Below are 56,916 nucleotides of genomic sequence, written 5' to 3'. Positions count from 1 at the left end.
CGCCGACTTCGGCATGACGACGGTCGCCTTCACGCCCAGCGCCTCGGCCATGACCGCGACGGAGATGGCGTGGTTCCCGCCGCTCACCGCCACCACCCCGGCCGCGCGGTCGGCCTCGCTCAGCGACAGGAGCTTCGCCGTCGCCCCGCGCGCCTTGAAGGAGCCGGTGCGCTGCAACAGTTCCAGCTTGGCGGTGACGGGAACCCCGAGCAGCGCCGACAGTCCGGGGCTCTCGACCGTCGGCGTACGCACGACATGTCCGGCGATCAGTCGCGCCGCCGCTTCGATGTCCGAGATGCCGATCAAGACACGTACCTCCTGTTGGCAGCCGGTTGCCGCCGCCTCTGGAGAGACCGTACAGAAGGCCGTCCGCCCGCCCGGACAGGCCCTGGCTAGTACTGCAACGCCGTTGCGACGTCCCTGCCGATCCGTTCGACCGCGCCGAGGTCGAGCCCGTAGTGCACGTAGCGGCCGTTGCGTTCCGTACGTACGAGCCCCAGGTCGCGCAGCGCGCGCAGGTGGCGGGAGACCTGCGGGCGGGTCATCGACAGGCGGTCCGCCAGGTCCGTGGTGGTCATCGACTGGCGGGCGATGAGGCGGCAGAGGCGTACGCGGCTGGGATCGGTCAGCGCGAGCATGCGGCTGCGGGCCAGGGTGACGCCCACCACCGGGGCGTCGACGGGGAAGTGCACGACCGGGGAGAGGCCCGGCTCGTTCTTCACGACCAGGTGCGGGGCGCCGTATCGGGTGGGGATGAGGAGCACCGGTGTACGGGCCGGGGAGATCACCGCGTGGTGCACCTTGTCGAAGACGACGCGCGGCGGGTCGGCGAGCCGGACGCTGGACGGGCTGAGCGCGGCCAGCGCCGCGGCGGGGCCGTCGTCCGCGAGCCGCTGCCGTACGCGGTGGGCGGCGCGGGCCAGCAGGGGTTCGGTCTCGGCCCACAGTGCGGCGAAGAAGACGGGGCGGCACAGGCCGAGGAAGGCGAGCACGTCGGCGCGCAGGGCCTCCGGGTCGCGCAGCAGGGTCTCGGCGAGTTCGAGGTGCGGTTCGGGGAGCCCGGAGGCGGCGTGCCGCAGGGCGGCGGCCTGGGTGGGGTCGTGGAGGACGCGGTCGAAGGCGTAGCCGAGGTAGCCGCTGGCGCAGGAGTACGCGGTGAGTTCGGCGAAATGGTCGACGGGGAGGTGGGACAGCGGCGATATCGGTAATAAGGGTGATAGCGGGGGTACGGGTGACGGAGTGGAGCGCTTGGTCGATGGGTTGGCCAACGGGGCGGAGTTCCCCGGCCCCTCCAGTCCCATGTAGAACCCCCGCCACCGCAGCGCCGTCCACAGCGGTGAGAACCGCCGTAGCCCGGCCCGGAAGGCGGCCGGCGCCGTGCGCGTCACCTCCCGGGCCCAGGGCGCGTGTTCCGCGTGGTGCCCGTGTCCGTGCACGGTCAACACATGCAGGCTGGCGGCCAGTTCGGCGAGGGGCGACACCGCGACCGTGAAACGGCCCGGCCCCGCCCCCTCCAGCACGACTACGACCGACATGGCCGGAGTGTACGAGCGCCGTCCCGGCGACTGCCGTCCCGGCGACCGACGCTCCGGCGACCGCCTGGAGTCCCGGTGTCTCCTGTCTCCTCCACCTTCTCCGTCTCCTCTGTCTCCTCCGTCTCCTCGAACTCCTCCCACGCCGCCGCCAGGAACTCCGGATCCGAGACCAGATCCGTGACGACCCGGGCCAGCCCCGTCGCGGCGAGCTGGGTGCGGTGGTGCGCGAAGGGTGTCGCCGCCGCGTCCCGCATGGCGTCGGAGTGGCTGGGCGTCCCGAACTCGGCGGTCTGTACGTACGGGTGGATGACCGGCAGCAGTTGGGAGAGGTTGCCGATGTCCGACGAGCCGGCCGGTTCGCCCGGCGCGCCGGGGCCGATGTCCACGCCCAACGCCCGCAGTGTGGCGCCGAATCGGGCGGCGAGCACCTTGTTGTCACGGCGCTCCGCGTACAGCGCGCCGGTCTCCGTGACCGCCGCGTCCGTGCCGGTGGCGAGCGCCGCGCCGCGTGCCGCCGCGCGGACCCGCTCGACCAGTGCCTTGGTCGCGGCCGATGTGGTGTCCCGTACGTAGAAGTCCACCGCCGCCCGCGCGGGCACCACGTTCGGGGCCTGCCCGCCGTCGGAGACGATTCCGTGCAGCCGGGCGGTCGGCGGCATGAACTGCCGCATCGAATCGAGCGCGTTGAGGAAGAGCTGGGCGGCGGCCAGTGCGCTGCGCCCCTCCCACGGGGTCTTCGCGGCATGCGCGCTCACGCCGGTGAAGTCGGCCCGCAGATGCGCGGCGGCCAGCGCGTGCTGCGTGGTCGCGGAACGGTCGGCCGGGTGGAACATCACCGCCGCGTCGACCCCGTCGAAGACCCCGGCCTCGGCCAGCCGGACCTTGCCGCCGCCGCCCATCTCCTCGCCGGGTGTGCCGATGACGGCGATCGTGCCCGCGTGGTCGGGCAGTGCGCGGACGGCGGCGATCGCTGCAGCCACGCCGCCGGCCGCGATGAGGTTGTGGCCGCAGCCGTGCCCGACGCCGGGCAGCGCGTCGTACTCGGCGAGCACGGCGACGTACGGACCGGGCCTGCTCCCCTCGTGCACCGCCACGAACGCGGTGTCCACCCCGCCCGCCCCCGTCTCGACCGTGAAGCGCGCCTCCGCGAGCCAGCCGGTCAGCACCTGAAGGGCGTGGAACTCGGCGAACTTCAGCTCCGGCCGGGCGTGGATGGCGCGGCTGATCTTCTCCATGCGGGGCCGCAGCGCGGTGAGTTCGTCCGTAAGACTCTTCAAGGACGACGCGGGTGCGGGCGTGCTGCCGGTGGTTGTTCCGGACCCGGTGGTCGTTCCGGACATGGGGACTCCCGTCGTACGAAGTGACGCGTGATGACCGCGTGCGCACCGCGCGACTGCGCGGCCGGCCACGACGAGCTTGCGTCCGCCACCGCCCGACCGGCCTCCGATTACCGCACCCCAGGTAACCGGCCCCCCTGAACCGAACCGCCCACCCCCCCTACGCGTAGACCCCCGCCCTCGCCGCCGCGGCGGCCGCCTCCGCCGCGCGTACCCCCGCCGCCTCGTCGAGAGGCGCGCCGCTGGTCAGTAGGCGGTAGTAGAGCGGGGCCGAGACGGCGCGGATCACCTCGTACGGGTCCGTCCCGGCCGCCAACTCACCTCGCCGCACGGCCTGTTCGACACAGGGCGCCCACTCGGTGACCCGGATCTCGTAGAAGCGGTGCAGCGCCTCGGCCGTTCGCGCGTCCGTCGTGGCCGCCGCGATCACCGCCTTGAACAGCGCGCCTTGGCGCGGGTCGGCCAGCGTGCGGCGTACGAGTTCGGCGTTGGCCCGCAGGTCGCCGAGGAGCGAACCGGTCTCGGAGCGCGGCAGCGACTGCTCGGCCATGTCCGTCAGCAGGTCGGCGACGAGTCCGGCCACCGTCCCCCAGCGTCGGTACACGGTCGACTTGCCGACGTCCGCGCGGCGTGCGACATCGGCGAGGTCGAGGCGGGCGAAGCCGTGTTCGGCGAGCGCGTCGCCGGCCGCGTGCAGCACGGCTGTCCGCACTCTTGCTGTACGGCCTCCGGGGCGGACGGTCCCGGGATCGCCACAGGTGGCGTCGTTCTCCTCGGCGCTCATGGGCGCGCCTCACTCACCATAACGGGACTCCAGTTTCATTAGTTGCACTTCTCATGTTACGTTGAGGCCATCCTAAAGGGACCGGTGTCCCGTTAAGGCTCTCAGGTTATGCGGTCCATGCGGGCCATGCGGGTTGTGCGGGCTGTGCAGTGTGTGCGAAGGGGTTCGATCATGGAGTACAGGCAACTGGGCGCGTCCGGCCTCAAGGTCCCGGCACTCAGCTTCGGAGCGGGCACGTTCGGCGGCACGGGGCCGCTCTTCGGCGCCTGGGGCAACACCGGCGAACGGGAAGCGCGCCGGCTCGTGGACATCTGCCTGGAAGCGGGCATCACGATGTTCGACACGGCGGACGTGTACTCGGCGGGCGCCTCCGAGACCGTCCTCGGCCAGGCGGTCAAGGGCCGCCGCGACGAGGTGCTGCTGTCGACCAAGACGAGTCTGCCGATGGGTGACGGGCCGACGGACGCGGGATCCTCGCGTACGCGGCTGATCCGGGCGACGGAGGACGCGCTGCGCCGGCTCGGCACCGACCACATCGATCTCTTCCAACTGCACGCGTTCGACGCGGGGACCCCCGTCGAGGAGGTGCTGTCCACGCTCGACCAGCTCGTACGGTCCGGGAAGATCCGCTACGCCGGTGTCTCCAACTTCTCCGGCTGGCAGCTGATGAAGTCGCTGGCCGCCGCCGAGCGGCACGGCTACCCGCGCTATGTGACGCACCAGGTCTACTACTCGCTCGTCGGCCGCGACTACGAGTGGGAACTGATGCCCCTCGGCCTCGACCAGGGCGTCGGCGCGATGGTCTGGAGCCCGCTGGGGTGGGGGCGGCTCACCGGCAAGGTGCGCCGTGGCCGGCCGCTGCCGGCGGGCAGCCGGCTGCACGAGACCGCCGGCTTCGGGCCGCCCGTGGACGACGACCACCTCTTCCGCGTGGTCGACGCCCTCGACGCGATCGCGGAGGAGACCGGCAGGACCGTGCCTCAGGTGGCCATCAACTGGCTGCTGCGGCGCCCGACCGTGTCCTCGGTCATCATCGGCGCCCGTAACGAGGAGCAGTTGCGCCAGAACATCGGCGCGGTCGGGTGGGAGCTGACGCCCGAGCAGGTGGCCCGGCTCGACGCGGCGAGCGCGAAGGTGGCGCCGTATCCCTACTTCCCGTACGAACGCCAGGAGGGCTTCGCCCGCCTCAACCCCTCCCCGCTCGCCCGCCCCCGCCCCCGCCCCTGACCTCGCTCGCCCCGCCCCTGATCGCGTACGCGACAGGCCGGTCAGCTTCTTCCGCCGGCCCGCCCCGGCTGTGCGACGGTGACCGGAGACGACGGGACCGAGGACCGAGCGCGGACAGTGACGACGTGACGGAGAAGCCCATGCGGCAGACCAAGGTGAAGCGCGACAGCGGCACGGTGCCGACCGACGACGAACTCGCCGCACTCGACGCCCACTGGCGCGCGGCGAACTATCTCGCAGTCGGCCAGATCTATCTGATGGGCAACGCGCTCCTCACCGAGCCCCTGCGGCCCGAGCACATCAAGCCACGGCTTCTGGGCCACTGGGGGACATCCCCGGGGCTCAACCTCGTCCACACCCACCTCAACCGCCTCATCAAGAACCGCGACCGGTCCGCGCTCTGTGTCTGGGGTCCCGGACACGGCGGACCGGCCGTGCTGGCCAACTCCTGGCTGGAGGGCACGTACGCCGAGACGTACCCCGACGTGAGCCGGGACGCGGCCGGTATGGACCGGCTCTTCCGCCAGTTCTCCTTCCCGGGCGGTGTCCCGAGCCATGTCGCCCCGGAGACCCCCGGCTCCATCCACGAGGGCGGCGAACTCGGCTACTCCCTCGCCCACGCCTATGGAGCCGCGCTCGACAACCCCGATCTGCTCGTCGCGTGCGTGATCGGCGACGGCGAGGCCGAGACCGGGCCACTGGCCGGGTCCTGGCACGCCAACAAGTTCCTCGATCCGGTCCACGACGGCGCCGTCCTGCCGATCCTGCATCTCAACGGCTACAAGATCGCCAACCCCACCGTCCTCGCCCGTATCCCCGACGCCGAACTGGACGCCCTGCTGCGCGGATACGGCCACGAACCGCTGTACGTGACCGGCAGCGACCCGCTCCAGGTCCACCGCGACATGGCGGCCGCCCTCGACCTCGCGGCTGACCGCATCGACGGGATCCAGCGCGCCGCGCGGGAGGGGGCGAGGTCCGGGCGGGAGGGGGCGAGTGCCGGGCGCCCCGCCTGGCCCGTGATCGTGCTGCGCACGCCCAAGGGCTGGACCGGTCCCGGCGAGGTCGACGGGCTGCCCGTCGAAGGGACGTGGCGCTCCCACCAGGTCCCCCTCTCCGGAGTACGCGACAACCCGGCCCACCTCGCTCAACTGGAGGCATGGCTGCGTTCGTACCGCCCCGGCGAACTCTTCGGCCGGGACGGCCGGCCCACCGCGCGGGTGCTGTCCTGCGTCCCGGCCGGTACGCGCCGGCTCGGCGCCACCCCGCACGCCAACGGCGGCCTCCTGGTCCGCGACCTGCCGGTCCCGCCGCTGGACGACTTCGCCGTCCAGGTCGACCGGCCCGGCGTGGCGCTGCACGAACCCACCCGTGTCCTGGGCGGGTTGCTGGCCCGGATCATGGCCGACACCGCCGACCGCAGGGACTTCCGGGTCGTCGGCCCGGACGAGACCGCCTCCAACCGGCTGGAGGCGCTCTTCGACGCCACCGGGAAGGCCTGGCAGGCGCGGATCCTGCCCACGGACGAACACCTGGCCCGCGACGGGCGGGTGATGGAAGTCCTCTCCGAGCATCTGTGCCAAGGGTGGCTGGAGGGCTATCTCCTGACGGGCCGTCATGGACTGTTCTCCTGTTACGAGGCGTTCGTGCACATCGTGGACTCGATGGTCAACCAGCACATCAAGTGGCTGAAGACATCGAGGGCGTTGGCCTGGCGCCGCCCGGTGGCGTCTCTCAACTACCTGCTGACCTCCCATGTCTGGCGTCAGGACCACAACGGCTTCTCCCACCAGGACCCCGGCTTTGTCGACCACGTACTGAACAAGAGCCCCGAAGTCGTACGGGTCTATCTGCCGCCGGACGCCAACACCCTGCTCTCCGTGGCCGATCACGTGCTGCGCAGTCGCGACTACGTGAACGTCGTCGTCGCCGGCAAGCAGCCCACCTTCGACTGGCTCACCATGGACGAGGCACGCGCGCACTGCGCCCGTGGCGCGGGCCTGTGGAAGTGGGCCGGTACGGAGGATGGGTGCGGTGAGCCGGACGTGGTCCTGGCCTGCGCGGGGGATGTGCCCACACAGGAAGTCGTCGCGGCGGCGGGCCTGTTGCGCCAGTATCTGCCGGAGCTGGTGGTCCGGGTGGTCAATGTCGTCGACATGACCCGGCTGATGCCCCGGGAGGAGCATCCGCACGGGATGACGGAGTCCGAGTACGACGACCTGTTCACCACGGACAAGCCGGTGATCTTCGCGTACCACGGCTACCCCTGGCTCATCCACCGCCTCGCCTACCGTCGCGCCGGCCACGAGAACCTGCATGTGCGCGGCTACAAGGAGATGGGGACCACGACCACGCCGTTCGACATGGTCGTCCGCAACGACCTGGACCGGTACCGGCTGGTGATGGACGTCATCGACCGCGTCCCGGGCCTCGGTGTCCTGGCGGCCGGCGTACGCCAGACGATGGTGGACACCCGGACCCGTCACCACAGCTGGATCCGCGAACACGGGGTGGACCTGCCGGAGGTCGCGGACTGGAGCTGGGCGGGCTGACGGCGGCGGGCGGTGTCGCCGCTCCCCGCCCAGTAAAGCTGACCGATCGGACAGTTATGGTGGGCGCATGGCACGCCCCGCCTCCGCCCTGCGCGGACACATCCTGGAATCGGCGTTGCGGCTGTTCGCGACCCGCGGCTACGAAGGCACGTCGCTGCACGACATCGCGACCGCCGTCGGCTGCTCGAAGGCGTCCCTGCTGTACCACTTCACCAGCAAGGACGCGATCCTCACCGAACTGCTGACCCCCGCCGGCGAAGGGCTCGCCGCGCTCGACGCCCGGCTCCTCGACCTCGACGGACGGGAGGCGGCGGAAGCCGCCGTCACCGGATACGTCGATCTCGCCATGCGCTTCCGGCGCGAGATCAAGATCCTCTTCGAGGACATCCCCCGCATGACCACCCACCCGGCGCTCGGCAGCATCCCCGGCACCGTGGACCGCCTGCTGGACGCGCTCGCGGGGCGGTCGGCGCGAGCGCGGGACGTGGTCGCGGCGCACATGGTCCTCGGGGCGGTCTTCGTCACGGGCGCCAGCGATGTCGACGTACCGGACCAGGCACTGCGCGACGAGCTGATCCGCGGCGCGCTGCGCACCCTGCGCCCCGACCCCGACCCCCGCTGAAGTTGTTCGGCCCCACCGAACACCGACCACCAGACCACCGACCACCAGACCACCGACCACCAGACCACCGACCACCAGACCACCGACCACCAGACCACCGACCACCAGACCACCGACCACCAGACCACCGACCACCGAGAAGAGAAACCTTCGCCATGGCTTCCCTGCTGTACCGGCTCGGCCGGTTCTCCTTCCGCCGGCGCAAGCGCGTCGTCGCCGTATGGCTGCTCCTGCTCGTCGTACTGGGCGGCGCCGCCGCCACCCTCATGGGCCCCACCAGCGACAAATTCACCATGCCCGGCACCGAGTCGCAGCGCGCGCTGGACTCGCTCCGGGAGCATTTCCCGCAGGCCAGCGGTACGACCGGCACCATAGTCATCGCCGCGCCCGAGGGCGGGAAGCTCGACCCGACCGCGGTCGCGCCGGTGGTACGGGAGGCCGCCGCCGTCCCCGGTGTGGTCGGCGCCGTGGACCCGTTCCAGGCCGGCGCCGTCTCCGAGGACGGCCGATACGCCCTGGTCCAGGTGCAGTTCGAGACCGGCGCCGACGAGGTGACCGACGCGCAGCGCGCGGCGTACGAGAAGGCCGGCGCCGCCGAGGAGGGGCTGCGGGTCGAGCACGGGGGTGAAGTCCTCAGCGCCGAGGTGGAGGTGGGCTCCACCGAGGCGATCGGTGTGCTGATCGCCGCGGGCGTCCTCGTCGTCACCTTCGGCTCCCTGGTGGCCGCCGGTATGACGCTGCTGAACGCGCTCGTCGGCGTCGCGGTCGGAATGGCCGGGCTGTTCGCCCTGAGCGGCGTGGTCGATCTCACCAGCACCGCCCCCATCCTGGCGCTCATGCTGGGGCTGGCCGTAGGTATCGACTACTCGCTGTTCATCACCTCCCGGCACCGCCAGTATCTGACCGAGGGCATGGACGCCGAGGAGGCGGCAGGCCGCGCGGTCGGGACCGCCGGTTCGGCCGTGGTCTTCGCGGGCGCCACCGTCGTCATCGCACTCGCCGGGCTGACCGTCGTCAACATCCCGTTCCTGAGCGTCATGGGCCTGGCCGCGGCGGGTACGGTCGCCGTCGCCGTCCTGGTCGCGCTCACCCTGCTGCCGGCGCTCCTCGGGTTCGCCGGCCACCGCGTACTGCCCCGCAAGCGGCGCGACGGTCAGGCCACGGGAGACGCCGCGCCCCGCGAGGGATTCGGCTTCCGCTGGGGCCGTACCGTCACCCGCCTGCGCGTCCCCGTCCTCCTCGTCGGCATCCTCGGTCTCGGCGTACTGGCCCTCCCCGCCGCCGACATGCGCCTGGCGCTGCCCGACGCGGGCACCGCCGCCGCCGGCTCCGCGACCCGCGAGGCGTACGACCTGACCAGCGAGGGATTCGGCCCCGGCTTCAACGGCCGGCTGATCGCCGTCGTCTCCGGCGACGACGCCGCGACCACCGCCGTCGCCGCCAAGGAGGCGGCCGCGCGCATCCAGGGCACCAAGGACGTACTGGCCGTCACACCACCGCAGTTGAACAAGCAGGGCACCACGGCGCTCCTCACCGTCATCCCGAAGGCGGGCCCCACCGACGTGGCCACCGAGGCGGTCGTGCACGCCGTGCGCGACCGCGTGGCCGACATCGGGGACGTCCCGGGCGCGGAGGGTACGGATGTCGCCCTGTCCGGCACCACGGCCGTGGGCATCGACGTCTCCGAGAAGGTCGCGGACGCCATGCTGGTCTATCTGCTGCTCGTCGTCGGGCTGTCGATCCTGCTGCTGATGCTGGTCTTCCGCTCGTTCCTGGTGCCGCTGAAGGCCGCGCTCGGCTTCCTCCTGACCATCGGCGCCACCTTCGGCATCACTGTGGCGATCTTCCAACAGGGCCATTTCGCCGACCTGTTGGGTGTCGACACCCCCGGACCCCTGGTGAGCTTCCTGCCGATTCTCCTCATCGGCATCCTGTTCGGGCTGGCCATGGACTACGAGGTCTTCCTCGTCTCCCGGATGCGCGAGGACTTCGTCCACGGCGCCGGCGCGCAGCAGGCGACCGTCAGCGGAATGGGGCACAACGCCCGCGTCGTCACCGCCGCCGCGCTGATCATGACGGCCGTGTTCGGCGGGTTCATCCTCATGCCGGACCCCATCATCAAGTCGATGGGCTTCGCGCTGGCCGTCGGGGTGCTCGTGGACGCGTTCATCGTGCGTATGGCGCTGGTCCCGGCGGTGATGTCGCTGCTCGGGCGGGCCGCCTGGTGGTTGCCGCGTCCGGTGGACCGGCTCCTGCCCAACCTCGACATCGAGGGGGAGAGCCTTCAGCACACGCTCGTACCGGAGCAGCGCGCGGCGGAGAGCGAGGACGCCGTCAGGGTGTGAGCGAGCAGGGTTCGACAGAGCCGTCCCGGCCCGCGTCGTGAGGCGGGTCGGCACGTGAGGCGGGTCGGGACAGGGTCAGGTCTCGTCCGGGGTCGACCTGTGGCTGCCGGTGAGGGTCGCGTACACGACCACGTTGTCGGCGTAACGGCGGTCGGCCTCGGAGTAGTCGCCGCCGCAGGTGATGAGGCGCAGTCCGGCGTGGTCGAGGTTGCGGTAGACCTCGACCGTCGGGAACTTGTCCTTCGCGTACGTCGCCACGCGGTCGACCGTGAACTCGGCCGTCCTGCCGTCCTCCCGCGCCACCTCGACCGTGTCGCCCGGATCGATCCTGGCCAGGTCGAAGAAGACGGTGGGCGCGCCGTCCCAGGTCACATGACCGGCGATGATCGAGGGGCCGTTGGCGCCGGGGGCGGGACCCGGGTGGTACCAGCCCGCCTTGTCGGGGTCCTTCGGCGTCTCCATCGCGCGGTTCTCGTCGAGCCCGAGCCGCTCCAGGGTGGAGGACACCTTGAGCGAGGGGATCGTGACCCGGACGGGGTCGGACGCGGGGAGGTCGGCGGCGGCGTGTGGGCCGGCCGGCCCCGGCGACCCGTCCCCCTTGGGTGACCGGGGCGCCGAATCCGCCACCGGCGGACCGCCCTTGTCGACGGCCCTTGGCGGTACGGGCCGCTCGCCGCCCGTTCCCAGGGCCAGCGGCAGCCCGCCGACGACGAGCAGGACCGGAATCGCGACGATCAGCGCCGTGCGCCGGCGCGGGCGGCGTCCGCCGCCGCCCGCACCCCCGCCCGCACCCCCGCCCTCGTCCGCGCCCTCGTCCGTGCCGTTCGGCTCACTCATCGCTTCAGGCGCGCCGGTCGGTGCCCGAAGTCACGCTGCGGGTACGGCGGTTGACCGCGAAGAGCCCGCCCGCGAGGAGTACGGCCGCCGTGCCGCCGGCCAGCATGCCGGGCGACTCGATTCCCGAGGCGCCGCCCGTACCGCCCGTACCGGTCTCGACGCCGCCCACCGGCATGGAGCCGACGGCCGCGCCCTTGACCATGCCGCAGTTGGCGGGTGCCGTGGCCTCCTGCGGGAGCTTCGGGTCCAGCTCGCTCTTGCCGGCGCCGAAGTCGTACTCGCCGTCGTCGTTGCGGTCGATGCCGTGCTGCACGACGTGCAGGTCCTTGATGTGATCGACGACGTCCTGCGACACCTCGATCGTGCGGGAGTAGTTGAGCTTGCCGTCCTTGTCGGCGACCGGCATCCGGTCGACGGCGAGCCCGCTGTCCTTGGACGTGTCGCCCTTCGTCGTCAGGGAGATGTTGATGTCCCCGTACTGCGGCAGGCCCTCGGCGGTGCTGACGATGCCGTCGCCGTCGTTGTCCGCGCTCGCGTCGGGGCAGCGGAAGTCGTGCCCGTCGGTGGAACCGTGGATGTGCTGGGCGTGCGGCTGGCCGGGCACCAGGCCGGTGGCCTCGATCTTCACCGTCAGCTTCCGGTCCTGGAAGCTGACCAGGGCGGCGCCGGTGGCGCCGGAGTCGTTCAGCGACCCCAGATCGATCTGGTAGGCCTCACCCTCCTTGGCCGTCGCCGTGGTGTGTCCGCCGTGTTCACCGTTCGCGCCGTTCGCGCCGCTCGCGAGGGCGGGCGTGGCCGCGACGAGTGTGAGAGCGGCGGGCAGGACGAGGAGGGCCGTGTAGCGGGCTGTGCGCTGACGTATCACTGCGATGCATCCCCTTTGCGGCTGAGCGACTGGTGGTCTTGCCGTTGTTGGTGGGCATTCGGTGACCTTGGGGAGGTGGATTGGTCCCGGTCGCGGGGAGCTGTTTCTCGCCGCGACTCCCCGCTCCCCGTGGACTGCCTATGCTTGACGCGTACTTCTACAGATCTGTAGAGGTGAACGCGCATCAGGAATCCGGGAACAAGGAGGGAACACCTCGATGGTGTTGAAGCGACTGCTCGGTTCACTCGGCGTCGGCGGGCCGACGGTGGAGACGGAGCTTCACAGTGGTGCGGTACTGCCGGGAGGCACTTTGCGGGGCGAGGTCCGGCTGGTCGGCGGGAGCGCGTCGTACGACGTCGACCGCGTCGGCCTGGAACTCGTCGCCCGCGTCGAGGCGGAGCACGAGGAGGGGGAGAGCGAGGGCTTCGTCAGCTTCGGGCGGTACGAGATCGCCGGGGGCTTCCGGCTGGGTGAGGGCGAGCCGCACACCGTGCCGTTCGAGGTGACGGTGCCGTGGGAGACACCGGTCTCCGAGCTGCACGGCGAACCGCTCGGCATCACCCTGGGCGTACGGACGGACGTGGAGGTCGGGGGCGCCAGGGACAAGGGCGACTTCGACGCCTTCGCCGTACGGCCGCTGGCGGTCCAGGAGGCCGTACTGGAGGCGTTCGGGCAGCTCGGCTTCGGCTTCAGGTCGGCGGACCTGGAGTTGGGGCACATCAACGGGAGCGGCCAACGGCTGCCGTTCTACCAGGAGATCGAACTCATCCCGGCGCCGGCTTACGCGAACCGGCTGGAAGAGGTCGAGTTGACGTTCCTGGCGCACGCGGCCGGGACGGAGATCGTCCTGGAGGCGGACGGGCGCGGGGACGCGGGTGTGGACGACGCGTTGAAGCGGCACGCCGCAGGGCACGGCGAGGTGGCGCACACCGACTGGAACACGGTGGTGGCGGGCTGGATGGACCAACTCGCCGGCCACTACGCGGATCGCGGGCACGGGCAGGCGCACGGGCACGGCTCCGGCGCCGGCATGGGTACGGGTACGGGCGCGGCGGTGGCTGTCGGCGCGGCCGCTCTGGCCGTGGGGGTCGCGGGCGGCATGGTGGCGGCCGAAGTCGTCGACGAGGTGGGCGACTTCTTCGAAGGCGAGGAGGAGGGCGGGGGAGAGGGCGAGGGGAGCGAAGAAGGCTAGGCGGAGGCTCCCGACGCCCCCTCCCGCCAATCTCTACAGTCCTGTAGATTTACCGCAGATCGCGGGCCCGTACCAGTGCGGGCCCGTTCGCGGCCTGGAGGTATCCGTTGCTTGGGCTTGGTGAGCTGGCGATCATTCTGATCGTCGTGATTCTGGTGCTCGGTGCCAAGAGGCTGCCGGATCTGGCCCGTTCGGCGGGCAAGTCGGCCCGCATCCTCAAGAGCGAGGCCCGCGCGATGAAGGCCGAGAACCGGCCGCCGAACGGACAAGAGGACGGACAGCACGACACACAGCACGACACACAGCGCCACGGACAGCACGAAGGGCAGCGGCTCCCAGGCCCGGCCTACCCCGTCCGCCCCGGTGAGCCGTCCCGCCACGAGCCCGAAGACACCCCGCCCGGCTCCCGCCCCTCAACTCCCGCTCAGTGAGCGTCTTTCCGCACCGCCGACTCGACGGAGAAGTTGGGTACGATCCGGGCCAGCCAACGGGGCAGGGCCCAGTTCGCGGGACCGATCAGATGCATCAGGGCCGGCACGATCAGTCCCCTGATGATCAGGGCGTCGACCAGAACGGCGAAGGCCAGGCCGAATCCGAACTCCTTCAGGACATGGTCGTCGCCGATCAGGAACGAGCCGAAGACCAGGATCATGATCCCGGCAGCCGCCGAGATGACGCGTCCCGTCTTTGCCTGGCCGTGCGTCACGGCCCAGTGGTTGCGCCGGACGTCGTCCGCGTGTGACGGAGCCGTAGTCCCGCGCCGCTGGTGCCACTCCTCCTGCATCCGGCTGACGAGGTACACCTCGTAGTCCATCGAGAGGCCGAAGAGCACCGAGAACAGCAGGACCGGGATGAAGGCGTCGACGGGCCCGGTGCCCGTGATGTTGAAGAGCGAACCGCCCCAGCCCCAGGTGAAGACGGCGTTCATCGCGCCGAGCGCCGCGCCCACGGACAGCAGGTTCATCACCGCCGCCACCAGCGGGATGAGCAGGCTGCGGAACACCGCCACCAGAAGCAGGAACGCCAGGATGACGACGACGGCGATGAACAGCGGCAGCTTCTCGCTCAGCACCCGGGAGAAGTCGATGTTGGCGGGTGTGACTCCACCGATGTGGACGGCGGGGTGGCCGGCGCCCTCCGCCTTCGGCGCCAGGTCGCGGATGTCGCTCACCAGACTGACGGTCGCCTTCGCCCCCGGCCCGCTGGCGGGGTAGAGGATCGCGAGCGCGACCTTGCCGTTCGGGGAGATCTTCGCCGGTGTCACCGACACCACGCCCGGCTGCTTGGCGGCGGAGGCCAGGAAGGTGTCGAACGCCTGCGCGTCAGCGGGCGAGTTCACCTCGCTCACCAGCTGGAACGGCCCGTTGAAGCCGGGGCCGAACCCCCTGGCCAGTGCGGTGTACGCCTGGTGGGTGGTGGAGTCGGGCGGGTCGTTCGCGGCGCCCGACGACCCGAGGCGCAGCGTGAACAGGGGCAGTCCGATCACGACGACCAGGGCCAGGGCGCCCGCCGCCACCAGCGCGCGGCGCCTCTCCACGAACGTCGCCCAGCGCAGCCAGAATCCGGCCGCGTCCCCGGAGACCGGCCCCTTCTCCGCGTGTGCGCGCCGTTCGCGCCGGGAGAGGGCCTTCGGGCCGAGGAAGCCGAGCATGGCGGGCAGAAACGTCAGCGAACTGGCCATGGTCAGCGCGACGGTGAGGGCGGAGGCCGCCGACAGGCCGTACAGGAAGTCGACCCCGAGGGCGAACTGCCCGAGCAGTGCGATGCAGACGGTGATCCCGGCGAACAGTACGGTCCGCCCGGACGTGGTGACCGCCCGTACGGTCGCTTCCTCGTACGCGAGACCGGCCTTCACCCCGCCCCGGTGGCGGCTGATGATGAACAGGCCGTAGTCGATGCCGACGCCGAGCCCGATCAGTACGGCGAGGTCGCTGGACACGTTCGGGGTGTCCATGACGTGTGACAGCAGGCTGATGAGGGAGGTGCCGATGAACAGCGCGACGGCCGCGGTCACCAGGGGCATCAGCGAGGCGAACAGGGCTCCGCCGAAGACGATCAGCAGAATGACCAGCGCGGCGATCGCGCCCACCGCGACCGACAGACCGGGGCCGGCGCTCTCCTCGGCCTCGATGGACTGACCACCCAGGGAGATACGGACGTTCGGGCCGGCCGCGGCCTTGGCGGTGTCGATCAGCTTCCTGGCGTCCGACTTCGTGACGTCGGCGGCCTTCATCTTCCAGCTCACACCGGCGAACGCGACGCCGCCGTCCTCGCTGATCTGTGCGGCGCCCTGCGGGCTGTACGGGCTGACGACCGACGCGACGCCGGGGATGGCGGCGACCTTGGTGAGGGCGGCGGTGACCGGCTGCTGGACCGAGTCCGAGCGGACGGTGGCCCCGCCCGTGGCCTCGATGACGATCTGGTCGCTCTCGCCCGACGCCGCCGGGAAGTTGTCCGTGAGGAGGTTCACCGCGGCCTGCGAGTCGGTGCCCGGCAGGCTCACGCTCTCGTTGTACTTGCTGCCGATCGACTGACTGAGCGCGACGGTCACGACCAGGACCAGCAGCCAGCCGGCCACCACCGCGCGGCGGTGCAGGAAACACCAGTGAGCCAGACGAGACACGATGCTTCCCCGCGTAGATGTCGAGTGGCCGGACGTGGCGGATGAAGATCTACTCGACGGAGAAGGCGCCGCGGAGAAACGTCACTCCAACGAGGGCGGGTCATTCGCCCGGGCGACTCCGCCGAAGCCGCCCGCCGAAGCCGCCCGCCGAGCCGCCGGTCCAGCGGGCGGCGTGATCGCCCGCGCCGCTGCGTCGAAATCCGGCCGACGCCCGAATCCGCGTCGGGGACGCCGACCGCCGTCGAAGACGCGGGGGAATCCAGTTCCCATACCGAACGCGGGTCCGGTTCTCCGCTCTCCGCGCGTGACGCGGCGAGAGTCGATACATGTCCCGTTCCCATTCATGTCACTCGGGCCGTTTTTCCCAAGTAACTATCTGGCGTGATCTTTTCGCCGCACCTCGGGTAATGAGTTGGTAGAGCGTACGGTCTTCGCGGGAGCCACCCGGTCCGCCGCGTTGCGGTCCGACGCGCTCCCACCCGGCCATGACTCTGTGCGGAGACATCACGGACCAGCGGGTATCTCTCCTTGACCCGACCACACCGCGCCCCGTCCCCCCATCGCGGGCGCAGGAGGCAGGCCGCCATGAAATCCCTTGTCGAGAAAGCCCGTTCCTTTCCGGACCGTGTCGCCGAGCGACGCCAGGAGTTCCGGGTACTCGCCGCCGGCCGGCAGCCGGATGCGCTCTTCATCACCGGCGCACGGCCGGGTGAACTCTTCGAACCGCGCGGGCATGACCTGCCGGACGGTGTTCAGCGGCACGCGGGGCACGGACCGTACGGACGGGGAGTCGGTGTCGGAGCGGCACGAACGCCCCTCCCGCGGGCGCGACATTCCCCGCCGTGCGCGGATCTGGAGCGCGACGGCGAGGGCCATGGCCTGAACCGCTGTCGCCGAGCAGGGACAAGCGCCTGGCGTCGTTCCCGTCCGTCGACGGGAGTCAGGACGTACGGGTCGGCGATCCGCCACCGCCCGCCGGCAGTGATTGATGAGGTCGGCGCCGGCGTCGGTAGTAGGCCACCGTCACTACCGCGAGCAGCGGACCCCAGGCCAGCAGTGGCAGATAGCAGGCGGTCATCAGCCAGTAGTGGCCGCCTTCAGGGGATCCTGCGGCGCCCATGTTGTCCGCGTCGTTCCAGTTGAACGCGCCGGTGAACGTGATGAGGGTGACGAGCGCGGCGCCGAGCGAGGCGGGGAGCACCGCCGCCATGACGGGGATTCTCCGGCCGCCCAGGACCGGTACCCGGTGCGGGATTTCCTCGCCCCACCGGTGGACCAGGCCCAGGGTGAGCAGCCCGATCGCCTCGGCGAGGAGGCTGAGGCCGATGAGGTAGAAGGACGTGGGGCCGGGGAAGTTCCCCGGGTGAAGGGCCTCGTCGGTGAATCCGGAGTCCCAGCCCAGGGCTATGGCGATACGCCACAGCCCGGACGGCACCAGGGTCAGTGCTGCGGCGTGCGCCGCCAGGCGGATGGAGCGGGGGACCCGCGGCACGGCCGGTACGGGCGTCCCGGTCGCCAGGGTGTCAGTCACGGCGGATCGCCGCCTCGGGCTGCTCGGGAGACTTGATGATCTCGGCGTGGACCACCTTGAAGCCGCCCTTGATCACGGTGGTGAACGGTGCGGGGGCCATGCACGTACCGACCGGTGGCGAGATGAGCTGGCCGTTCTCGTCGACGTTGCCGGGGTCGACGTTCGCCACGCCCCAGGAGAAGCCGAGCCGGTCCGGCTCGCCCTTCCCGCCCTGCTGGACGCTGATGCCCAGCCGGGTGCCGGCCTCGTTGACATTCGACTTCGTCACGACCGCGGTCAGGGTCGCCGTCCGGCCGCTGGTGACCAGGCAGTCCACCCGGGCCTCCGCCCACCCCGCGGCACCGCCGGAGGGAGTGTGGGAGAACTTCAGCGTGCCCCGGGCATCTGTGGACAGCCCGTCGGGCGCCTTGGGGGGCAACGGCCGGGTGAACGGCGTCTGTTCGGCGTGGATGGTGAAGCGGATGTCGTCGTTGATCGACTCGATGTAGGAGATACGCGCCGCCCCGTGGACGCTCGCGTTCTTCGCCGGCTTCTTCGCCGGCTTCTTCCCGGCGGACGCGGCGGAGGCGTCGGACGCGGCGGAGGCAGACGCGGCGGACGCGGCTGCGGGAGCGGGGCCGGCGGCGACCAGTCCGGCGAGGACGGCGACGGCTGCCGTAACGCCGATTGCGGTGTTGCGCATGATGAACTCCCGTGTTCCGGAGGGGTTGTGTGTTGCCGTGGTCGGTTGAACGGCTCAAGCCTCACCCCGGGCGCCCCGCGATCCCATCCGCCGATCGGCACAGAGATCGCGCCGCCGCCCGGCTCCTGTCTGCCGTTCGGCAGAGAGCCCCGCCACATCGCGCACCCATACGCTGATCACCATGTGGGAATCAACCGGCCCGGCCGTCAAGGTGCTTGGCACGCTGCCGTCGCTCGTGGCCGCGGGCACGGTGGTGTGGGCCGTCGCCCGACCCCGTGCCGCAATTCTTCGGCGGCTCCGCCGGCTCGCCCGCCCGACGGCGGTCTGCGCGGTGCTCTCCCTGATCACCAGCTTCGCCCTGCCGAAGGCCGGCTTCGGCGCCGGCTGGAAGCTGGCGGAGGTCGCCGTCCTGCTCCTGCTCCTGGCCGTGGTCACCCGCTGGTCACCCCCGCGCGAACTCATGCCGGCCCTCCCGTTGACCGCCCTCGCGGTGACCCTCTGGCCGGTGCCGCTGGTCAGCGGGGAGTCCTTCCTGGAAGCCATCGGGATCGCCACTTTCTGGCTGCTTCCCGTGGTCGCCGCGGTGGCGGCCGGCGCCTACCCCCGCAGCCAGGAACGGCGTCGCCGGAGTGCGGTGGCCGAGGCGCGCGGCGCCCAGCGTCTTCAGCTCTCCCGCGACCTGCACGACTTCGTCGCCCATGACATCAGCGGGATCGTCGTTCAGGCGCAGGCGGCCCGTTTCGTCGCCGCCACCGACCCCTCCGGGGCGGTGCTCGCCCTGGAACGCATCGAGAAGGCGGGCCTGAGCGCCCTGGCCGCGATGGACCGGACGCTACAGATGCTGCACGGTCCGCAGGCACCCGTCACCGAGCCGCTTCCCGGGGTGTCCCAACTGCCGTTCCTGATAGAGAACTTCACCTCGGCGGGAGCCACCGAGGCGGATCTGGACCTGCCTCCCCCGGTCACGGGGGCGCTCTCGCGCGAGGCGGGCGCCGCCGCGTACCGCATCGTCGTCGAAGCGCTGACCAACATTCGTCGGCACGCCCCCGACGCCGCCCGCGCCACCGTCGTACTCACCCCCACGGCCACCACCGTGGAGATCCGGGTCACCAACGACCGCGGTGCCCGCCCCGCCCCGGCCCGCCGCCGCGTCTCCCGGGGCGGGCTCGGCATCCCCGCCCTCACCGAGCACGCCCGGGACCTCGGCGGGACCCTCTCGGCGGGGCCGCACGGCGAGGGCGGCTGGCAGCTCGTCGCCGTCCTGCCCGCCACGCTCCCGAAAGAGACATCATGACGACGCCCCACGGCCCGACCCGCATCCTGATCGCCGACGACCAGGACGACGTACGCAGCGGCTTCCGTCTGATTCTCGGCTCGCAGCCCGACATGGCCGTGGTCGGTGAGGCGGCGGACGGCCTCACCGCCCTCGACCTCGCCCGCACCCTGCGCCCCGACCTGATCCTCGCCGACATCCGGATGCCGGGCCTCGACGGCCTGGAACTCACCCGCCGCCTCGCCGGCCCCGGCGTACCCGACCCGATGCGGGTCCTCGTCGTCACCACCTTCGACCACGACGACTACGTACGCACGGCACTGCACGACGGCGCCTGCGGGTTCCTGCTCAAGCGCTCGGGCCCCGGGCTGCTGATCGAGGGGGTCAGAGCGGCGATGGCCGGGGACATCCTCATCAGCCCCCAGATCACGGTCCGCCTGCTCCGGACCCTCGCCCCCGCCGCCACCCCGGCGGCGCCCACGGCTCCGTCGCCGCTCACCGCCCGGGAGCAGGAGATTGCCCGGCTGGTCGCCGATGGCCTCACCAACGCCGAGATCGGCGGGAAGCTCTTCATCTCGGCGGGCACGGCCAAGACCCACATCGCGAACGTCCAGGCGAAGCTGAAGGCCCGCAACCGGGTGGGTATCGCCGCCTGGGCCTGGGAGAACGGTCTGGCCGGCCCCGTCCCACGGGAGTAGGGCGCCCGGCCGGGACCAAACTGCCCCGCGCCGCCCAGGGACCGCCCCGCGCCCGCCCCGTCCCGCACCCGACGTCCGGCCGCCGCCCGGTGCCCGGTGCCGAGGATCGCCGATCGAGACTTATTCTTTGACAAGAATATTCTTTATGAAGAATACTTCTCTTCATGGACGCACTCCTCATCGCACTGGCCGACCCGGCCCGCTGGCGGCTCGTGAGCCTGCTGGCCGAGCGGCCCCGCCCGGTCGGTGTCCTCGCGCGGCTCGCCGAGGCGCGCCAGCCGCAGACGACCAAGCACCTGCAGACCCTTGAGCGGGCCGGCGTCGTCGTCTCGCAGCGCACGGGCCAGCGCCGTATCTACGCGCTCCGGTCCGCCGCCCTGCGGGATCTGGCGGCAGCGCTCGGCCGGCTCGCCGACACCGCGGACCAGGGCAGCGGTCCGGGCGAGACGTTCGAGCGGTACGGGCGCGGCCTTGACGCGGAACGGCTCGCGGCGCAGGGGGAGGGGTGGGCGGACGGCCGCTCGTTCACGTTTCCCCGCTCGCTGGCCGGGCGGCCCGAGCTGGTCTGGCGCCATCTGACCGAGACCGCCTTGCTCGCCCGCTGGTGGACGCCCGAGGACCTGCGCGTCTCCGAGCTGGTCTTCGACGCGCGGCCGGGTGGGCGGATCGTCCAGGAGTACCGCGACGCCGAGGACACGGACGGTTCGGACCTGGTCGCCGGGCGCGCGGAGGGGGTCGTCGAGGACGTACGACCCGGTGAGCGCCTGGCCTACCGGCTCTCCCCGCTGCTTCCGGGCGGCGGGGTGGCCTTCACCGCCCACGTCGACCTCGGTCTCCGGCCCACCGGGACCGGTGCCGGGACCGGTACGCGGCTCGACGTCCGCTACCGGATCACCGACAGCACGGTCGACTCCGCGGACTTCGTCGCCGGTATCGAGATCGGCTTCGGCCAGAGCCTCGACAAACTCGCGGCGATCCTCGCCACCGAGCACGACACCGACACCGACACCGACACCGACACAAGGAGCACGACATGACAGAGCAGACCGCGGGCCGCAGGGTGACCGCGAACCTGGCCCTCACCCTCGACGGGCGTTACCACGGCCCCGGCGGGCCGGGCGACTTCGGGATGTTCGCCCCGTACGTGACGACCGAGGTCGCGCGAGACCACCTCACCCGTATCTGGGAAGGCGCGACGACGGCGCTGCTCGGCCGGGTCAATGCCGAGGGTTTCCTGGGGTACTGGCCGTCCGTCGCCGAGGACGAGAACGCCGATCCGCGTGATCGCGGATACGCGAAGTGGCTGGTCGACACGGAGAAGGTGGTGTTCTCGGCCACCTTGACCGACGCGCCGTGGGAACGCACCCGCCTCGTCGACGCCCCCGTCGCGGACGTCGTCGCCGAACTCAAGGCCACCGGTCAGGGCGACATCCTCGCCAACAGCAGCGCGAGCGTCATCAAGGCGCTCCTCTCGGCCGACCTGCTCGACCGGCTGTATCTCATGGTCTTCCCCGAGATCGCCGGGGGCGGGCAGCGCCTGTTCGACGACGGCCTGCCGGTCTCGAAGTGGACGCTCACCCACCAGGAGAGCGGCGAGCTGGGCGAGTTGGCCATGGTCTACGACCGAGTCCGACAGACATCGGTCACCCCGGTGTGAGTCCCGGATAGTCGGCGCCGATGTGAAAGCGGATTCGTTTCCGCCCGGGGTTGGCCGATTGCCGAGCGCACCAGGCACACTTCACGTATCGCATTCCAGCCATCAGAAGGACTACGCATGATCACGCTGACGAAGGAAGACGGTCCGGCCGATCTGGACGGAGTGACGCATCTGTCCATCGGGGTGTCCTGGGATCCGACCGTGGGGAGCAGCGGGGGAGTCCTGGGCAAGCTCCGGCAGAAGGCCGGCACCGATCTCGATCTGATCGCGATCGCGGTGCAGGGCTCGGATCCGGTACGGCTGGCCGGGCTGGATTCCCTGGATCCGCTGGGGAACGGGTCGTTGGTGCACAGCGGGGACAATCAGACGGGTAAGGGGGACGGTGACGACGAGACGGTGACCGTCGAGTTCTCGCGGGTGTCGTCCAACATCACGTCGATCGTGTTCATCGCCGCCGCTTACAAGAAGCGCAGTTCCTTCCAGAGCGCGCGAAACATCAGTTTCAAGGTGTACGACGCGACGGGCGGAACGATTCAGCAGGTCGCCGACATCTGGCCGAGCCTGCTCAGCAACGACAACGGGTGCCTCGTGGCCAAGGCGGTACGTGAGGGCACGGGCTGGAAGCTTCAGGTGATCAACGAGACGGGGAAGATCAAGCAGGGGGATGAGCAGGCCCTGATGCGCTTCGCCGTAAGCAAGTAGTCAGCAAGCAGTCAGCAAGCGGGGGGAGTGCTCGCCGCCGGCGTCGCCGCCGGCGGCTTTCTCCGCACGAATGCGAACAGTTACAGGTCGAATTCGTTTCAGCGGGATACCGACCGCGAAACAGGCCTCGCGGACCACGGCACGTTCCGAGTCGTCGAAGTCTCCGTCGGCGCCGCCGATGACGATGCCGATCTGGATGACGGCGCGGGCCTCGGTGGGCTTCTTGTCGACCTTGCCGATGGTCTGGAGAATGCCGACCTTCCCGAGGTCGAAGTCGGCGGTCAACTGCCGGCAGTAGTCGTCGAAGCGGCGTTGCAGATCGGCGGCGGGGAAGTTCCGCAGTACGTCGTTGCCCATGATGAGGGAGGCGACGCGCTGGCGCTCGGAGGCGTCGATGGAGCCGTCGGCCGCGGCGACGAGGGCGCACATGGCCATGCTCGCGTCGCGGAATCCGCCGCTCTTGAGGTCGTTCCGTGCCGGAAACTCAAATCTACAACACTGTAGAGATGGGATGGTGCGGGATTCGCCGCGATCGGCGAGAGTGGAGGGTCTTCCGGACCCGCAGGCGCGATGCCCCGAGGTCTTCGTGGGGGCAGCTGGACTCGGGAAGGGAAACACGTCGTGGCCGAAGAGCGTGACGATCACGAACAGGCGCCGCGCGCCCGGAGGCGGGGGCAGGGGGAGCTGGAGGCGCTGGTGCTGTCGGCGCTGGGAGACGCCACAACTCCCGTCCCCGTGGGCTGGGTTCAGCGGCGGCTCGGGGAGGACCTTTCGTACAGCACGGTCATCACGATCCTGACCCGGCTGCACGAGAAGGAGGCGGTGACGCGCACCGGCCCCGGCAGGCCGGTCCTGTGGCAGTCGGTCGCGGCGGACGAGGCCGATCTCACCGCGCTGCGGATGCGGCGGCTGCTCGACCGGCAGGACAACCGCGACGCCGTCCTGTCCAGCTTCGTATCGGCTCTCTCCCCCGACGACGAGGATCTGCTGCGATCCCTGCTGAACGACGCCGGGTCCGGATCGCCCGCGGTGCCGCCGGCCCAACCGGACGAATGATCCATGGGTGTCTTCGTCTTCCTCCCCCTGGTGCTTCCGCTGACCGCGCTGCCCATCGCACGGCTGGCCGAGCGGCATCTGCATCCCCGGCGGGCCGCCCGCCTGCTGGCGACGGTCGCGGTGATCCTCGCGTCGTGCAGCGCGCTGTGCCTGGGGCTGCTGGTGGTCGTCGGAACCGCGCAACTGCCCGGCAACCCGCTGCCCGACGGCTGGTCGGACGCGGAGGTGCGGGAGGCCGTGCCGCACGACCAGTTCTTCGGCAAGGCGGCCATCGTCGCCCTGCTGGTGGCGGCGACGGCGGGCGTCTGCGTCGTCGCCAGGCACCGCCGTTTCCACGTACTCGCGCATCGCACGCTCGACTCCCTGCCGGCCCGCTCCGAGGTCGCGGTGCTGCGTGACTCGGCCCCGTACGCCTATGCGCTGCCCGGCGCTCCGGGCCGGATCGTGGTGTCCGCCGGCATGCTGGCGTGCCTCGAACCCGCCGAGCGCGAGGCCCTGCTCGCGCACGAACGCGCGCACCTCGCGGGCCGCCACCACCGCCTGCTGCTCGCGGTCCGGCTCGCGGGCTGCGCCAACCCGTTGCTGCGCCCGCTGATGTCCGCCGTCACCTACAGCACCGAACGGTGGGCGGACGAGGAGGCCGCGCGGGTCACCGGTGACCGGCGGACGACCGCCCGCGCCGTGGGCAAGGCGGCGCTCGTCTCCCAGCACGCCTCCGCGCCGCCGCTCCCCGCGTTCGCCGCCGGGCCGGTCCCGCGCCGGGTGGCCGCGCTGCTGGGCCCCGTGCCCCCGGACCGGCGCTGGCCGCCGGCGCTGACCCCGACCGGCGTCGCGGCGTACGTCGCCGCGGCGGGGACGGCGCTGTCCGCGCTGTCGGCGCTGAACGCGGCGGTCGCGCTCTTCCTCGTACTCCAGGCGGCGACCCCGCTGTAGCGCGGGGTCCGGCCGCTGCCGCCCGCCGCCCCGCGCCCCGCGCGGTGCCCGTTCCCACGCCGCCGCGGCCCGTATGCCGCGCTTTCCGTGTCCGGCTGGTGGCCGCGGCCCTCGGTGGGCCCGCGGCTGGGCCCCGGGACCCTGCGACTGGGTCCGGACCCGCACCTAGTCTCCCGGGAATCTCCCGAGCGGGGAGGCCGGGGACGGCTGGGCGAGGAGTCCGGATGACAGGCACACGGTGCGGGCACAGGGCTCCGGGGCATGGCGAACGGGGCCAGGGCGGTGTCGAGTACGTCGCCCTGATCGGTGTCGTCGCCGCGATCGTCGGCGCGATCCTGGCGCTGACGGTCCCCGACGACACGTCGGTGGCGCTGAAGGACGCGGTGTGCCGGATCGTCAACGCCGGGGACGGCGGCGAGGGCTGCGACTCCGGCGAGGACGACGGGGGAGACGGCGGAGGCGGCGGAGACGACGGCGGCCCCCTGCCCCCACCGCCGCCGGGCGACCCCTTCCAGCCCGCGAAGTGCCTGCTGGCCCAGGACCAGACCAAGACCACGGTCGTCGTCCAGATCCTCTTCATCAAGATCAGCAGTACGGAGCAGGTCAAGCTCCAGCAGTGGTCCGACGGCACCGTCACCCTGGAGCGGCTGACCGAGGGCGGCGCCGGCGTCACCGGAACCATCTCCGCCGGCATCCCGGGCCTCAAGGACTGGGGCGGCAGCGCCTCGTTGAGCGGCAGCTACGTCAAGGGCGGCGGCAGCGGCGGGCAGTGGCTGTTCAACGGCAACAAGAGCGGCGACTCGAACGCGGACCTGGCGGCCAACCTGGAGGACGCCAAGCAGTTCGCCGAGTATCTGAAGAAGCAGCAGAAGTGCAACTCGGGCCCGCCCCGGGCACGGGCCGCCGAGCTGGGAATGATCTGCAGCCACGTAGCGGCCAAGGACATGCCGGACCTGCCGCCGGAGCGCGCCCCCGACGTCGACATCACCAAGACGAGCACCGAGGTGGGCGGCGGTCTGAGCTTCGGCAAGGGCTTCACGAAGGGCGGCGGCGGCAAGGGCAAGGACGGCAAGCCGACCGACCTGGGCAGCATCTCGGGTGAGTTCGCGTCGGGGAACATGACCGAGGACGTGGTCGTACTGCGCGCCAACACCGGCCCCGACGCCGGGAAGATCACGTTCGTCTACACGTTCACCGTGGCCGGCGGGGCCGGCGAGGGCGCGCAGGCCAAGGCGAGCCGGATGCAGCAGGTGGCCGTCACCTATGACGCGGCGACGTACGACCAGGAGGAGAAGGACGGCAAGGAGCACCGCCCGCAGAAGCTGGTGGTCACCACCAGCCAGGAGAGCGGCGAGGGCACCGGCTTCAACGTCGGCGCCGGGGCCAACGTCGCGGGAACGCCGGTGACCATCGACGTCGGCGGCGGCGCGGGCAACGTCCAGTCGCAGATCCACACGGAGTCGGCCGAGATCCCCCTGACGACGGACGCGGACACCAAGCTCGTCGAGGACTGGCTGCGCGGTCGCGGCGACTTCCCGGCCGGCGACGTACTGCCGACGCCCTCCGACGCCGCGGAGGCGCCCGACAGCGACACCGGACCGCTGGAGCGGCTGATGCACGACAAGGGCCGGCTCTCGCGGCTGGACTACAAGGCGAACACCGACTGGTACAACGCCTCACTCGGCATCGGCTTCGGTATCTCCGCGGGGCAGGTCACCGCGGGCTTCAAACTCTTCGGCATCGACATCACCCACGAAGAGAAGAACCAGGTCGTGACGGGCGACCCGTCGTACGCCACCGGCCCCAAGAACGGCGGCGCGCGTCCCTGGGTCGAGTGGACGAACTGCACCAAGACCCGGCCGATCGTGTAGCGCCGCCCGGGACCGGGGGCGGCCCGGGGGTCGGCTCCCGGCGCTCCCGGCCCTCCCGGCCCTCGGGGGGCGCGGGTGGACGGGGACTCGTAGCGTGGAGGGGGGAAGGACGAGAACCAGGCAGGTCAGGAGCGATCATGCCGGAGATCGACTACACCGTTCTGTTCGCCGTGTCGCCAAGCCCCTACCTGGTGCTCGACCCGCAGCTCGTCATCATCGACGTCAACGCGGCCTATCTGCGGGCCACGGCCTGCCGCCGAAGTGACCTCATGGGCCGCTACATCTTCGACGCGTTCCCCGACAACCCCGGCGACCCCGACGCGGACGGGGTCCGCAACCTCTCCGCCTCGTTCGCCCGGGTCCTGGAGAGCGGCGAGCCCGACACGATGGCGCTCCAGCGCTACGACGTCCCGGACCCGCGGCGGCCCGGCCGGTTCGCGGAACACTGGTGGTCACCGGTGAACACACCGGTCACCGGCCCGGACGGCACGGTGGTCTGCGTCCTGCACCGGGCCGAGGACGTCACCGCCTTCGTGCGCTCCCGCCGCCTCCTCCACCACGGCGAAGGGGTGCTGACCGCACGCGAGGAGGGCATGGAATCCGAGCTGTACGCCCGCGCCCGCGAGCTTCAGCGGCTGAACGAGGAACTACGGCTCGCCCACGGCCGGGAGCGGCAGATCGCGGTCACGCTCCAGGAGGCGATGCTGCACTCACCGGACCTGGCCCGCCACGCGGACATCGCCGTGCGCTACCTCCCCGCCATCGGCTCGCTCAACGTGTGCGGCGACTGGTACGACACCGTCGACCTCGCCGACTCACGGTTCGCTGTCGCCGTCGGCGATGTCGTCGGCCACGGACTCCAGGCCGCCACCGTCATGGGCATGCTCCGCAGCGCCCTCTCGGCCGTCACCCGCGCCGTTCCCGGACCCGCCCAGGCCCTGGAGATCCTCGGCCTGTACGCCCGCTCCCTCGACGGCGCCCTGGCCACCACCGCCGTCACCGCCCTGGTGGACGTCCGCAGCCACCTCATCACGTACAGCAGCGCCGGCCACCCGCCGCCGGTCCTGCTGCACCGCGACGGCACCTCCGACCTCCTCGACCAGGCCACCGACCCACCCCTCGGCGCGCGCCCCGAGCACGTCCTGCGCCCCCAGGCCGGCGCCACGTACGACACCGGCGACACCCTCGTCCTCTACACCGACGGCCTGATCGAACGCCGCGGCGAGGACATCGACACCGGCATCACCCGCCTCACCACCGCCCTCGGCACCTGCGCGGACCTCGCCCCGGAGACCCTGGCCGACACGATCCTCGAACGCCTCCACCTCGCCGCGGGCTCCAGCGACGACATCGCGCTGGTCGTCATCCGCCTGTAGACCGTGAGAACGGGTTGCCTTTCGGTTAATTGCGCTCGCATTTCACTTGAGCTGTTCTGCCGGAAGGAATTGACCGGAAGGTTCAAGTCGCTGTAGTGGAGCGCGAATCCGTGCGTAATGGGAACTGGCTGTTCGTTTTCGTGATAGGGTTCTGATGAATTCACAGGACGCCACGAAAAAAGGGGAATGGCGTGAATACCGAGAAGGTTACGGCTCGACGTCTTACGGCCGGAGAAGTTTCGGAGTTGGGCCTCCAGGACGACATCTTCGTCTCGGCAGAGATGGATGGCCTTCCTCTCGACTGCTACGCCCCGGCTTTCCTTACGGAGCCGGGCAAGAATTCCGAAGGAGGGTCCTTCACCGCGAGGACGGTCTTCGGTGAGGAAGTCCACGTGCTCCCGGACAACGCGGAGGAGCGCGGGATCTGGGTCGCCGACAAGACCGGGGAGGAAATCGAGGTTCTCCAGGGCGCCGGCGTCGTCCTGAATCTCGCCCTCTTTGTTCCCAATGGGAACAGGGATTCCCTGGAATCGCTCTACTCCGCCGCCCGGGACGCATTCGGTGCGGGAATCGTTCAGCGCTGGAGCGAAGAAGTCGTCGCGGTACCGGATGTCAAGGTCGACCTGTTCGAGGAGCCGGCCCGGGGACGGAAGAACACAAGCACCCAGAACCGCGACCGCCGCGCCTTGGACATCTAACCGACCCGCGTACGTTTCCTGGAGCCCAGCGAAGGCTGGAAGTTCATTGTCGAGCCGCACAAAGAGGTCGTCGACGAGACACCGACAATCTGACCCGACCACGGGTTAGCGCTGTCGTCAGCGACTTGTCCGGACGCTCGGCCGGGGTCTCCCGGCCGAGCGTTTCGCTGTCGGGACGGCCGGCACCCCGACGGGGCGAACCGGCTGTTCGTACGGGACCGGTCGGCTCCCCTCCCGCGCCGCCGGTTTGTCGCCGGCCCCCTGCGGGTTCGTCCGCGATCGGTAACAGGGGGATCTTGTACGGGCGTTCGTATGTCTCCATGGGTGCACACGGCGTCGGCATCGGCGTCGGCATCGGCGGCAGACGGCAAAGGGGCGGGCGGACATGGCGAGGCACAAGGGCAGGGGATGGCACGGTCGGCTCGTCGCGGCGGCGCTCGGGGTGACGGCGCTGGCCGCGGCCACCTCGATGTGGAGCGCGCAGGCCAACCCCACCGGTGCCCCGGCGCCGTCCGCCGGGCCCAAGGAGCGGACCGTGGCCAAGGTGGCGGCCGACATCGCGCACGCCTCGGACCGCGGCCCCCGGGGCGTCAACATCACCATCGACGACGGACCGGACCCGCTCTGGACGCCGCAGGTGCTGCGACTGCTGAAGGACAGTGACGTGAAGGCCACGTTCTGCATGGTGGGCACGCAGGCCCAGGCGTACCCGGACCTGGTCAAGGACGTCGTGGCTGACGGCCACCGGCTGTGCAACCACACGGTCTCGCACGACACCGCCATGGACACCAAGTCCGAGGCGTACCAGTCCCAGCAGATCCTCGATGCCGAACGCATGATCACCAAGGCGTCCGGCGGCGTCCGGCCGGAGTACTACCGGGCTCCTGGTGGTGCCTTCACCCCGTACAGCCGGCAGCTCGCCGCGTCCCGGGGGATGCGGCCGCTGGGCTGGAACGTCGACTCCAAGGACTTCGAGCGTCCCGGCGCGGACACCATGGTCGCCACCGTCAAGAGGGAGATCGCCGACGGGCCGACCGTCCTCTTCCACGACGCGGGCGGGGACCGCTCCCAGACCGTGGCCGCGCTGCGCGAGGTGCTGCCCTGGCTGAGGGAGCAGGGGTACTCGTTCGGCTTCCCCGTACGGTGAGTGAGCCCGCCCGCACCGCCGTCCGGCCCCGCACTCCGGCCCCCGCACCCCGGGCCCCCAGGACCACGGTGCTCGCCGCCGCGACCACTGTCGTGGTCACCAGCGACCCGTCAGCCTTCGTCGCCGGTCTCGGTGTCCGTGTCCGTGTCGGCGTCGGTCGCCAGGGTGACCACGCCGTGCGTGTCGAAGTGCTCGGCGATGCGCTTCAGCATCGCGACGGTGTAATCGGGGACGTCGAAGCCCGTTGCCAGGACGTCGCCGTCGTACACGGCGCGCAGCAACTCCTCCGGTGTGCCGTCCATGAGGCCCAGCTCGTGGAGGCGGCGGGCGGCGGTGGCCACCGGTCTGGTGAAACCGCGCAGCATCCGATTCGCCTCGTAGCCGCCGAGCCTGTAGACGGTCTCCCGGTCGGCGAAGCCGTTGTTGCGGCCGGCGTGGAGCAGCACCTGGAACCTGACCGGCGACTGGTGCTGGAGCGTGGCCAGCAGATAGCGGAGCGTCGTCTCCGACCACTCGGCGGTGCGAACCTCCCTCTCCATCTGACGCAGCGCGTCGACCGAGGTGCTCGCCACTCGCCCCCGCAGATCGAGGCTGTCCTGGGCCAGGTCGAGCAGACCACTCGGCTCCAGCATGTACAACTGCCGCCCCGTCTCGGCGCGTAGCTCGTGCACGAGCTCGATGCGTGGCGAACGGGCGCCGGACACCGCCAGGGTGCGCCACCAGTCCTCCTTGAGGTCCCTGGTCACGAAGAGGACATCCGTGCCGCGCGCTGCCACCTCCGCGCAGAGCTGTCTCCACACGATGTAGTCGCCCGCCGCCGTCTGGTCGGGCTTTCCCTCTTCGAAGTCGCGGAAGCCCGGCGGCTTCCGGTGCTGTGCACGCTCCTTGGCCTCCGAGACCCAGCGGGTGAACTGCTCATCCGTGGGCAGCGCCCCGGCCTTGCCCTTGAGTAGCACCTCCAGTTTCCCGATCACCGGGTCGGCCGATGTGTCCGGTGCGCCCGGTACCTGGTCGGCCGTGGCCTGCCGTTCGAGCACCTCGCGCAGCCCTGCCAGCGTGGCGTCGAGTTCTTCCTCAAGCTTGTTCAGCTCGTCACGGATGGGGGCGTCCGTGGCCAGGTGGACCGCCCGTGCCCAGCGCTTGAGCGAATCCCCGATGGAACTGCGCGCCTTGGTCATGGCGTTGACGGTGTCGTGCGCCTGGGCGTGATGGTGCCCGAGTACGCCGGGCTGCTGCTGGTTGCGCCAGAACTCGACGAGGACCTGGTGCGGTACCCACAGGCGGTCGCCGAGCGCTTCCAGCACCGTCAGCATGTCCTCGCGGACCTGCCGGTTCATCCGGTACAGATCGATCAGCACGTTGGTGTCCACGACGACGACGCCGCGCGCCAGGACCGCGCGGACCTCCGTCGGCGCGGGCGTCCGGTATCCCTCGAACCCGCTGAACAGCCCGCGCGGTTCACCGTCTTCCGAGCTCGCCATGGTCCCCCCTCAGAACAGCCTGGCCGGCAGTGTTCGCCCGGATGGTATCCGCCTTCGGAGACCGTGATACGGCGAATGAGCCGGCCGGTGGGGCGACGTGTGTGACACAGCTTCGGCGGGCCGTGCGGGGAGTTGGGCGGGAGCGGCTATCCGGCGGGTTCGGGTGAGGGGCGGTGGCGGGCGGGGGAGCCGGTGCCGGCGTAGCCCTGCTCCAGCGACATGGTGCGGGCGGCCCGCAGGGCGGTCTCGGTGGCGCGGGTACGGGCCAGTGGGTCGCGCATGCGCCGGCCCGCGGCGGCGAGGGTGATGCTGGAGGTGGTCTGTCCGGTGGAGCCGAACACGGGGGCGGACACCGCCCAGACGTCGTCGTCCAGTTCGTTCTCGCACACGTCGAAACCCTGCGTCCGCACCTGGACGAGGTGGGCGGTCACATGCTCCGCCGTGTGCGGGGTGTCCGGGGTGTAGGCCGTCAACTCCTGTGCGCGCAGCACCATGGCGACGGTCTCGGGTGTCTGGTACGCGAGGATGCTGCGCGCCGAGGCCGCCGCGTGCGGTGGCATGTCCTGGCCGACCCGGACGAACAGACGCAGCGGGTGTATGCCCTCGACCAGGGCCACGCAGAGCAGGCGGGTGCCGGTCAGTTCGGTGAGGAACACGGTCTCGCCGCTCTCCCTGGCGGCCTCTTCCATGGGGCGCGGCGGGCTGACCGCCGTGCCCTGGGAGGCGACGGCCATGGTGGACAGCTCGGTGAAGGCCGGTCCGAGGAAGTAGCGGCGGTTGGTGGGGGAGCGGGTCACGTAGCGCTCTTCGACGAGCGCGGCCATCACCCGGTGCAGGCTGCCTATCGGGATGCCCAGCTCTTCGTGCAGCTGTTGCAGCGACATACCGCGCACGTGGGCCGCGATGGCTCGCAGGACGCGCAGCGTTCTGGTGTAGCTGTCGGTACTCAGCGGTCTGTCCGTTCGTTGAGGCCAAGGACTGCCGGGCGGGGGACAAGGTGCGTCGTCCTGGCACCGTCGGCACACCCGCTCGTGCGTGGCCCCGGTACTGATGTGCGGCCACCGTGCGCTGTTCAGGTCATGACCGCGGTCTCCGCCCGCGGCTCGTCGTCGCCTCGTCGTCGTCCGAGAGTAGCGCCGCCGCCTGTACGGCCACCCGGAGCATGGCGAGTTGGGCGGGGCGGTAGTCCTCCAGCCAGTCGTCGGTGGCCCGGTTGGCGTGCGCGACCAGTACGGCGCCCGCTCGTACGCCGAGGGCCCCGGCCACCGCCAGTACCGTCTCGGTCTCCATCTCCACTCCGTCGACGCCCAGTTCGCGCAGGACGGCCATCCTCGCCGCCGCGTGTTCCTCGTGTCCGGGGAGCGGTCGCCCCTGTCCGAGGTAGTACGAGTCGACCGTGGCGACGGAGATCTCGGTGAGGGGTACGTCCAGGTCGCGTGCCGCACGCCGCAGGGCGGTCAGCACGGCCGGGTGGGCCGCCGGTCCGGCCGGGCCGGCGGGATAGTGCGAGGCGGCGCCGCTGCCCGGCACCGCCCGGGTGGCCGCGCAGACGGCACCGGGCGCGATGCGGTCGGTCAGGGCGCCCATGCCGCCGGTGCGCAGCACGGTCCTGACGCCGAGCCGGGCGAGTTCGACAACGGCGATCTCGGTGGAGGGGCCGCCGATGCCGGTCGAGCAGACCGCGATCCGCCGGCCGCCGGGTGCGCGGCCGGTGCCGATCCTGAACTCCCGGTTCTGGCCGAGGACGCGGAAGTCGTCGAGCACCTCGGCGGCCAGGTCGACCCGGTCGGGGTCGCCCGGGAGCAGGCAGACCGGTGGGAGGGCTTCGGCGGCGGCGCCGGCCGGGAGATGGGGCGGTGCCCCCCGGTGCCATGGATCCTGCGCGCTTCTCGCCATCGGCGACGACCTCCGTTTGAATTCTGGATTCCACAGGTGGAAAAGAATGGGTGACGAGGGGGTAACTTTTCGGCATCTACGTTCTGTTGGCGCGAGCCCCCGCGCCGGAAAAATCGAACCCGCATCACGGTATACACCGAATTGAGGGCCAGATCTAGGCCTTGACTGTGGCCGAAAAACGGCCCAACCTCTGAACAACGCAGTGGAAACACATTTTCCAGATACGGAAGCTGCGAGGCGGTGGTGTGCCGGTGGTCCGGAACGAACCCGCTGGGCTCCGTACGGACACCGAGCCGCCGTGACTATCGAGGAGAGCTTCATGCGACACCACCCCACACACGCCGACCGCGGGTCCCGCCGCGGCGCGCACGTCCCGGGCCACGCGACTTCGGGGACGGGGTCCGCATGAAGCCCCTGCTGTCGGTGCGCGGTGTCCACAAGATCTACTCCGCCGCCAGGCGCGCGAAGGTGGTGGCTCTGGAGGACGTCGACCTGGACGTGGGCGAGGGCGAGATCGTCGCGCTCATCGGCCCCTCGGGGTGTGGCAAGTCGACCCTGCTGCGGATGATGGCCGGCCTGGACACGGACTTCGAGGGCGACCTGAGCTGGAGCGTCCCGCCGCGTCCGGGCAAGGACATCGGCTTCGTCTTCCAGGAGCCGGCGCTGCTTCCGTGGCGCACGGTGCGGCGCAATGTCTCCCTGGGTCTGGAGGCGCAGCGCGACACCTCGGAGCAGGGGCGCGAACAGGTGGCGACCCTGCTCGACCTGGTCGGTCTCACCGACTTCGCCGACTCGTTCCCCAAGGAGCTGTCCGGCGGCATGCGCCAACGCACCGCCATCGCGCGGGCGTTGGCCTACAACCCGCGGATCCTGCTCATGGACGAGCCGTTCGGCGCGCTGGACGCGATCACCAGGGACCGGCTCCACGACGACCTGCTGCGCATCTGGGAGACGACCCACAAGACCATCGTCCTGGTCACCCACAGCGTCGAGGAGGCCACCTACCTCGCCGACCGGGTGGCCGTGATGTCGGCGCGGCCGGGCCGTATCAAGGCCGTCCACACCGTCCCCCTGAGCCGTGAGCGCACCCCCGAGACCAGGCAGTTGCCCGAATTCGCGAAGTTCGCCGGCATGCTCCGTCAGGAGCTGGTGTGAGCATGGAAACCCTCACCCGCCGCCGGGGCGGCCCCGACCGGGAGCTGAAGCGTCCCGCCGGGTCCGGCCCCGGCGACAGCGGCATCTCCCGCAAGGTCGTACGCCTGCTGACACCGCTCGCCTACGCGGCGGTCGTGCTGGCCGCCTGGAGCGCGTACGTCACGTTCGCCGACGTACCGTCCTATCTGCTGCCCGCTCCCGGCGACGTGCTGGACGCGGGGGTGCGGCTGGTACAGGACGGCACGCTGTGGCCCAACCTCACGTACACCCTGCGCAACATCGTGCTGGGCTTCGTCGGCGGATCGCTGATCGGCATCGCCCTGGGCTGGGTCCTGTGGGCCTCCCGTACCGTCCGGGAGATCCTCGCCCCGTACATGGTGCTGCTCCAGGCGGCCCCGAAGATCGCCGTCGCGCCGCTGCTGGTGCTGTGGTTCGGTCTCAGCCTGACCTCGCAGTACGCGCTCATCCTGCTGCTGGTCTTCTTCCCGATGGCCATGGCCACGATGCTCGGGCTGAAGGACGTCCCCGAGGACATCGGCACCCTGGGCAAGCTGCTGCATCTGTCCCGGTGGCAGTACCTGCGCATGATCCAGCTTCCCGCGGCCGTGCCCGCGCTGCTGGCCGGCGCCAAGATCGCCGTCATCGACGCCATGACCGGCGCGTTCCTCGCGGAGTACCTCGCCTCCGAACGCGGCCTGGGCTACCTCATGGTGCTCGGCAACACCTCCAGTGACACCCCCCTGTTGATCGCCGCGGTCCTCATCACGGTCGCGGTCGGGCTCCTCGGTTTCGGTCTTGTCTCCCTGGCCGAGCGCAGGCTGCTGCGCGGACGCCGCTGACGTTCCACTCCCACTTCGCCAAGAACAAGGAATGATCATGAACAGAAGGCCCCTGAAGCTGGCCGGCGTCCCCGCCGTCATCGCCGTCGCCGCCCTCCTCGCGTCGTGCAGCCCCGGCTCCTCCGACTCGGCGAAGACGTCGTCCGACGGCACCAAGAAGGTCACCATCCAGATAGACGGCGCCGCGGTGCCGTACTACGCCCCGCTGTACGCGGCCAAGGAGCAGGGCTACTTCGCCGACGCGGGCCTGGACGTCGAGTTCACCTACGCCCAGGGCTCCGACATCGTGAAGAACGTGGCGTCGGGCAACGTCGACTTCGGCTTCCCGAACGGCGACTCGGTCGTCACCGCGTACGGCAAGGGCATCAAGACGAAGGTCGTGCACACCACGTACCAGCAGGGCATCGGCTCGCTGCTGTCCCAGCCCTCGGCGAACATCAAGTCCCCCGCCGACCTGAAGGGCAAGACCGTCGCGGTCACCGACCTCGGCAGCCCGAACTACATCCAGCTCCAGGCGATGCTCCAGAGCGCCGACCTGAAGCTCTCCGACGTGAAGGTCCGCACCCTGGGCACCGGCGTCATCGTCGACGCGCTGAAGAACGGACAGGTCGACGCGATCGTCTTCTCGCGCCTGCGCTACTACGCGCTCCAGTCCGCCGGGGTCGACGTGAACCAGATCCTGAGCGACAAGTACCTGCCCTCCTTCGGCAACGTGGTCATCGCCGGCGAGGACCTGGTCAAGAACGACCCGGACACGGTCAAGGCGTTCGACAAGGCGCTGAACAGCGGCATCGAGTACACCGTCAAGAACCCGCGCGAGGCCGTCGACATGTCGGTGACGAAGTACGCCTCCTCCTTCAAGGGCCAGGAGAAGGAGATCACCACGATCATCGAGGACCTCTTCGCCAAGAGCCTGTGGCAGTCGGACAACACCAAGAAGAACGGCCTGGGCTCCTCGGACCTCGCGCGCTGGCAGCAGGCCATCGACTCCCAGAAGCAGTTCAAGCTCCTCGACACGTCCTTCGACGCGAGCGAACTGGTGGTGAAGCCGAATGACCTCGGCTGAGACCGCCGCCCGCCCCGGCCGGACGGCCGACGCCGTCCGGCCGGTGGTGATCGGCGCGCTGTCCCTGCTGGCCGGTGTCGGTCTCTGGTGGCTGGCCACGGTGGCCTTCGGCATACCGGCCTACAAGCTGCCGAGCCCGGCCGCGGTCGCCGATCACGCCTGGCGGCTGGCCGGGGACGACGTGCTCACGGTGCACATCCAGCAGACGCTGGCCGAGGTCGTGCAAGGTGTGCTGATCGGCACGGTGGTGGGCATCGTCCTCGCGATCCTCTTCACCCGCCTGCCGTTCGTCGAACGCCTGTTGATGCCGCTCGTCATCGTGGCGCAGGTGACCCCGAAGATCTCGATCGCCCCGCTGATCGTGCTCTGGCTGGGGCTCGGGGTCGGCTCCAAGATCGCGCTCGTGGCCCTGGTGTCGTTCTACCCCGTCATGATCAACATGGTCACGCGGCTGCGGTCGGTGCCCAAGGGCGTCGACGACCTGGCCCGCCTGCTGCGTATCGGACCGGTCGCCCGAGCCGTCAAGATCGACCTGCCGTACAGCCTGCCGGCCATCGCCGTGGGGCTGCGCCTGGGGGTTCTCCAGGCGGTGACGGCGGCGGTCATCGGTGAGTTCATCGGAGCGCAGTCGGGGCTCGGCTACCTGGAGAAGCAGGCGCAGGACAACGACGACATCAAGCTCGTGATCATCTGCCTCGGGCTGCTCTGTCTCATGGCGTGGGTCATGTACGCCCTCATCGGCTGGGCCGAGCGCAAGCTCACCGAGCGGTTCGGCGGCTGACACCGCGGGACCCCGGCGTCCGGCTTCTCTCCGCGGCGTCCGGCTTTTCTCCTCGATCCCCCGCACACGGAATCGATCCCCCTCACGCAGAAGGCAGGCCCATGACGGAGGTTCAGGACCACAGTCCCGCGGTGCTCGACGGCCGTGACGAGCGTGACGGCCGTGACGCCCGCGATGACCGCGACGAGCGCGACGAGCGCGACGGCCGTGACGACCGCGACCGGCATTTCGCGGACCACACCGCGTTCCGGACCGATCTCGCGGTCCCGCTCGGCCCGCTGCGGCTGGCCAACCCCGTCATGCCCGCGTCGGGCTGCTTCGGTCCCGAACTCGGCGCCCTGCTGCCCGTACACCAGTTGGGCGCCGTCGTCACCAAGACCCTCTTCTCGCAACGGCGTTCCGGCAACCCCTCGCACCGGCTCACCGAGAGCGCGCGGGGGATGCTGAACAGCGTGGGCATACCCAGCCCGGGCTCGACGGAGTTCATCCGCACGGTGCTGCCCCGCTACCGGTCGTTCGGGGTCCCCGTCGTGGTGAGCGTCGGGGGACTGACCGTGGAGGAGTATCTGCGGATCACCGAGGATCTCGCCGACGCCCCCTGCGAGGCACTGGAGGTGAACGTCTCCTGCCCCAACCTCGAACACGGCGGGCTCGCCATCGGCACGGACGCGGCGACCGTCGAGCGCGTCGTCTCCGGTGTCGTGGCCCGCACGACGCTGCCCGTCATCGTCAAACTGACCCCGAACGTGACATCGATCGGTGACATCGCGCGGGCCGCCGAGCAGGCGGGCGCCACCGCCGTGACCGTCGCCAACACCTTCCCCGGCATGGCCATCGACCTGAACACGCGCGGCGCGGTGCTGGGCAACGGCGTGGGCGGGCTGTCCGGACCGGCGGTCCGGCCCATGGTGCTGCGCCTGGTGTGGCAGGCCGCGGCAGCCGTCTCGATACCCGTCGTCGGATGCGGCGGCATCAGCACCGCGCGGGACGCCCTGGAGTTCGTGCTGGCCGGGGCCACCGCCGTACAGCTGGGCACCGCGACGTTCACCCGCCCGTACGCGATGACCCAGGTCCTGCGGGACCTCGACGCCCTGTGCCACGAGCTCGGCATCGACCGCCTCGCGGACGTACGCGGCACGGTGCGGATCTGACCTCGTACACGGCCGTCTCGGCCACGCGCCCTCCACCGACATCGACCCGTCCCATCCACGGAGCCCCCATGAACCTCGCCCAGGTCCTGCGTACGGCACCTGACGCACCCAGCGCCTTCCAGAGCGACCGGCGACGGAGCGCCGAACTGTACGCCGACATACTCGCGGTGGCCCCCGGCGGTGACGGCCGGGTCGACGTCGAAGCCGTCCAGAGCCGGCCGTCCATCCTGCGCCGTACCGCGGCGCTGCTCTCCGAAGCGCTGCCGCCCGGCACCGACCGGTTGGTGTGCGCGGCCCCCGACGGCATCGCCACCACCACCGCCCTGGCCCTGCACACGGGGCTGCCGTTCGCGACGGTGACCGGGACCGGGGACGACGCCCGGCTGACCGGTGAGGCGCACGCGGGCGAACACACCGTCGTCGTCGTGCCGTTGATGAGTACGGCGCGGGACGCGGCACCACCGGTGCTCGCCGCCCTGAAAGCCGGGATGCGGGTCTCCCACGTCCTCAGCGTGGTCGACAGCACCGACACCACCGACACCACCGACAGCACCGACACCAGCAGCGTGGCGGACACGCTCCTGGAGCAGTACGAAGTACGGTTCCACGCGCTCTTCTCCGCCACCGAAAAGAAAGAGGTGGATCCCCGATGACCGAAAGCACCTCCGCGATCGTCTCCGGCATCCGTGAACTCGGCGCGGCCACCGACGCCTACGGCACCACCCTGAACACCCAGGTCTCCCCGGCCGCCGCCGACCTCATCGGCCGGGTACTCGCCGACGCCGTACGCGACCTGGCGCCGGACCACATCGCGGTGTGGGAGAGCAGCGACGAAGCCGTACTCGCCCACATCGTGGCCCTGGCGACGGGCGCCACCGTCCTGCGGGTCACCGACGAGTCCGGAATCACCTCCGTCACCCCGTCGATCACCCCCGGCGACCGGGTCGTGCCGCTGGCGACCGCCTGGGAGCCGCGCCGGCTCCAGGCCATGCTCGGCCTGCTGCGCGGCGCCGCCGCCGAAGTGACCGCGGTGGCCGCCGTCCTGCACACGCCGACGCTCGACGCCGCGGGCTCCGTACCGGTAGGCGTACCCGTGGTGTCGCTGCTCTCCGAGGCGGAAGCCGCATCGGCCGGACTCCGATGACGGCCCCGACCGTCGCCGCGCTGCGCCGCGCCGACGCCGACCGGCTCCAGGAGCACCTGGACATCTTCGCCGCGCTGTCGGAGCCCGGCCGGGGACCCGGCGTCACCCGGCTCGCCCACACCCCGCTGGAGCGCCGGGCCCACGACGTGTACGCGGCGCACATGCGCGCGCTCGGCCTGGGCGTACGCACGGACACGGCCGGCAACACGATCGCCGAACTGCCCGGCACCGCCCCCGCGCTGCCGGCCCTGGGCACCGGCTCCCATCTCGACAGCGTGCCGGGCGCCGGGGCGTACGACGGCATAGCCGGTGTGGTCGCGGCGATGGAGGTGGCACGGCTGTTCGTCTCGGGCGGGGTCCGGCTCACCCGGCCGGTCCGGTTCGTGGCCTTCGCCGCCGAGGAGGGAGCCCGCTTCGGACAGGCGTGCACGGGCAGCCGGATCGCCGCGGGCCTGACCGGCCCCGCCGACCTGCGGACCAAGCGGGACGCCGACGGCGTATCGCTGGCACAGGCCATGACCGCCGTGGGCCTCGACCCGAACGACACCGACGCGGCCCGCTGGCGCGCCGAGGACTGGGCCGCCTTCCTGGAACTGCACATCGAGCAGGGCTCGTTGCTGGAGTCGCAGTCCGTTCCCATCGGACTGGTCGACCTGATCTCGGGCAGTACGCGGCTGCGCCTCGATCTCACCGGACGGGCCTCGCACACCGGGGGAACCCCCATGCGGATGCGGGCCGACGCGATGACGGCGGCGGCGGAGATCATCCTGATGATCGAGACCCTCGCCAACGACAGCCGCCATCACGGCACCCGCGCGACCGTCGGACGTATGCACGCCTCGCCCGGCTCCCTCACCACGATCGCCGGGAGCGCCGAGGTGTACGTCGACGTACGGGACGTCGACAACGACCGGCAGCGGCTGACGGCTGCGGAGATCGTGGACGGCGCGCAGAACATCTGCTTCCGGCGCGGGATCGGGTGCGAGTCCCGACTGCTGGCCGACGCCTCCCCCGTCATCCTCCCCAGATGGCTCCGGGACACCGTCGCCGAGGCCGCGACGGATGCCGGGATCGCGCACCGGGTCATGCCCAGCGGGGCCAGCCACGACGCACAGATGATCAACCACGTGGTGCCCACCGGCATGATCTTCGTCCCCAGCCACAACGGCGGGGTCAGCCACAGTCCCGACGAGCTGACCCATCAGGACGAACTCGCCGTCGGCACCGACATCCTGGCCTCGGGTCTGCTACGACTCGACGCCCGGCTGTCCGCACAGGAGGCCCCAGCAGCATGAGCACCCTCGACACGGCGGCCGGCACCGGATCCGGCACCGGATCCGGCGCCCGCATACCGGTCCGGGACAGTGTGACCCCGCTGCCCGGATCCGGGGCCGGCCTGCCCGTCCCGACCTGGCACCGTGCCCGGGTCCTCGCCTCCGCCCCGCACGGCCGGGGCTACCACTTCCTGCGCCTGGAGGCACCGAGCATCGCCCGGACGTGCCGGGCGGGCCAGTTCGTGATGCTGACCGCGGCCAGGGACGGGGACGACGGCCCCGTCCTGCCCCGCCCCATGGCCGTGTACGGCCGGAACCCCGAGGCAGGCACCCTCGACATCCTCCTCGGAGTGGTCGGCGACGGCACCCGCCAACTGGCCTCCTTCCGGCCCGGCGAGCGGATGCTGGTCGTGGGACCGCTGGGCCAGGGATTCAGGATCGCCGGGCGGACGCGGCGCGTCCTGCTGGTCGGCCGCGGCATCGGCACCTGTTCGCTGACCACGGTCGCCCAGGAGTGCGCCGGGACGGCCGTCGAGATCGTCGCCGTGGCCAGCGGCGGAAGCGCGGACCGGGTCGTGGGGGCGGACGTCTACCGGGCGGCCGGTGTCACACGACTGCACGAGGTCACCGACGACACGGGCAGCAGCGAGGTGGCCCGGCTCCGGGACGTGCTGACGGCGGACCTCGACCAGGCTCCGCCGCAGCAGATCATGACGTGCGGTTCGGAGCGGCTGGCCCGGCTCTGCGAGGAGTTGGGCCGACGCTGGGCGGCGGACGTCCAGGTGTCGCTGGAGGCCCACATGGCCTGCGGCCTCGGGTACTGCCACGGTTGCGCCACCGGGACCAGAAGCGGCCCCGAGGAGTCCCCGTTGATCTGCGCGGACGGACCGGTCTTCCGCCTCTCGCACCCCAAGGCAGAGAGGTGAACGGCCCTGCGGGGACGACGATCCTGCGGGGGGTCCGGCCCCTCGGCGGCGCGCGCCGGGACGTGACCGTACGGGGCGGCCGGATCGTCTCCGTAACGGATCCCGTAACGGATCCGGGGAACGGGCACGGCGCGAGTGCGGCGGACGTGACGACGGCGGACGTGACGACAGCAGACTGCGACGGGCTGATCATGCTGCCGGCCCTGGTGGACCTCCACACCCACCTGCGCGAGCCCGGCGACGCGGCCTCGGAGACCATCGCGAGCGGCACCGGCGCGGCGGCACACGGCGGGTACTCGGACGTGCTCGCCATGGCCAACTGCGTACCGGTGACCGACACCCCCGAGCGGGTACGGCACATCATCGAGCGCGCGGCGCGAACCGCGTCCTGCCGGGTGCACCCGGTGGGAGCCGTCACCGACGGCCTCGCCGGCCGCGACCTCGCACCCCTCGACGCCATGGCGGCGGCCGGCGCCGTGATGTTCTCCGACGACGGCGTATGCGTCGACGACCCCGCGCTCCTGATGCGGGCGCTGGAGGCGGCCCGCCGTACCGGAACCCTCGTCGCCCAGCACGCGCAGTGCCCCCGGCTCGCGGCGGGAGGCCAGATCAACGCCGGCGCGGCGGCGCGCGCCACCGGTCTGCCACCCTGGCCGGCGACGGGCGAGGAGACGATCGTCGCCCGTGACGTCGTCCTCGCCGGGGCCACCGGCGGACGCCTGCACATCTGTCACGTCTCCACGGCGGGGACCGTCGAAATCGTCCGATGGGCCAAGGCGCGCGGCTGGCCCGTAACAGCCGAAGTGACCCCCCACCACCTGCTGCTCACCGACCTCATGACGCGCGACAGCGACCCCCTGCACAAGGTGAATCCGCCCCTGCGCACAGCACAGGACGTGGCGGCGCTGCGCGCGGCCCTGCGCGACGGAACCATCGACGCCGTCGCCACCGACCACGCCCCGCACACCGCGTCGAGCAAGGACAACCACTGGTGCGAGGTCCCCTTCGGCATGCTGGGCCTGGAGACGGCGCTTCCCGTGGTCGCCCAGGCCCTGGGCGCCGGGGACGAACCGGACTGGAACCTGCTGGCCACGGTGATGTCGACACGCCCCGCCCGCATCGCGGGCCTCGCGGACACGGCGGGCCGCCCGCTGCGCGCGGGGGAGCCGGCGACGTTCACCCTGGTGGACCCCCGGGCCGACTGGCGGGTGGACCGGACCGAGTCGGTCAGCGCGTCGGACAACACCCCGTTCCACGGCATGACGTTCCGCCACCGCGTCGTCGCGACCATGGTCGAGGGCCGCGTGACCGCCGACATCGACCGCCGGCTCGTGCCGTAGCCATAGCCATAGCCATGGCGGGCATGAGCCGAACCCGCCCCCGGCGCCCCGTACTTGCGGCTCCGCGTCCCGCTCCGATCCGGTGCGCGGCCGGGATGCATGTCGCGATACGGCGTTAGTCTTCTCTTCGCGCCGCTGCCGCGTCGCGGTGGAGACGTTCGACAGGACCAGGACGGAAGCATGCCGGGAGAGATCTCGCCCACCGGAGAGCCTTCCGGCCCCGGCTCGCCGCCCGGGCTGCGCGCCTCGCACGCGGACCGGGACCGCGTGGTGGATGTGCTGCGTATCGCGGCGGGGGACGGCCTGCTGACCGCCGATGAGCAGGCCGCGGGCGCTGGAGTCCCAAGACGGTGCGCCGAGGCCGGTCAGCGCGGGGACGAAGTAGACGCCGTTGTTGTCCCTGACACCGCGTGCCAGTTCCTCGGTCTCGGCCGCGTCGGTGAGCAGTTGGGCCCCGTCCCGCAGCCACTGCACGGCCGAGCCGGTGACCGGGGCGTATCCCTCCAGTCCGTAGGTGGTGACGCCGTCGCGGCGCCAGGCGACGATGGTGCTGAGCCCGTGCTGGGAGATGACGGGTTCGGTGCCGGTGTTCACGTCGAGGAAGGTGCCGGTGCCGTGTGTGGTCTTGGCGTCGCCGGGGCGGACACAGGCCTGCCCGAACAGGGCGGCCGACTGACCGGCGATGGCCGCGGTGATGGGTGTCTCGGCGCCGGTGACCGCGGGGTCGGTCATCGCGATGATCCCGGAGTCGTCGACGACTTCGGGGAACAGGCTCATCGGCAGTCCCAGGGCGCCGAGCCATTCCTGGTACCAGCCGCCGGCGAGCAGGTCGTACGCGATCGTCGTCGACGCGCTCCGGGCCGGTGTCGGGTCATCGCTGCCGACCAACAGCCACTATCTGCACACGCTGGGCGCCAGCGCCGGAACGGTCCAGCGCGCGATGAAGTTCCTCGCGGACCAGCGAGCACTCACCGTGACCTCGCGCGGGCATCTCGGACGCACCCTGGACTCGCTCGATATCGGCGCGGCCTGGCACCTGGCAGGACTCACACCGCTGCGGCTGCTGTTCCCGCCCGGCGGGCCGGTGGAGATCGACGTCCTCACCGAGGCCCTCGCGGGTGAGCTCACCGCACTGGGCGTCCCCCACACCGTTCACCACCAACGGGGCGCCGCACGCCGCATCGACGCCATCGTCACCGGCGACTACGACCTCGTGGTCGTCTCGGCGGGCACACTCGACGACGCGGCCCGACGCCTGGAGTCGGCACCGACACTCGTCCTGCCCCCCGGCACCTACTACGCGCCGCGCCGCCTCGTCGCCGTCACCAGAACAGCCGCCCCGGAACCCGGGCCCGGCGCGCGGGTCGCCATCGACTACGACTCACCCGACCACGTTCTGCTGACCGAATCCGCCTATCCGCCCGACCACGGATACGTCTACGTCCCCTGCGAATTCCCCGGTGTCCCGGCAGCGGTCCTGCGAAGCCAGGTCGACGTCGGCGTCTGGCACCTCAGCCACACCGTCATCCCCCTCGACCTCGCGGGGCTGAGCTGTACCGACCTGGAAGACCTCCCCACCGCCACCGCCTGGCGCGACCTGTCCGCCGCCGCACTCGTCGGCCGGCCACGGCGCGGCGAACTCACCGCGGTCCTGGCCGCGATCAACCTGCCCACCCTCACCCAGGCCCAGCGGCACCACCTCCGCCACACCCCCTGACGCCGGCCACCCACTCCACCCCACGAGCGGTCACCACGCTCCGCCGGATCACCACCAACGCCGGCCACCGCCGCCCCGCAGCCACAACGCCGTTGGCCTGCCCCTTAGGCTGCCGTCGTTGGTCAATGCGTCAAAGTGGGGGGAGCGGGCCGATGGATGATGTGAGGGATGTCTTCCAGCCACTTCAGGCGGCCGACCCGTCCGTGGTGGCGGGTTACCGGCTCGCCGCCCGGCTGGGGGCCGGTGGCATGGGCCGGGTCTACCTCGCGCACACCCAGGGCGGCCGGCCCCTGGCGATCAAGGTGGTGCGCCCGGAGCTGGCGGACGACCCGGACTTCCGGCGGCGGTTCGGCCGGGAGATCAGGGCGGCCCAGCGGGTCCGCGGGGCGTACACCGCCGAGTTGATCGACGCCGACGCGGATGGCGTACCACCCTGGCTGGCCACGCTGTACGTACCGGGGCCGTCCCTGGCACAGGCCGTGGCCCGCCGCGGTCCGCTGTCGGTGACCGCCGTGCTGTGGCTGATGGCGGGGATGGCCGAGGCGTTGCAGGCCATCCATGCCGAGGGCATCGTGCACCGGGACCTCAAGCCGTCGAACGTGCTGCTGGCAGCCGACGGGCCGCGCGTGATCGACTTCGGCATCGCGCTGGCCGCCGACGCGACTTCGTACACGGCGACGGGACATACGATCGGTACCCCCGCGTACATGGCCCCGGAGCAGGCGTCCGGGGCAGGGGTCACCGCGGCGACCGATGTCTTCGCCCTTGCCCAGACGGCGGCGTTCGCGGCGCTGGGCAGGCCGCTCTACGGCGATGGCCAGGGTGTCGACGTGCTGTACCGGATCGTGCACTTCGGACCCGATCTGTCCCTGTTGCCCGAACCCTTGCGTCCGCTGTTCGCCCGTTGCCTCGCCACCGATCCGGCTGAGCGGGCCACGCCGGCGGAGGTCGTGGAGTGGTGCCGGCAGCGGTTGGGAGCGGACGCCGACGCGGGCGGGGCACCGGCCGTATGGCGGGAGATCAGCGGGCCGGAGGTCGCAGTACCGCCACCGCTGCCCGACCCCACCCCGCCGCAGCCGCAGCCGCTGGTCAGGTATCCGGACCCTCGGGCCGGGGGGATGGTTCGCAGGCGGCGTACCGCGCGGATCATGGTCGTCGGTTCGGTGGCGGGCGGGCTGCTGCTGACGGCCCTGGCCTGGCGGGTCATGGACGCGGAGGGCCGGGGCGATCAGCGGGACGCCGCCGGCTCGTCGGCGTCCGCGACCGGACCGGAGGCACGGTCGTCGGACTCCGGGCGGGGGTCGTCGGACTCCTCGGACTCGGCCAACTCGGGGGCCGGTGAACCCGCGGCCGAGGCCTCGTCGTCCGCCTCGGCCTCACCCCAGGAGCCGCGAGCCGAGCCGTACCCCCTGGTGATGCTGGACCCGAAGAACTCGGTGAACCTCAAAGACCCGAACGCGGAAGCGAAGGGCCGTACGGGGGACATCCGTTTCGGCTGCCCGACGATCGGTTGCCGGCTGGAGAGCGATACGAGCGTGTTCCTCCAGCTGCACGGCAAGCCGGGCGCCACCCTCGAAGAGTGCCGCCGGCTGCTCAAGGGCGGAAAGGACAACCGCCTCCCGCTCGCAGGCGCGGCGAACGGCAGCGAAATCTGCATCAAGGGCCCCTCGGGGGACATCGCCCTGTTCGTGATCTCGACGAAGTCGACCGCGCTGCCGGAAGTCGCCTTCCTCCAGGGCGCCCTGACGGTCTGGCGAGGAGCGGCCTAGGGCGTGTTGCGAAAGTAGCGCCGTCCGCCCGAAGGGCGGGGCCGACGGCGTCTGGTGCGTGCGATCGCAAGGCGGAGGATCGTTCTCGTACTGGGCGTACTTGGACGAGTCCGACAACGCGGCGAGTGTGCGTGCCAGGCGTCGTCGGCCAGGCGGGACTTTCGCAACACGCCCTAGGGTCTTTCGTTTGGATCTTGCCGGGCTCGCGGTCCCTGGCACCGCGCCTCGCCGCGTTGACGGCGGAAGGGCAGGCACGGCTCCCGCCGTGCCTCCCTCCTCCACCTCGCGATCCACGGCACCAGACCCCGCTCCCTCATCCGGCCTGATCCAAACGAAAGACCCTAGGTCCTGTCCGATCCGCCGGACAGGGCCTAGACGCTCGATCGAGCGTGAACTGTCCGTCAGGGGTGCCTCGCTGGGGCTGCGTGGGCCTTGTCCGCCGGGACGTGGAAACCCGGCCGTTCGGGCCGGAAGCAAGATCGGTCCGGCCGACGCGGAGCCGGCGAGCGCCGGTTGACGTCATTCTCAGCAGGTATCACCACGGAGAGAGGCAGTCCCGATGGATCAGCGAACGTCCGACCGCGACGCCGACACCACCACCGAGTTCGAGAGGGACGTCGTCAAGCTGTTGCTGGAGACGCTGAGCAAGGTGGCCAAGGAGGAACGCGAGGACGTCGGCACGGAGAGCGTGCTGAACGCGCTCGTATCGGGTGACTCGGCCGCGGGTTCCGCGATCGCCCCCGGAATGAAGGCCGTCGGCTCGCTCGGCGCTTCGATCGGGTGCCGGGGGACATCCGTGTGGGTCAGTGACGACGCGGGGGCGGGCGCGGGGGACGGCGCGGAGGACGGCGCGGCGGGAGCCCCGGACGACGAGCGGGAGATCGACGCCCTCTGGCGGGAGGTCCGGCAGGAGGAGGCCAAGAGGCTGCGCTGGAAGAACCGGAAGAAGGAGGAGCGGGAAGGCATTGAACTCCCCCCGATGACCGGTGCGTTGCGGTCCTGTCTGCGCACAGCGCTGGAGGCCGCACGGGAGGAGGGCACCCTTTCGGTGCGCGTGCGCCATGTGGCGCGCGCACTGGTCGAGCTGCCCGATACGCGTGCCCGCGAGGCCATGCTGCTGGAGAAGCTGGACGTCCCGGCCGCCTCGACCGCGCTCGACGCGTTGCGGGAAAGTGACGAAGCGCCCGAGCCCGTCGCGGTGTTGGTGCTGCGCAAGGCGGGGACGTTCGGCAAGAGCGGCAATCCGCTGACCCGGAAGTTCACCTCCTGGATCTTCGGGGGCGGCGCGGGGTTCGGCTCCGCGGTGGTGGGCGTGGTGCGCTCGGAGTCACAGCGCGGTGCGGTACGGCGCGGGGCGTCGGAGACGGAACCCGTCGATGTGCTGCTGGGCATCCTGGCGCTGGACCGGTCGTTGGCCGTCGCGGGGCGTGAGCTGCCCGAGCAGCTGACGGAAGCGAACCGGGGGGCGGAACTGCTGCGCCGACACGGCGCACGGCAGGATGCCGTCGCCCGAGTGCTGCTTCCCTCCACCGGGGTCGCGGAGGGGGAGCCCCCGGAGGTCGACTCCACCGCCGACTTCGACCGGCGCCTCCTGCACGTCACGCAGCTCACCGCCTCCGCCCAGGGCTCGCCCACGGTCGGCACGACCCACCTGCTGGCCGCGCTGCTGGACGAGGCCGGGACAAACGTGGAGTCCGCGGCGGAGATCGAGCGGGTGCTGACCGAGAGCGGGGTGGACGTCGCGGGGCTGCGCGCGGAGCCGGAGCTCCGGGTCCCAGGAGGATCGGCACAGGCGGCCTGAGGCGGCAGCGGTCGGCCAACACGCTTGACGAGAACAGCCGTTGAGAGCAGCCGGTGATACCCGCCATGGAGAACGGCGCCCGCACGCAGGAGAACCGGAGCCCGGCGGTGTGGCCGTGGAGACGGCCGCGTCACGAGGCCGCCGCGATTCGGGGCGCGACACGCGCCGCGCCCCGGCGGACGGTCGTCACCGAGTCCGTACTCGTCGGCTTGGTCCCGCTGTGCGCGCGGGGCACCCGGCGCCGCCGCGATGAACCCGAACACGACGCTCAAGGCGTATCGGGAGCTGGAGCGTGAAGGGATCGCAGAGCTGTGTCAGGGGGCTCGGAACCCTCATCACACGCGCGCCTCGCCATGCGGAGCCTGTGGTCATCGCCGGCGGAACACCGCGCCGTCGAAGCCGACTGCACCACTGGACCGAAGGAACGACCACGCCGCCTTCAGTACCAGCAAGACTCCGAAGGTGACCACCATCGCGGGCAGTACGCGCCGCAGCGGCAACCCGGCGGCGGCACCGACCAGCGATCCGGGCAGCGATCGGGGCAGAGCCGGTGCCACCGCCACGGCCGAGGCAACATCCCACTTCACAGCCAACTCAGTCACGAGTCGGCCCATGTCGAGCATGTACACCTGTACGCGTTGATCCCAACTCTCCATGCAAGGACGCCCCTGTGCGAACCCGACGTACGCGATCCGTGTCGGTCGCTGTATCCGCCGTATCCGCCGTATCCGCCGCTCTGCTGCTCTCCGGTGCCGCTGCCGGCCCCGCCGTCGCCCGGCCGCAGCCCGTGGCGCCCGCGCATTCCGCCACTCACGCGCTCGCCCCGCTGACCAACCTGTTCGCCGAGCGACTGCTGATCGCCGACAAGGTGGCCGCCGCCAAGTACGGCACCGGCCGGCCGATCGACGACCCCGCGCGGGAACAGAAGATCCTCGACGACGCCGCCGCTCGGGCCGTCGGGCTCGGGCTGGCCCCTGACACGGTGGTCGCCGTCTTCGGGGACCAGATCGAGGCGAACAAGCTGGTGCAGCGCGGGCTGTACGCGCGCTGGGACGCGCACCCCGACGAGCGGCCCACTCAGCGGCCGGACCTCGACAAGGAGGTCAGGCCGGCACTCGACCGCATCACTACGCGGTTGCTCAACACGCTGGTGGCGACGGAGGGCGTGCGCTCCTCACCGCCGTGCGAGCCGCGGTTGTACGGCGCGGCCGCCCGGTCGGCGTACGGCCATGAGCTCGACGTCCTGCATCTGAAGGGGATGGGGCGGGCGTTGCCCTCGGCGTGCGCACGGGTGAACGATCACGTGATTCCCCAGAGGTAGGTCAGCGCGGACACGTACGAACGCGTACTGCACCGCACCGCATGGCGCCGGGCGGCCCGCCCCGGCGTCCGCGGCCCCGGCGGCCCCGGCGGTCGATCCCGATCGACGTCATCCACTCGCGCCGGCCGATGCCCAGCTCCACGAGGCCGGTACGGGGTGGGGAAGACGTCTCAGCGGGCCGTCACCCCACCGGATCAGCGCAGTCCGGCGAAGAGATCGTTCTCGGGTACGGCCGCGCCGGTGGCGTCCTTGACACGTACGAAGGTCTCCATGCCCATCAACTCGCCGAACCTCTCCTTGCCCATCTTGAGGAAGAAGATGTTCTCGCCCTGACTGGCGTGCGCGGCCAGCGCGTCGAACTTCTGACCACTGAACGCGGTGGTGTCCACCCACGTGGTGATCTCGTCGTCGGGGAGGCCGATCTCGGCCATCGCGGCGGCCTCGGCGGGATCCGGCTCCGGCTCCGGCATGTCCTCCTGAAACTCGCGCATGGTCTCCCCGAACCGCCGCATCATCGAGCGGGGCATCGTCGTCCAGTACACCTTCGGTGTCAGCGCGGTCATCTCCAGCGCCGCCATCGTGATGCGGTGGGCCTGGATGTGGTCGGGGTGGCCGTAGAAGCCGTTCTCGTCGTAGGTGACGACCACATCGGGTCGGTAGTGCCGCATGAGTTCCGCGAGCCGGGCCGCTCCTTCCTCCACGGGGGTCTGCCAAAAGGATCCGGGGGCGTCGTTGCTCGGCCAGCCCGCCATCCCGGAGTCGGCGTAGTCCAGCGTCTCCAGGTCGCTGATCTTCAGGACGTCACAGCTCGCCTTGAGTTCTTGACGGCGCATCGAGGCGACGGCCGCCGGATCGTGGCCGGGATCGCCCGGTTTGACACCCCCCGGTCCGTCACCGCAACCGCCGTCGGTACACGTCACGAGAACGGTGCGGATGCCTTCCGCCGCGTACCGCGCGAGAACCCCTCCGGTTCCGGTGGCCTCGTCGTCGGGGTGGGCGTGTACTGCCATGAGCGTCAAAGGCCGGTCGGTCATGAAGAACAGTCCTCCTGCGGAACTACGTCTTGGTCCGAGTACGCGGCGTGCGTACCGCGATCCCGGTGGGGCGGACGACCTCGTGGTATCCGTGCTCCCCACCCGTGCGGCGCCGCCCCCTCGGTCGATGCAACCGCGCCGACCGGACCGGCTGTTCCCGCCATGGCCGATTTGCCTTCCATTCGGCGGATCCAACCGAACTGACGGCTCGCGGGGGCAGTGCTCCGAACGGGCGCAGCCGATCCACGTGGGAGAGCGCACGGTGAACAGTTGGAGAGGCACAATGCTCGGGCGCGCACGCCGCGGAGTCCGGCGGTCCGAGGATGCCGAGTACGGCCACCGGCCGCACGAGAACGAAGGAGAAACGGGCATGGCGATTCAGCGGATGGACAACGTCGGCATCGTCGTCGAGGACATGGATGCCGCCATCGCGTTCTTCGTGGAACTCGGTATGGAGCTGGAGGGCAGGGCGGAGGTCAAGGGCCTCTTCGCCGACCGGTGCACCGGACTCGACGGCGTCCACTGCGACATCGCGATGGTCCGGACCCCGGACGGCCACAGCCGGCTCGAACTGGCGAAGTACCGCAGCCCCGCGGTGATCAGCACCGGGCCGCGCGACCAGCCGCACAACGTCCTGGGCACGCACCGTGTCATGTTCGCCGTCGACGACATCGAGGACACCGTTGCCCGCCTGCGCCCTCACGGCGCCGAACTCGTCGGCGAGATCGCCCGGTTCGAGGACAGCTATCTGCTCTGCTACCTCCGCGGCCCGGAGGGCATCATCGTCGGACTGGCCGAGCAACTGCGCTGAGAATGCGCTGAGAGGCAGAAACCGCTACGTACCGATCGCCTTCACCTGGAACGGAACCAGTAGGTGAGCCTCATCCGAGTGTCTGGACAACCAGCGGGGGATTGATCATGCAGTGGCCGGCCCGCCAGGAATTCGACCGCTGGGCCGGACGGCAACAGAGCTGGGGTGCCGGCCTGATGGCGGTGTCAGCGGCGCTGTTCCTCTGGCTGGGCTACCTGCTGCTGATCCCGTTCAGCGTGGAGTACTACAGCGATGAAATCGCGTGCGAGGCACCGGTGTTCTACGACAGCGAGAGCACCTCGTACAGCCAGGGCGCGGCAAAGCGGTGCAGCGCCGCGCGTGACTGGCCGGAACTGCTCGGGCTCGGATTCCTTGCCGTGCCACCGGGCATCGCGGGTGCGGCACTGTTCACCAGCGGCAGCGCACGCACGCGAACGAGCGCCCATGTCTTGCGGATCCTGGAGATGCGCGAGTCCGAGGAGCGCGCACGGCAGAAGACGACGAGGCCAGAACACTGACCGCGCGCTTCTGCTGCGTACCGTGTCATCGCCATCCGGGCAAGGTCGATCAAGAGACGGTTCCGGTCGCCGGACGGCACCGCACCGCACGGTGTCGTCTGCTGCGACCTCCGCTGGAGCTGGTTGAGTTGGCGGGCCGGCACGGGTGAGAGCCAGGGCGCGTGCGTACGCACGCGTCGGCCTCGGCGAGAAGTCCGACGGGGCCGCCTTCAGCGGCCCCGCGTACCTGCTGAGGGCCGGGCCGAATTGCGGATACCGATGGGGCGGGCCATGGAGAGGATCCCCGTTGTGTCTGCCGGATGGGTACGCCCAGAGCAGCGGGAGGCGGGCCGGCAGACAGTGGAGGTGCGGGTGCGGATCGGCGAGCTCTCCCGGCGTACGGGAGTCAGCGGACGGCTGCTGCGGTACTACGAGGAGCAGGGGTTGCTGTATCCGCAGCGGCGCTCCAGCGGCTACCGCGAGTACCGAGAGGGGGATGTCGCCGCGGTGCGGCAGATCCGTGCGCTGCTGGCGGCAGGTCTGGGAACGCCCCTGATCGCCGGGGTGCTCCCTGCATGCGGGAGGACGGTGACCATCTCGTCCCCACCTGCGCGGAGATGCTGGACGACCTGCATGAGGCAAGGGACCGGATGACCCGCGCGATCGACGAACTCCATTCGTCCCGCGCCAAGTTGGATGCGGTCATCGCGGCGGCCCCCCCTGCTGGCGGAGGCTTCGTAGCAGCGCCCGTGCCAGGAGGCGTCCGCGGATCCGGACGCCGTGGTTGGTCCTTCCTCCGACTCCCCGCCGGTTCGGCCTCGGTCAGGGGCGTGTCCGGCGCTTCAACTGTGTCCCTGATGTGGTCTGGCGTCCGGACCTTGCCCTGCTGCACGAGGGTTTGGGGTCCGAGTAGGAACGGACCAGGAAACCGGTGTTGCTGTCAGAGTTTTGACAGGCTGTGATCGGCCGAAGCCCTTCGATCCGAAGGCGCCGGTGATCAGCGGAACGGCGGAGGCCTTCGGCGTCTTCCAGGTCGGAAACCCCTTGGTTTTGAAGCCCTGACGGCTTGCTATGGGGTCTCGGTCCCGAGGGCGTTGACGCGGTTCGCGTACTCGCGGCGGGCCTTGCGCTGGGCCGGGATTGCCGAGAGGGCGTCGAGCGGCTGGCAGCGGCGCAGGAGTTGGCGGTGGGCCGAGGGCGCCGCGGTGACGCGTAGTGTGTAGCCCTGGCCGCGCCGTACGGTGACGCCCCGGTCGAGCGCGGTCCGCTCGGCGGGCTCCATTCGGCCGCGCGGAGGAAGCCGGCGACCTTGCCCGGCATGTCGAGGGTGACCGGCAGCTCCGGAGCCGGGGCATCCTGGTCGACGCCGGTGTGCTCGGGCATGAGGTCGGCGACGGCGGTGCGGATGGCGCCCCGGCTGACGCGGTGGTCGCGGGCCAGACCGGCGATCGACTGGCCGGCCAGGTACCCGGCGCGCACCGCGGCGGCCTTCGCCGCCGTGACGACCGGGCGTCGGCCGCCCTTGTTGCCCTTGGCCTCGGCGGCCCGCAGCCCGTCGTAGGTCAGCTCCCGCTGGAGTTCGCCGGCGGCGGCGAGGGTCTGCACCATGAACTTCACGGTGGACAGCAGCTCGCCGGTGCGCGGGTGGCGGGCGGTGAGGTCCATCGCGGATAACGCGCCGTCGTGGATGCGCAGGGCGAGGCGGTCGCGGTGCAGGACGTCGAGCACGTCGAGGATGTGCCCGGTGCCTCGCACGAGGCGGAACATCTCGGAGATGTGCACGGTGTCGTCCGGCCGGGCGTATGTGAGCAGCTCGCCGAACTTCGGCCGCTGAAGCGAGTTGAGGCGGCTGGAGGTGCCGGGCTCCTCCTCGAAGACGACCGGATCGTCGATCCCGGCCTCATCGAGGACGAGGTCCTGCCGGTCGGTTGACTGCTGGTCGATCGACACCCGCTTGTAGGCCAGATTGGCGACGCTCTTCCCCCGCTTCTGTCGGCGCATCGGACCCGGACTGTCATCAAACCCTGTCTTCAGCCGTCAATCGGATCAGATTGGATCTGAGCCGTCGTCAGACCCCGTATCCCCGGGTCCATTTGGACCTCCGTCGCGCCTGTCGTCATTCGTTCGTTTGACGACAGGCGAGCAGGCTTCGATCCTCGGTCGCGGGGTTGACCTGGTCTGCTGGCGGCGCCTCAAAAAGCAGTGCCGACCTGAACCCTCAGCCCGAACCGGCGACCAGTGCCTCGCCGAGCGCGGTGCGGCGGTAGAGCACCGACCGTCCGGACCGGGCGCGGACGAGCAGTCCCGCGCTTCGCAGGATGGCGAGGTGGTCTCCTACCGCGCCGGGTGTCATGGCGAGGCTTCGGGCGAGGTGGCTGGTGCTGGCCGGGGCGTCCAGTGCCACCATCAGCCGGGCTCGGGCCCGGCCGACCAGAGCGGTCAGCGCGTCCGGTTGGGGGGTGGTCTCCTGTTCGCCCCACAGGGCAGCGGTGCCGCGGGCGCGATAGACCAAGGTCCTGGGCCAGGGATCTTCCAGGTGCGCGCCGATATTCGCGACGAAGACCGAAGGGATCACCAGGAGCCCGTCGCCGGCGAGGCGGACCGTTCCGTCCCGGAAGTGGCCGATCTCTATACCGCCGGCGCGCCAGGCGATGCTCGGGTGCAGGCTCTCGATGGTCGTGGCCCATCCGTGTTCGCCGATCACCCCCACCCGGTGCACGACATCGCGCTCACAAATCGTGCGCAGTTGCGGCCAGTCCGGGGCGAGCAGCTCGTGCCACGCCCGGTCCATCGCCTCGGCGATCCTGGAGACGGCGTCGGTCGAGTCCAGCACTTCGCGTACGCGGGGGTCTCGGGCCAACGGGCCGGTCGCGGTGGCGGCGAATTCGTGGCGGGCCGCTTCCAGCGGTGTGGCCCGGATCATCGCCAGATCATCTGCCCAGGTCTGGCTGAGGCCGCGCGGGGGCGGGGCGACGAAGTTCGGTCCGCGTTGCGGGGTCTGCAAGGCGAGGGCGGCGTTCAGTTCGCTCTCGCGGCGAAGGCGTTCAAAGACCGGCATGAGCCGGGTGGCCCAGGCTCGAGGCAGCGGCCTATCGTGGCCGGCGAGCGAGCGCAGCAGCAGGCAGAGGTCCAGCGCGGGCGACAGCGCGAAGCGGCTGCGCAGCAGGTCCTCGATAGAGACTTCGAAGCGCAGCACTCCGCGATGCTACCGCGGCACGTCGGTTTCGATTCGTCCAGCGACGAATCATTGGTGAGCGGCATCGGCGCACGGCGAGGCTGCGCGTCATGACCCCAACCGTCGAACCCGCGCAGGCCGACCGCCGTGCCACCTACCGGGAGGTGCTGGCCGAGCCGCGATTCCGCCTGCTCTTCTCGACCCGCACCGTCGCGATCACTGCGGACGCGCTGCGGATCACCACGTTCTCCGTGCTGGTCTTCTCGGCCACCGGCTCCGCGCTGCTGAGCGCACTGGCCTTCGGTATCGGCTTCATCCCGCAGATGTTCGGCTCGTTGCTGCTGGGCTCACTGGCCGACCGACTGCCGCCCCGCGCGCTCATCACCAGCGGCTACGCCTTGACGTGCGCCGCCGCCCTGCTGATCGCCCTGGTGCGGATGCCGATCGCGGCAAGCCTTGGTGTCGTGGCGCTGGTCGCCCTCGCCACACCGGTGTTTCACGGCGCGTCGAGTCGGCTGGTCGCGCAGTCGCTGGAGGGCGACGCCTATGTACTGGGCCGTTCGCTGAACAACATCGCTGCCTCCGGCGCGCAGTTGTTCGGTCTGGCGCTGGGAGGTGCGGTCGTCGCGGCACTCGGCCCGCGCCGGGCGCTCGCGGTCAGCGCCGTCCTTTACCTCGGCTGTGCGCTCGCTATCCGCATCCGGCTGCCCCGGCTGCAGCCGGGAGAGTTCGGCGGCCCACCCGGCAGCGCTCGGGGCGATGGCGGGGCCGTCCGGGCCAGCCTGCACGGTGCCGGCCTGCTGCTGCGCGAACCCAAGGTGCGACGACTGATGCTGGCCCAGTGGCTACCGCCCGCGTTCGTAGCGGGCGCGGAAGGCCTGATCGTCGCCTACGCGGGAGGACACCACTTCGCGCCCGGCTGGTACGCGGTGCTGATGGGCTGTCTGCCGGTCGGCATGCTCGTCGGTGACCTGCTGGTGGGCCGATTCCTGCGGCCACCCACCCGGGAGCGACTGGTAGTCCCGTTGATCGCGCTGATGGGACTGCCGCTGGTCGGCTTCGCTGCCGAGCCCGGAGTGGGCGTCTCGTCCTGTCTGCTGCTGCTCTGCGGCTTCGGATTCGCCTACGGTCTCGGCCTGCAACGGCCGTTCCTGGACGCCCTGCCGCAGGATGGCCAGGGCCAGGCCTTCGGCCTGCTCGGCTCCGGCAGCATGACGCTGCAAGGCGTCGGGCCCGTCTGCTTCGGCTCGGTGGCCGCAGGCATCGGAACGGGCGGCGCAATCGCCCTGGCAGGCGGCGCGGCGGCGCTCACCGCCGGCTGGATCCTCACCTGGCACCCACCCACCTCCCCGGTCCCCGTCCCATGAGCTGCTCAACAAGCAGCGCACCCCCTTGGATTCGGCGGGTTCCTCGGAGCCCGGATACGTCCATTACCAGCTCTCTCAGGGGCAGGTGGGGTTATCACCGGTACTCGGTGACCTGCTGGTTCTGGCTGCGATCATCGCGCGGCGCGACTGCCGATGATCGAGGGAGCGGCCCGTGCCCACCAACTTTCTGAGCGAGGAACAGCGCACGCGGTTCGCCCGCTTCTGCGAGGAGCCCGATGAGGGGGTATCGCCGAGATACGGGTCAAAGGGGCAATAAGTTGATCTTGAAGCTCTGGGTGGCTGCTCAGCTCTCCGGCTCATCCTCGGCGATGCGGTAGACGGTGGCGACCGAGGGGCGCTGGCCCTTGTTCTTGCCCGAGGTGATGACGAGCTTGCGGGCGGTCTCGGGGACGGGGACGCCGTTGGCCCGCAGGCTGCGGGCGTAGTCGGCCATGTCGTCGTCGACGACCTTGGGGCGCGCGCCGTGACGGCCGCGTTCACGGGCGGACGCCCGGCCCTCCAGGGACTTCTCCCGGATGTACTCGCGTTCGGACTCCGCCATGCCGGCGAAGAACGCGAAGAGGGCGGCGCCGTGCCCGGAGGGGTCGTAGACCCCTTGGAGGGGGCCGGTGAGGAGTTCGAGCTGGATGTCGTGGTGGCGCAGGTCCTCGGCGATGGCCAGGAGCTCGGCGGCGCCGCGTCCCAGACGCTTCATTTCGTGCACCGTGAAGATCACCCGTTGGTGGGGGACGGCCTTCTTGATGGTGCGGGCGAAGTCCATCGCCTTGACTATGTGGTCCTCAGATACTGGTGGCCGCGCTGTGAACC

The 56,916-nt window shown here is 70.9% G+C and carries 51 protein-coding genes and 5 pseudogenes (1 of these 56 running past the window's edge); 36 read left to right on the top strand and 20 right to left on the bottom strand.

All coding sequences use genetic code 11. The features are described from left to right. The 4 genes from OG700_RS18150 to OG700_RS18135 form a co-directional block, all read right to left on the bottom strand. Positions 1-306: the 5' portion of a threonine/serine dehydratase gene (locus OG700_RS18150; protein WP_405614780.1), read on the bottom strand. It extends 657 nt beyond the left edge of the window; only the first 306 of its 963 coding nucleotides appear in the window; it begins with the start codon at positions 304-306; the stop codon falls past the left edge of the window. An 86-nt stretch (positions 307-392) separates the two neighbouring features. Continuing rightward, positions 393-1,535 carry a DUF5937 family protein gene (locus tag OG700_RS18145; RefSeq protein ID WP_405614778.1) on the bottom strand — a complete coding sequence of 381 codons (1,143 nt, stop codon included), beginning with the start codon at positions 1,533-1,535 and terminating at the stop codon, positions 393-395. Further along, positions 1,523-2,875, bottom strand: coding sequence for an amidohydrolase (locus OG700_RS18140; RefSeq protein ID WP_405614776.1), 1,353 nt, complete (start codon positions 2,873-2,875; stop codon positions 1,523-1,525). Before OG700_RS18140 ends, OG700_RS18145 begins: the two co-directional genes overlap by 13 nt. Before the next feature lie 157 nt (positions 2,876-3,032). After that, a complete protein-coding gene (locus OG700_RS18135; RefSeq protein ID WP_405614774.1) occupies positions 3,033-3,656 on the bottom strand; it encodes a TetR/AcrR family transcriptional regulator in 624 nt (207 codons plus the stop codon). A 171-nt stretch (positions 3,657-3,827) separates the two neighbouring features. Here OG700_RS18135 and OG700_RS18130 point away from each other — a divergent pair, with 171 nt between their 5' ends. From OG700_RS18130 to OG700_RS18115, 4 genes are all read left to right on the top strand, one after another. Further along, positions 3,828-4,883, top strand: coding sequence for an aldo/keto reductase (locus OG700_RS18130; protein ID WP_405614772.1), 1,056 nt, complete (start codon positions 3,828-3,830; stop codon positions 4,881-4,883). A 140-nt stretch (positions 4,884-5,023) separates the two neighbouring features. After that, a complete protein-coding gene (locus OG700_RS18125; RefSeq protein WP_405621791.1) occupies positions 5,024-7,435 on the top strand; it encodes a phosphoketolase in 2,412 nt (803 codons plus the stop codon). A 67-nt stretch (positions 7,436-7,502) separates the two neighbouring features. Further along, positions 7,503-8,057, top strand: a complete 555-nt coding sequence (locus OG700_RS18120; protein ID WP_405614770.1) for a TetR/AcrR family transcriptional regulator — start codon at positions 7,503-7,505, stop codon at positions 8,055-8,057. A gap of 155 nt (positions 8,058-8,212) precedes the next feature. Beyond that, positions 8,213-10,402 carry an MMPL family transporter gene (locus OG700_RS18115; RefSeq protein WP_405614768.1) on the top strand — a complete coding sequence of 730 codons (2,190 nt, stop codon included), beginning with the start codon at positions 8,213-8,215 and terminating at the stop codon, positions 10,400-10,402. A gap of 75 nt (positions 10,403-10,477) precedes the next feature. On the opposite strand, the gene OG700_RS18110 is transcribed toward OG700_RS18115, so the two are convergent. Further along, positions 10,478-11,239, bottom strand: coding sequence for a class F sortase (locus OG700_RS18110; protein WP_405614766.1), 762 nt, complete (start codon positions 11,237-11,239; stop codon positions 10,478-10,480). A 4-nt stretch (positions 11,240-11,243) separates the two neighbouring features. Then, complete coding sequence (locus OG700_RS18105; RefSeq protein WP_405614764.1) at positions 11,244-12,104, bottom strand: hypothetical protein; 861 nt, start codon at positions 12,102-12,104, stop codon at positions 11,244-11,246. Between the two features lie 217 nt (positions 12,105-12,321). Between OG700_RS18105 and OG700_RS18100 the strand changes: the two genes are divergently transcribed. Together OG700_RS18100 and tatA are read left to right on the top strand one after the other, a co-directional pair. Beyond that, a complete protein-coding gene (locus OG700_RS18100; RefSeq protein ID WP_405614762.1) occupies positions 12,322-13,296 on the top strand; it encodes a sporulation protein in 975 nt (324 codons plus the stop codon). Between the two features lie 107 nt (positions 13,297-13,403). Beyond that, on the top strand, positions 13,404-13,727 hold the full coding sequence (gene tatA / locus OG700_RS18095; protein ID WP_405614760.1) for a Sec-independent protein translocase subunit TatA: 324 nt from the start codon (positions 13,404-13,406) through the stop codon (positions 13,725-13,727). Here tatA and OG700_RS18090 read toward each other — a convergent pair. The 4 genes from OG700_RS18090 to OG700_RS18075 form a co-directional block, all read right to left on the bottom strand. Next, the gene (locus tag OG700_RS18090; RefSeq protein WP_405614758.1) at positions 13,721-15,919 is read right to left on the bottom strand and encodes an MMPL family transporter; all 2,199 of its coding nucleotides are present in this window, start codon (positions 15,917-15,919) and stop codon (positions 13,721-13,723) included. The genes tatA and OG700_RS18090 overlap by 7 nt on opposite strands. Before the next feature lie 504 nt (positions 15,920-16,423). Next, positions 16,424-16,681 (bottom strand): hypothetical protein, encoded by a 258-nt coding sequence (locus tag OG700_RS18085; RefSeq protein WP_405614756.1) that lies wholly within the window; start codon positions 16,679-16,681, stop codon positions 16,424-16,426. 178 nt (positions 16,682-16,859) lie between these two features. Beyond that, positions 16,860-17,450 (bottom strand): hypothetical protein, encoded by a 591-nt coding sequence (locus OG700_RS18080; protein WP_405614754.1) that lies wholly within the window; start codon positions 17,448-17,450, stop codon positions 16,860-16,862. Beyond that, positions 17,443-18,132 carry a hypothetical protein gene (locus OG700_RS18075; RefSeq protein ID WP_405614752.1) on the bottom strand — a complete coding sequence of 230 codons (690 nt, stop codon included), beginning with the start codon at positions 18,130-18,132 and terminating at the stop codon, positions 17,443-17,445. Before OG700_RS18075 ends, OG700_RS18080 begins: the two co-directional genes overlap by 8 nt. Before the next feature lie 181 nt (positions 18,133-18,313). On the opposite strand from OG700_RS18075, the gene OG700_RS18070 reads away from it, so the two are divergent. From OG700_RS18070 to OG700_RS18050, 5 genes are all read left to right on the top strand, one after another. Further along, positions 18,314-19,426, top strand: a complete 1,113-nt coding sequence (locus OG700_RS18070; protein WP_405614750.1) for a sensor histidine kinase — start codon at positions 18,314-18,316, stop codon at positions 19,424-19,426. Then, positions 19,423-20,103, top strand: a complete 681-nt coding sequence (locus OG700_RS18065) for a response regulator (RefSeq protein WP_405614748.1) — start codon at positions 19,423-19,425, stop codon at positions 20,101-20,103. The genes OG700_RS18070 and OG700_RS18065 overlap by 4 nt, the downstream gene beginning before the upstream one ends. 164 nt (positions 20,104-20,267) lie before the next feature. Continuing rightward, complete coding sequence (locus OG700_RS18060) at positions 20,268-21,140, top strand: metalloregulator ArsR/SmtB family transcription factor (protein WP_405614745.1); 873 nt, start codon at positions 20,268-20,270, stop codon at positions 21,138-21,140. Continuing rightward, on the top strand, positions 21,137-21,760 hold the full coding sequence (locus tag OG700_RS18055; protein ID WP_405614743.1) for a dihydrofolate reductase family protein: 624 nt from the start codon (positions 21,137-21,139) through the stop codon (positions 21,758-21,760). Before OG700_RS18060 ends, OG700_RS18055 begins: the two co-directional genes overlap by 4 nt. A 117-nt stretch (positions 21,761-21,877) precedes the next feature. Continuing rightward, positions 21,878-22,462: a TerD family protein gene (locus OG700_RS18050; RefSeq protein ID WP_405614741.1), complete on the top strand. Its 585-nt coding sequence runs from the start codon at positions 21,878-21,880 to the stop codon at positions 22,460-22,462. 80 nt (positions 22,463-22,542) lie between these two features. Here OG700_RS18050 and OG700_RS18045 read toward each other — a convergent pair. Then, positions 22,543-22,975: pseudogene (locus tag OG700_RS18045) on the bottom strand (tellurite resistance TerB family protein). A gap of 108 nt (positions 22,976-23,083) precedes the next feature. Between OG700_RS18045 and OG700_RS18040 the strand changes: the two are divergent. From OG700_RS18040 to OG700_RS18015, 6 genes and pseudogenes are all read left to right on the top strand, one after another. Continuing rightward, positions 23,084-23,518, top strand: a complete 435-nt coding sequence (locus OG700_RS18040) for a BlaI/MecI/CopY family transcriptional regulator (RefSeq protein ID WP_405614739.1) — start codon at positions 23,084-23,086, stop codon at positions 23,516-23,518. A gap of 3 nt (positions 23,519-23,521) precedes the next feature. Continuing rightward, on the top strand, positions 23,522-24,451 hold the full coding sequence (locus OG700_RS18035) for a M56 family metallopeptidase (protein WP_405614737.1): 930 nt from the start codon (positions 23,522-23,524) through the stop codon (positions 24,449-24,451). A gap of 224 nt (positions 24,452-24,675) precedes the next feature. Next, positions 24,676-26,322 carry a hypothetical protein gene (locus OG700_RS18030; RefSeq protein ID WP_405614735.1) on the top strand — a complete coding sequence of 549 codons (1,647 nt, stop codon included), beginning with the start codon at positions 24,676-24,678 and terminating at the stop codon, positions 26,320-26,322. Between the two features lie 134 nt (positions 26,323-26,456). Further along, positions 26,457-27,698: a PP2C family protein-serine/threonine phosphatase gene (locus OG700_RS18025; protein WP_405621789.1), complete on the top strand. Its 1,242-nt coding sequence runs from the start codon at positions 26,457-26,459 to the stop codon at positions 27,696-27,698. A gap of 191 nt (positions 27,699-27,889) precedes the next feature. Then, positions 27,890-28,489, top strand: a pseudogene (locus OG700_RS18020) (hypothetical protein). A gap of 292 nt (positions 28,490-28,781) precedes the next feature. Continuing rightward, positions 28,782-29,543, top strand: coding sequence for a polysaccharide deacetylase family protein (locus OG700_RS18015; RefSeq protein ID WP_405614733.1), 762 nt, complete (start codon positions 28,782-28,784; stop codon positions 29,541-29,543). A gap of 110 nt (positions 29,544-29,653) precedes the next feature. Here OG700_RS18015 and OG700_RS18010 read toward each other — a convergent pair whose 3' ends face one another. From OG700_RS18010 to OG700_RS18000, 3 genes are all read right to left on the bottom strand, one after another. After that, positions 29,654-31,024, bottom strand: coding sequence for a PIN-like domain-containing protein (locus tag OG700_RS18010; RefSeq protein WP_405614731.1), 1,371 nt, complete (start codon positions 31,022-31,024; stop codon positions 29,654-29,656). 146 nt (positions 31,025-31,170) lie between these two features. Next, positions 31,171-31,947: an IclR family transcriptional regulator gene (locus tag OG700_RS18005; protein ID WP_405621787.1), complete on the bottom strand. Its 777-nt coding sequence runs from the start codon at positions 31,945-31,947 to the stop codon at positions 31,171-31,173. A 154-nt stretch (positions 31,948-32,101) separates the two neighbouring features. Beyond that, positions 32,102-32,920, bottom strand: a complete 819-nt coding sequence (locus OG700_RS18000; RefSeq protein ID WP_405614729.1) for a nucleoside phosphorylase — start codon at positions 32,918-32,920, stop codon at positions 32,102-32,104. A 405-nt stretch (positions 32,921-33,325) separates the two neighbouring features. On the opposite strand from OG700_RS18000, the gene OG700_RS17995 reads away from it, so the two are divergent. The 11 genes and pseudogenes from OG700_RS17995 to OG700_RS17945 form a co-directional block, all read left to right on the top strand. Further along, positions 33,326-34,075: an ABC transporter ATP-binding protein gene (locus OG700_RS17995; RefSeq protein ID WP_405614727.1), complete on the top strand. Its 750-nt coding sequence runs from the start codon at positions 33,326-33,328 to the stop codon at positions 34,073-34,075. Positions 34,076-34,077: 2 nt separating this feature from the next. After that, entirely contained in the window at positions 34,078-34,914 is an 837-nt protein-coding gene (locus OG700_RS17990) for an ABC transporter permease (protein ID WP_405621785.1), read from the top strand. 37 nt (positions 34,915-34,951) lie between these two features. Then, positions 34,952-35,980, top strand: a complete 1,029-nt coding sequence (locus OG700_RS17985; protein WP_405614725.1) for an ABC transporter substrate-binding protein — start codon at positions 34,952-34,954, stop codon at positions 35,978-35,980. Beyond that, positions 35,967-36,761 carry an ABC transporter permease gene (locus OG700_RS17980; RefSeq protein ID WP_405614723.1) on the top strand — a complete coding sequence of 265 codons (795 nt, stop codon included), beginning with the start codon at positions 35,967-35,969 and terminating at the stop codon, positions 36,759-36,761. The genes OG700_RS17985 and OG700_RS17980 overlap by 14 nt, the downstream gene beginning before the upstream one ends. 101 nt (positions 36,762-36,862) lie before the next feature. After that, positions 36,863-37,912 carry a dihydroorotate dehydrogenase gene (locus OG700_RS17975; protein WP_405614721.1) on the top strand — a complete coding sequence of 350 codons (1,050 nt, stop codon included), beginning with the start codon at positions 36,863-36,865 and terminating at the stop codon, positions 37,910-37,912. Positions 37,913-37,980: 68 nt separating this feature from the next. Then, on the top strand, positions 37,981-38,565 hold the full coding sequence (locus tag OG700_RS17970; protein ID WP_405614719.1) for a hypothetical protein: 585 nt from the start codon (positions 37,981-37,983) through the stop codon (positions 38,563-38,565). Next, on the top strand, positions 38,562-39,056 hold the full coding sequence (locus tag OG700_RS17965; protein ID WP_405614717.1) for a hypothetical protein: 495 nt from the start codon (positions 38,562-38,564) through the stop codon (positions 39,054-39,056). Before OG700_RS17970 ends, OG700_RS17965 begins: the two co-directional genes overlap by 4 nt. Further along, entirely contained in the window at positions 39,053-40,351 is a 1,299-nt protein-coding gene (locus OG700_RS17960) for a Zn-dependent hydrolase (protein WP_405614715.1), read from the top strand. The genes OG700_RS17965 and OG700_RS17960 overlap by 4 nt, the downstream gene beginning before the upstream one ends. After that, a complete protein-coding gene (locus OG700_RS17955) occupies positions 40,348-41,256 on the top strand; it encodes a dihydroorotate oxidase electron transfer subunit (RefSeq protein ID WP_405614713.1) in 909 nt (302 codons plus the stop codon). Before OG700_RS17960 ends, OG700_RS17955 begins: the two co-directional genes overlap by 4 nt. After that, a complete protein-coding gene (locus OG700_RS17950) occupies positions 41,253-42,596 on the top strand; it encodes a dihydroorotase (protein ID WP_405614710.1) in 1,344 nt (447 codons plus the stop codon). Before OG700_RS17955 ends, OG700_RS17950 begins: the two co-directional genes overlap by 4 nt. Positions 42,597-42,776: 180 nt before the next feature. Beyond that, a pseudogene (locus OG700_RS17945) lies at positions 42,777-42,917 on the top strand (DUF1707 domain-containing protein); the annotation flags it as partial. 48 nt (positions 42,918-42,965) lie between these two features. Here the strand turns inward: OG700_RS17945 and OG700_RS17940 are convergent. Further along, a pseudogene (locus OG700_RS17940) lies at positions 42,966-43,328 on the bottom strand (FGGY-family carbohydrate kinase); the annotation flags it as partial. Between OG700_RS17940 and OG700_RS17935 the strand changes: the two are divergent. From OG700_RS17935 to OG700_RS17925, 3 genes are all read left to right on the top strand, one after another. Continuing rightward, positions 43,279-44,313 carry a YhfZ family protein gene (locus OG700_RS17935; protein WP_405614708.1) on the top strand — a complete coding sequence of 345 codons (1,035 nt, stop codon included), beginning with the start codon at positions 43,279-43,281 and terminating at the stop codon, positions 44,311-44,313. The pseudogene OG700_RS17940 and the gene OG700_RS17935 sit on opposite strands and share 50 nt — an antisense overlap. A gap of 152 nt (positions 44,314-44,465) precedes the next feature. Beyond that, positions 44,466-46,082 carry a serine/threonine-protein kinase gene (locus tag OG700_RS17930; RefSeq protein ID WP_405614705.1) on the top strand — a complete coding sequence of 539 codons (1,617 nt, stop codon included), beginning with the start codon at positions 44,466-44,468 and terminating at the stop codon, positions 46,080-46,082. A gap of 559 nt (positions 46,083-46,641) precedes the next feature. Beyond that, positions 46,642-47,883, top strand: a complete 1,242-nt coding sequence (locus OG700_RS17925; protein WP_405614703.1) for a hypothetical protein — start codon at positions 46,642-46,644, stop codon at positions 47,881-47,883. A 368-nt stretch (positions 47,884-48,251) separates the two neighbouring features. On the opposite strand, the gene OG700_RS17920 is transcribed toward OG700_RS17925, so the two are convergent. Next, complete coding sequence (locus tag OG700_RS17920) at positions 48,252-48,539, bottom strand: hypothetical protein (RefSeq protein ID WP_405614700.1); 288 nt, start codon at positions 48,537-48,539, stop codon at positions 48,252-48,254. Between the two features lie 38 nt (positions 48,540-48,577). On the opposite strand from OG700_RS17920, the gene OG700_RS17915 reads away from it, so the two are divergent. Further along, positions 48,578-49,204 carry a chorismate mutase gene (locus tag OG700_RS17915; protein ID WP_405614698.1) on the top strand — a complete coding sequence of 209 codons (627 nt, stop codon included), beginning with the start codon at positions 48,578-48,580 and terminating at the stop codon, positions 49,202-49,204. Positions 49,205-49,398: 194 nt separating this feature from the next. On the opposite strand, the gene OG700_RS17910 is transcribed toward OG700_RS17915, so the two are convergent. After that, complete coding sequence (locus OG700_RS17910) at positions 49,399-50,238, bottom strand: PIG-L family deacetylase (protein WP_405614696.1); 840 nt, start codon at positions 50,236-50,238, stop codon at positions 49,399-49,401. Positions 50,239-50,608: 370 nt separating this feature from the next. On the opposite strand from OG700_RS17910, the gene OG700_RS17905 reads away from it, so the two are divergent. From OG700_RS17905 to OG700_RS17895, 3 genes and pseudogenes are all read left to right on the top strand, one after another. Next, positions 50,609-51,049, top strand: coding sequence for a VOC family protein (locus OG700_RS17905; RefSeq protein ID WP_405614694.1), 441 nt, complete (start codon positions 50,609-50,611; stop codon positions 51,047-51,049). A 107-nt stretch (positions 51,050-51,156) separates the two neighbouring features. Beyond that, positions 51,157-51,567 carry a hypothetical protein gene (locus OG700_RS17900; RefSeq protein WP_405614692.1) on the top strand — a complete coding sequence of 137 codons (411 nt, stop codon included), beginning with the start codon at positions 51,157-51,159 and terminating at the stop codon, positions 51,565-51,567. 351 nt (positions 51,568-51,918) lie between these two features. Further along, positions 51,919-52,277: pseudogene (locus OG700_RS17895) on the top strand (MerR family transcriptional regulator); the annotation flags it as partial. A gap of 91 nt (positions 52,278-52,368) precedes the next feature. Here the strand turns inward: OG700_RS17895 and OG700_RS17890 are convergent. Further along, positions 52,369-53,547, bottom strand: a complete 1,179-nt coding sequence (locus OG700_RS17890; protein ID WP_405614690.1) for a recombinase family protein — start codon at positions 53,545-53,547, stop codon at positions 52,369-52,371. 217 nt (positions 53,548-53,764) lie between these two features. Beyond that, positions 53,765-54,742: an ArsR/SmtB family transcription factor gene (locus OG700_RS17885; RefSeq protein WP_405614688.1), complete on the bottom strand. Its 978-nt coding sequence runs from the start codon at positions 54,740-54,742 to the stop codon at positions 53,765-53,767. Between the two features lie 89 nt (positions 54,743-54,831). Here OG700_RS17885 and OG700_RS17880 point away from each other — a divergent pair, with 89 nt between their 5' ends. Further along, the gene (locus tag OG700_RS17880) at positions 54,832-56,088 is read left to right on the top strand and encodes an MFS transporter (RefSeq protein ID WP_405614686.1); all 1,257 of its coding nucleotides are present in this window, start codon (positions 54,832-54,834) and stop codon (positions 56,086-56,088) included. 304 nt (positions 56,089-56,392) lie between these two features. Here OG700_RS17880 and OG700_RS17875 read toward each other — a convergent pair whose 3' ends face one another. Continuing rightward, positions 56,393-56,869 (bottom strand): recombinase family protein, encoded by a 477-nt coding sequence (locus tag OG700_RS17875; RefSeq protein WP_405614684.1) that lies wholly within the window; start codon positions 56,867-56,869, stop codon positions 56,393-56,395. Positions 56,870-56,916: the final 47 nt, after the last annotated feature.

The organism is Streptomyces sp. NBC_01508, assembly GCF_045040315.1.
Classification (GTDB): Bacteria; Actinomycetota; Actinomycetes; order Streptomycetales; family Streptomycetaceae; genus Streptomyces.
The sequence above is the reverse complement of the archived record's forward strand: the minus strand, read 5'-3'. Positions and strand labels throughout refer to the sequence as shown.

Coding starts and splice junctions, on each gene's coding strand:
- OG700_RS18145 (WP_405614778.1), bottom strand. CDS start 1,535: ATGTCGGTCGTAGTCGTGCTGGAGGGGGCGGGGCCGGGCCGTTTCACG.
- OG700_RS18140 (WP_405614776.1), bottom strand. CDS start 2,875: ATGTCCGGAACGACCACCGGGTCCGGAACAACCACCGGCAGCACGCCC.
- OG700_RS18135 (WP_405614774.1), bottom strand. CDS start 3,656: ATGAGCGCCGAGGAGAACGACGCCACCTGTGGCGATCCCGGGACCGTC.
- OG700_RS18130 (WP_405614772.1), top strand. CDS start 3,828: ATGGAGTACAGGCAACTGGGCGCGTCCGGCCTCAAGGTCCCGGCACTC.
- OG700_RS18125 (WP_405621791.1), top strand. CDS start 5,024: ATGCGGCAGACCAAGGTGAAGCGCGACAGCGGCACGGTGCCGACCGAC.
- OG700_RS18120 (WP_405614770.1), top strand. CDS start 7,503: ATGGCACGCCCCGCCTCCGCCCTGCGCGGACACATCCTGGAATCGGCG.
- OG700_RS18115 (WP_405614768.1), top strand. CDS start 8,213: ATGGCTTCCCTGCTGTACCGGCTCGGCCGGTTCTCCTTCCGCCGGCGC.
- OG700_RS18110 (WP_405614766.1), bottom strand. CDS start 11,239: ATGAGTGAGCCGAACGGCACGGACGAGGGCGCGGACGAGGGCGGGGGT.
- OG700_RS18100 (WP_405614762.1), top strand. CDS start 12,322: ATGGTGTTGAAGCGACTGCTCGGTTCACTCGGCGTCGGCGGGCCGACG.
- OG700_RS18075 (WP_405614752.1), bottom strand. CDS start 18,132: ATGCGCAACACCGCAATCGGCGTTACGGCAGCCGTCGCCGTCCTCGCC.
- OG700_RS18070 (WP_405614750.1), top strand. CDS start 18,314: ATGTGGGAATCAACCGGCCCGGCCGTCAAGGTGCTTGGCACGCTGCCG.
- OG700_RS18065 (WP_405614748.1), top strand. CDS start 19,423: ATGACGACGCCCCACGGCCCGACCCGCATCCTGATCGCCGACGACCAG.
- OG700_RS18060 (WP_405614745.1), top strand. CDS start 20,268: ATGGACGCACTCCTCATCGCACTGGCCGACCCGGCCCGCTGGCGGCTC.
- OG700_RS18055 (WP_405614743.1), top strand. CDS start 21,137: ATGACAGAGCAGACCGCGGGCCGCAGGGTGACCGCGAACCTGGCCCTC.
- OG700_RS18050 (WP_405614741.1), top strand. CDS start 21,878: ATGATCACGCTGACGAAGGAAGACGGTCCGGCCGATCTGGACGGAGTG.
- OG700_RS18035 (WP_405614737.1), top strand. CDS start 23,522: ATGGGTGTCTTCGTCTTCCTCCCCCTGGTGCTTCCGCTGACCGCGCTG.
- OG700_RS18030 (WP_405614735.1), top strand. CDS start 24,676: ATGACAGGCACACGGTGCGGGCACAGGGCTCCGGGGCATGGCGAACGG.
- OG700_RS18015 (WP_405614733.1), top strand. CDS start 28,782: ATGGCGAGGCACAAGGGCAGGGGATGGCACGGTCGGCTCGTCGCGGCG.
- OG700_RS18010 (WP_405614731.1), bottom strand. CDS start 31,024: ATGGCGAGCTCGGAAGACGGTGAACCGCGCGGGCTGTTCAGCGGGTTC.
- OG700_RS18000 (WP_405614729.1), bottom strand. CDS start 32,920: ATGGCGAGAAGCGCGCAGGATCCATGGCACCGGGGGGCACCGCCCCAT.
- OG700_RS17995 (WP_405614727.1), top strand. CDS start 33,326: ATGAAGCCCCTGCTGTCGGTGCGCGGTGTCCACAAGATCTACTCCGCC.
- OG700_RS17990 (WP_405621785.1), top strand. CDS start 34,078: ATGGAAACCCTCACCCGCCGCCGGGGCGGCCCCGACCGGGAGCTGAAG.
- OG700_RS17985 (WP_405614725.1), top strand. CDS start 34,952: ATGAACAGAAGGCCCCTGAAGCTGGCCGGCGTCCCCGCCGTCATCGCC.
- OG700_RS17980 (WP_405614723.1), top strand. CDS start 35,967: ATGACCTCGGCTGAGACCGCCGCCCGCCCCGGCCGGACGGCCGACGCC.
- OG700_RS17975 (WP_405614721.1), top strand. CDS start 36,863: ATGACGGAGGTTCAGGACCACAGTCCCGCGGTGCTCGACGGCCGTGAC.
- OG700_RS17970 (WP_405614719.1), top strand. CDS start 37,981: ATGAACCTCGCCCAGGTCCTGCGTACGGCACCTGACGCACCCAGCGCC.
- OG700_RS17965 (WP_405614717.1), top strand. CDS start 38,562: ATGACCGAAAGCACCTCCGCGATCGTCTCCGGCATCCGTGAACTCGGC.
- OG700_RS17960 (WP_405614715.1), top strand. CDS start 39,053: ATGACGGCCCCGACCGTCGCCGCGCTGCGCCGCGCCGACGCCGACCGG.
- OG700_RS17955 (WP_405614713.1), top strand. CDS start 40,348: ATGAGCACCCTCGACACGGCGGCCGGCACCGGATCCGGCACCGGATCC.
- OG700_RS17935 (WP_405614708.1), top strand. CDS start 43,279: ATGGCCGCGGTGATGGGTGTCTCGGCGCCGGTGACCGCGGGGTCGGTC.
- OG700_RS17930 (WP_405614705.1), top strand. CDS start 44,466: ATGGATGATGTGAGGGATGTCTTCCAGCCACTTCAGGCGGCCGACCCG.
- OG700_RS17925 (WP_405614703.1), top strand. CDS start 46,642: ATGGATCAGCGAACGTCCGACCGCGACGCCGACACCACCACCGAGTTC.
- OG700_RS17920 (WP_405614700.1), bottom strand. CDS start 48,539: ATGGAGAGTTGGGATCAACGCGTACAGGTGTACATGCTCGACATGGGC.
- OG700_RS17910 (WP_405614696.1), bottom strand. CDS start 50,238: ATGACCGACCGGCCTTTGACGCTCATGGCAGTACACGCCCACCCCGAC.
- OG700_RS17905 (WP_405614694.1), top strand. CDS start 50,609: ATGGCGATTCAGCGGATGGACAACGTCGGCATCGTCGTCGAGGACATG.
- OG700_RS17900 (WP_405614692.1), top strand. CDS start 51,157: ATGCAGTGGCCGGCCCGCCAGGAATTCGACCGCTGGGCCGGACGGCAA.
- OG700_RS17890 (WP_405614690.1), bottom strand. CDS start 53,547: ATGCGCCGACAGAAGCGGGGGAAGAGCGTCGCCAATCTGGCCTACAAG.
- OG700_RS17880 (WP_405614686.1), top strand. CDS start 54,832: ATGACCCCAACCGTCGAACCCGCGCAGGCCGACCGCCGTGCCACCTAC.
- OG700_RS17875 (WP_405614684.1), bottom strand. CDS start 56,869: ATGGACTTCGCCCGCACCATCAAGAAGGCCGTCCCCCACCAACGGGTG.